This is a genomic window from Methylorubrum suomiense (assembly GCF_022179765.1).
Taxonomy (GTDB): domain Bacteria; phylum Pseudomonadota; class Alphaproteobacteria; order Rhizobiales; family Beijerinckiaceae; genus Methylobacterium; species Methylobacterium suomiense.
The window spans coordinates 1-56,211 of record NZ_BPRE01000009.1; the positions used below are offsets into that span (position 1 = coordinate 1).

The following is a 56,211-nucleotide window of genomic DNA, read 5'->3' on the forward strand; positions in this document are numbered from 1 at the left end:
ACTTGCATGTGTTAAGCCTGCCGCCAGCGTTCGCTCTGAGCCAGGATCAAACTCTCAAGTTGAAGAGTTGATCTCAGCTGATCACAACATAAACGGAGTGCTCACATCCGTAGCCCAAGCGTTTCCGCTCAAGGCACGGTGAGCTTTCCGAAACGTTAGACAGCTTCATCTCTTACGGCCCAGCCTCTCAGCCAGACCCGCAAGGACATGAACAAGCCGCCCACGTTTCTCTTTCTCGATATCAACTTGTCAAAGAGCGATGTCCGTATATCCGAACATCTTTTTCAAAGTCAACCGGCAATTTAACTCGGCTGGTGCCGTTCGTATCTTGCCGTCGTCTTCGTTTAATCTTTCCGGGCGGGCCGGTTTGTCTCGGCGCCGCGTCGGGAGCCGCCGTATAGGGGGGTGCGATCGGTGTGTCAACAGCCTGCTTTCCGAGGCTCACGATCGGCGCCGCGGGCGTTGACTGCGATCCGCGAGGGGAGGGGGCTCGGCCGATTGACGAGCTCTCCGATCGGAGAGGACAGGAGCGCCCCCCCGTCACGATACCCGGATTTTTGATCGTCAGTTGATGACGCAAAAGCCCCCGACAACCTGACGACTCGTACACCAGGGCCGGGCAGGCACCGGGCCAATCTGCGGCGTTTGGGACGAGGGGACTGCACCCGAGCCATCCGTCGCATCTGCGGCAGAGCTTCGATAGGCCTTGAGCGACCGATCCCCACCTCGCTCACTGGGCGCTCCGATCGGTGTGAGGTCTCGGTGAGCGCGGATGACGGGAACGTAGGTCGGCCGGGCAAGCGGCGTCACGGTGACCGCGCGCGAAGTCGCGGCATTGCGAGCGCCCCACAGAGCCCCAAGGCGCAGGCCGCGGGCCTCAGCCGTCCCCGACACGCTCGAAACCGCGACAAGAATGCCGAACGCAACCACAGCCCGCATCTCGTTCTCCCAATCAGCGATTGAGATCATATCGAATGCCGCTTAACCGTGTGTGGCTTTCTCCTCCGGCGCTTCATCCGCACGTGCGCCGATCGGCGGATGGAGGATGGCGAGCCTGCCGATTCCAGGCAATGGGTGGAGGGAAGCCGACGGCTTGCCGCCCGACACAGGCGACCCTTGGTTCATCAAATTCGATTGGTAACGGATGTCTGCCCGCGCGGTGCCGGAGTCACTGGACAAATCCCGCAGCTCAGCCCGACGCCACTCCCCTTTGTCGGACGGTGATTGCAGCGATCGTCATGGGAACCCACGACGCTGTTGCAGAGGTCGTGCGTCCCGCGGTCGAAAACGCGTCTGCCGAAATTTTTGATCGTGTGATGATCGCATGCGAGCGCTGCTGCCCGACATCGCGGCATCAAATAGAGAGCAACCAAAACGCAACCGGGGCCTGACCCATCGGTCAGACCCCGGTCTGGTCGTCGAAATGGATGGTACCACCGCCCCGGCTCGAACGGGGGACCCCTAGATCCACAATCTAGTGCTCTAACCAACTGAGCTACGGCGGCACGCGAGGGGGGACTTATCGCGAGCCTCGCGGCATTTCAAGCGCTTCTCACATCGTTCTCCCCCGCATCGCGCCCGCGGCGTGCGGATGCTAGACCGCCAGAGCATGACTGACCTCGCGCTCTCGCCCCTTTGATGCGTGCGCTCCGCCCGTTCGCCGGCATGGGTCGGCTCGTACCGGTACGGCTGCGCGGGTGGGTGCGGGGCAGCGAGATCGCCCTCGTTCTCCTCGCTGCGGTGACGGGATGTCTCGGCGGTCTCGCCGTCGCCGGAATGAGCGCTGCCGCGCAGACACTGCGGGAGATCCTGTACCGCCTACCGGCCGGGGAACGCCTCAGCAGCCTCGCCAGGCTGCCGACGGATGCCGTGTTGGGCTTCCCCTTCCTGGGACCGGCCCTGGGCGGGCTCGTCCTGGGTGTGCTGATCCTCGCGATCGGGCATGGCCGCAAGCGGCGGGCCGCCATCGACCCAATCGAGGCCAATGCTCTCCATGGCGGGCGGATGTCCTTGCGCGATTCCGGCGAGGTCGCCGCACAGAACATCGTCTCGAACGGATGCGGCGCATCGGTCGGGCTGGAGGCCGGCTATACGCAAGTCGCGGCGGGCATCGCCTCTCGGCTCGGTTCCGCCTTCGAGATGCGCCGCTCCGATCTGCGGACTCTCGTCGGTTGCGGATCGGCCGCGGCGATCGCCGCCGCCTTCGGCTCGCCTCTCACCGGGGCCTTCTACGCCTACGAACTCGTCATCGGCACCTACACGATCGCGTCGCTCGCCCCGGTGGTGGTCGCGGCCTTGTGCGGCAGCCTGGTGGCGCGGGCACTCGCACCGAACCCGGCGCTGATCGATGTGGGCGCTCTAGCCCTCGGCAAAGGAACCGCCCTTGGCGCCGCGGACACGCTCCCCTGCCTCCTGCTCGGCTTGGTCTGCGCCGGATTGGCGGTGGCGCTCATGCGCGGGGTCACATGGGTGGAGAATGGTGTACGGGCGACGCGCCTACCGGTGCCGCTGCGGCCGGTCCTCGGGGGCCTCTGCATCGGGCTTCTCGCCTGGGTGACCACACCGCAGGTTCTCTCCGGCGGCCATGGTGCGCTCCATCTTCATCTAGCACCCGAGACTTCGCTGACGGTGACCGCTCTCGCAGGCCTGATCGCGGCGAAGGCCGCCGCCTCGGCAGTGTCGATCGGCTCCGGGTTTCGCGGCGGCCTGTTCTTCGCCTCGCTGTTCCTCGGGGCGCTGGTCGGGCGCCTGTTCGCCCAGATCGCACCCTTGGTCTGGCCGGACTTCGCCGATTTCGGTCTCGCCCCGATCGGCTACGCCGTGGTCGGCATGAGCGCCTTCGCGGCGGCCATCGTCGGCGGCCCCCTCACCATGACCTTCCTGGCGCTCGAGATGACCGGCAGCTTCCCGGTCACAGCGCTCGTGCTCGCGGCGGTGATCGCGTCCTCGCTCACCGTGCGCAAAACCTTCGGCTACTCCTTCGCGACGTGGCGCTTCCATCTGCGCGGCGAATCGATCCGCAGCGCCCACGATATCGGCTGGATGCGCAGCCTGACGGTGGGGCGGATGATGCGGCGGGATATTCGGCCGGTCTCCCTCGATACGCCGATGGCGACCTTTCTGAGAGCGCATCCCCTCGGCTCACCCTCCCGGGTCGTGCTGGTGGATCAATTCGGACGCTATGCCGGCATCGTTCTCGTTCCGGAGGCTCATGCTCATGCGGCACCGATCGGCCTAGGGGAGCCCGCGCACCTCTCCGATATCGCCCGCGACACCGACGCCTTCCTTCTGGCCGACATGAGCGCCAAGCAGGCGGCCGAGGCCTTCGACGGGGCGGAAAGCGAAGCGTTGGCGGTCCTGGACAGCGCGGAGAACCGTCACGTGATCGGGCTTCTGACCGAGAGCCATACGCTCAAGCGCTACAGCGACGAGCTCGACCGTCAACGGCGCGCCATGCTCGGTGAGACCGCGTGACGGTGATTTCGTTTCGCATTTCGGGCCGTGTTATGAGGAGAGCCATGTCTGTGCGCGCCCTTGCCGCCGGTTTTGCTGCCGGCCTCGCCGCCCTCCTGCTGGCCCCTCCGGCGCGCGCGGATGCCTGCGATGCCCTCACCGTTCGGTTGATCCGCGCGACCGGGGCTTCTCTGGTGGGGCGCATCGGCCCGTTGGTCGTGTTCCGCGCCGCGGATGCCGAGCGGTTCCGCCTCCAATGCGCATCACCCCGCACCTTGCTGTTCCGCTCCGCCGACCGCGAGCCGCCGGGTGCCACTTTCGTGCTGATCGGGCAGGCCGCGCGCGCGCTGACGGGGGCGCCGGAGGCGGCGGTTGAGACCCTGAGCCGGCAGTTGCATCAGGACAGCCTGCTGACGGGGGAGCCGCAGGTCGGGCGGGTCGGTGGCGCGGTGATCCGCTGCGATCCTGGAGACCGCCCGGACGGTTTCGGTCTCGGGACGCTCTGTCGGGTCGCGGCGGACCGACCGCAGGGAAATCGAGAGCGCCTGCGCCGCAAGGCCGGCCTTCCCGCCGAGGCGACGGCGGGCTAAATGGCGGCATGACCGAGACCGATCTTTCCCCAGGCGCCGTCGTCCGTGCCGGCGATGTCGCCTTCGCCAATCACCTGCCGCTGGCGCTGATCGCTGGGCCCTGCCAGCTGGAGGGGCGCAACCATGCCCTCGAAATCGCCGCCGCTCTGAAGGAAATGGCGCAGGGCCTCGGCATTGGCCTCGTCTTCAAATCCTCCTTCGACAAGGCAAACCGCACGTCCGGGGCGACGGCGCGCGGCGTCGGCCTCGATGAGGCGCTGCCGGTCTTCGCAGAGATTCGCGAGACCCTGGGATTACCGGTGCTGACCGACGTGCACGAAGCCGAACAATGCGCCCGCGCGGCGCAGGCGGTCGATGTCCTGCAAATTCCGGCCTTTCTCTGCCGCCAGACCGATCTGTTGCTGGCGGCGGCACGGACGGGTCGGGTCGTCAACGTCAAGAAGGGACAGTTCCTCGCCCCTTGGGACATGAAGCATGTGGCCGCCAAGGTGACCGAGGCAGGCAACCCGAACGTGATCGTCACCGAGCGCGGCGCCTCCTTCGGCTACAACACCCTCGTTTCCGACATGCGCGCGCTGCCGATCATGGCTCAGGTCACTGGAGGCGCACCGGTGGTGTTCGATGCGACCCATTCGGTGCAACAGCCCGGGGGCCAAGGCACAACCTCCGGCGGGCAACGGGAATTCGTCAGTGTGCTGGCACGGGCCGCCGTGGCGGTCGGCGTCGCAGGCGTCTTCATCGAAACCCATCCCGATCCTGATCGGGCGCCCTCGGATGGACCGAACATGGTGCCGTTGCACCGTATGCCCCAGCTCATCGAGGAGTTGATGGCGTATGACCGGATCACCAAGCGTGCTGGCGGCAAGGATTGAGCGACGCTGTCAACCGCGGTTGTAGGTTAGCTTCGGGTCGTCTTGGTTAATTTTTCGGATCCCATCTAAGAAGCGAGAGTGCGGATCAGGCTCGAAAGCCGTCAGGGCGCTCAGGAACATTCGGCCAAGCTGAACGTTTCTACCGTCAATTCGTCGGCAGATTGGAGAGGATCTTATGCGTAAGCTTGCACTTGTCACCGCCGCCCTCATTTCCGTCGGCACGCTGACCGCCACGTCGGCCGATGCGCGTCCGGGGCGCGGCTACGGCCACCATCACGGCGGCTATTACGGTGGCGGTTACGGTCGTGGCGCCTATTACGGTGGTCGCCGTCGTGGCATCGGGACGGGAGCTGCCGTCGGCCTCGGCATTGCCGGTCTCGCGGCCGGTGCGATCGCCGCCGGTGCTGCTCGTGACGCCTATTACCGCGATGGCTATCGGCGTCCCGCCTACGGCTATGGCTATCAGCGTCCGGCCTACGGCTACGACGGCTACTGAGCCGTAACGGATTTAGAGATAAAGGGGCGGCCGAAAAATCGGCCGCCCCTTTATCGTTTCAAGCAACGATGCCGAAGAGTCAGCCGCGTCCGCGGTAGGGGGCGACTCCCTGGTCCGGAAGCCAGACATTCGGGAGGGGCGCCCCGGTCTGCCAGAACACGTCGATCGGGATGCCGCCCCGCGGATACCAGTAGCCGCCGATCCGCAGCCAGCGCGGTTCGAGCAGGCCCGCGAGCCGGCGGCCGATGCCGACCGTGCAATCTTCGTGGAAGGCGCCGTGATTCCGGAACGCGCCGAGATAAAGCTTTAAGGACTTCGATTCGACGAGCCAGCGATCCGGTACGTAGTCGATCACTAGGGTGGCGAAGTCCGGCTGGCCCGTGACCGGACAGAGGGACGTGAATTCAGGCGCGGTGAAGCGCGCCACATAATCGGTATCGGCGTGCGGGTTCGGCACACGATCGAGCTGCGCCGCTTCCGGGGAGTCGGGCATCGGTGTCTGCCGGCCGAGTTGTTTGGCGTGGGCTTCGATGTCGCTCATATAGGCGCTATACGCCCGGGCCTCGGGTTTCGCCTAGGCGGCTGACGAATGGCAGGCGTTCGACGGTCGGCCGGCTCGCTCACAAAAGCTTGTGGATCGCACTGGCGCTGCAACGGATGGGTTGGGGCCGCCAAGTGCTTGCCAAAGCTTGCAGGCGCTTGCCCGCGTCGGTCGCTTGGCCGATAAGCCCGCCTCGGAGAGCGTCGCCGATGCGTCGGGCCCGGAGCCTGTGCGGACGGCGCGCCGCGACGCAACCGAAGGAGCGCCCATGACTGCGATCACCAACATCGCCGCCCGCGAGATTCTCGACAGCCGGGGCAATCCCACCGTCGAGGTCGATGTGCTGTTGGAGGATGGCTCTTTCGGCCGTGCGGCGGTACCCTCGGGCGCCTCGACCGGCGCGCACGAGGCGGTCGAGCTGCGTGACGGTGACAAGGGTCGCTACAACGGCAAGGGCGTCCTCAAGGCGGTCGAGGCGGTGCAGACCGAGATCCTCGACGCGATCGGCGGCATGGATGCCGAGGATCAGGTTGCGGTCGATGAGGCGATGATCGCCCTCGACGGCACACCCAACAAGGCGCGGCTGGGCGCCAACGCCATTCTCGGCGTCTCGCTCGCCGTCGCCAAGGCCGCGGCCGAGACGGCGGGTCTGCCCCTCTACCGTTACGTCGGCGGCGTTCAGGGCCGCGTGCTGCCCGTGCCGATGATGAACATCGTCAACGGCGGTGCCCATGCCGACAACCCGATCGACTTCCAGGAATTCATGGTGATGCCGGTCGGCGCCGCCTCCCTGTCCGAGGCCGTGCGGATGGGTGCGGAAATCTTCCACACGCTCAAGAGCGCGCTGAAGAAGGCCGGGCACAACACCAATGTCGGCGACGAGGGTGGCTTCGCCCCCAATCTGCCGTCGGCCGAGGCCGCCCTCGATTTTGTTATGGAATCGGTTCAGGCCGCCGGCTTCAAGCCGGGGTCCGATATCGTGCTGGCGCTGGACTGCGCCTCGACCGAGTTCTTCAAGAACGGCGCCTACCATTACGAGGGCGAGGGCCAGACCCGCTCCATCGAGCAACAGGTCGAGTACTTGGCCAAGCTGACGGAGGCCTACCCGATCCTTTCGATCGAGGACGGTATGGCGGAGGACGATTGGGAGGGGTGGAAGCTCCTGACCGACCGGATCGGCAGCCGCGTTCAGCTCGTGGGCGACGATCTGTTCGTCACCAATGTGGAACGTCTGTCGCGCGGCATTGAGTCGGGCACCGGCAACTCGATCCTCGTGAAGGTCAATCAGATCGGCTCGCTCACCGAGACGCTGGCCGCCGTCGATATGGCCCAGCGCGCTGGCTACACGGCCGTGATGTCCCATCGCTCCGGAGAGACCGAGGATTCGACCATCGCCGACCTCGCGGTCGCGACCAATTGCGGGCAGATCAAGACCGGCTCCCTCGCCCGTTCGGACAGACTGGCCAAGTACAATCAGCTGATCCGCATCGAGGAGGGCCTCGGCGCCCAGGCGCTCTATGCCGGGCGCGGCGCGATCCGCCAGCTCGCTGGTCGCTGATCGACACCAGTGCAAGGCGGGGCCGCCGAAAGCGGCCTCGCCAAGTTTCGATTGTCGGTACAACGCGGTTTCGAACCGTATCCGGTCCTTCGTTGGGCACTTTGAAGCTCGTTCCGGTCGTCCGGAAACGCATTCGGAACGGGGGCAAGGCGCACCCGCTTCGACCATCCGATCCGCTGGCAGATTTGACGATCCAAGACACCCTCTCCTTGAGGGCAGGCGCGAGGTTCGGGCACTTTGGAAACGCTTTCTTCACCCTGATAGGGTGAAGCTTCCCGCGCCATGGTCATCCGTCGCCGCGTCCGCGCCATCGTCGTCCCCGCCGTCCTCTGGACGGTCTCCGCACTCGTCGTCGGCTACTTCGTGCATCAAGCGGAGAGCGGCAGCCGCGGCCTGGAGGCGAAGCGAGCCCTCAAGATCGAGGCCTACGGCCTCACCCAGGAACTGAGCGCGGCGAAGGCCGAACGGTCGACCTGGGAGCATCGCGTCTCCCTGCTTCGCAGCGAGCAGATCGACCGCGATCTCCTCGAAGAGCGCGCGCGTGTGGTGCTCGGTCGCGTCCATGCCAATGATCTCGTAATCATCGACCCTTGAGACGAGACCTGATCTCGATCACAATCTTGTCTTGTCAAAAAACGACACTTTCTAAGCTTATCCTTGCTTAGTCGGCATGGCTTCAAGCGTCGCAGTGACAGCCTACCTCTGGTGTCAGTTCTACCCTCGCTTTCCGTAGGTGGCTGTCCTAGAACCCGAACCAACGGATCGAGTTCGGGAGATCGCCGATGGATGCAGGCAACGAGGCGGGCAAGCCCGTCGCGAGCGCGGACGCGCCCCAGCACCGGCCCGCACCGAATATTCCGCAATTCACGAAAGACGAGGATCTCCACGCCTACCGGGAGATGCTTCTCATCCGCCGGTTCGAGGAGAAGGCGGGTCAGCTCTACGGTATGGGCCTGATCGGTGGCTTCTGTCACTTGTACATTGGTCAGGAGGCGGTCGTCGTCGGCATGCAGATGGCCGGCGAAGACGGCGACCAGAACATTACCGGCTACCGCGACCACGGCCACATGCTAGCCTGCGGCATGGAGGCCAAGGGCGTGATGGCCGAGCTGACTGGACGCCGGGGCGGATATTCCCGCGGCAAGGGCGGCTCGATGCATATGTTCAGCCGCGAGAAGCAGTTCTTCGGCGGCCACGGTATCGTCGGCGCCCAGGTTTCCCTCGGCACCGGGCTCGCTTTCGCCGACGCCTATCTGAAGAACGGCAAAGTCAGCTTCACTTATATGGGCGACGGCGCGGCCAATCAGGGTCAGGTCTACGAGAGCTTCAACATGGCGGCCCTCTGGAAGCTGCCCGTGGTCTACGTCATCGAGAACAACCGCTACGCGATGGGAACCTCGGTTGCCCGCGCCTCGGCGCAGACCGACTTCTCCAAGCGCGGTCTCTCCTTCGGCATTCCCGGGGAGCAGGTCGACGGCATGGACGTGCGCACGGTCCGCGAGGCGGCAGCCCGCGCCATCCAGCATGCCCGCTCGGGGGAGGGGCCCTACATCCTCGAGATGCAGACCTACCGCTATCGCGGCCACTCGATGTCCGATCCGGCCAAATACCGGACCAAGGACGAAGTCTCGAAGATGCGCGACGAGCACGACCCGATCGAGATGGTGCGCAAGCGCCTGATCGAGGCGCACGGCGTGCCGGAGGCGGACCTTAAGGGCATCGACGCCAAGGTCCGCGAGATCGTCAACGAATCCGCCGATTTCGCGACCCACGATCCCGAGCCCGATCCATCCGAGCTCTGGACCGACATCCTCCTCGAAGCCCGCGCCTGAGGCGCGTCACACCACCTCGCAGAACTCCCGCGGCACGGGGCCGATTTCGCTCCGCGGCGGGAGCCCGCGGGACGCGCGGAATCCGCCTCTCCGTCCCGGACGAAGGATCGATAGAGCAGCGCCATGGCGACCGACATCCTGATGCCCGCCCTCTCTCCGACCATGGAGGAGGGAAAGCTCGCCAAGTGGCTCAAGAAGGAGGGCGACGCGGTCAAATCCGGCGACGTTCTCGCCGAGATCGAGACCGACAAGGCGACCATGGAGGTCGAGGCGATCGACGAAGGTGTGCTCGCCAAGATCCTCGTGCCGGACGGCACCGAGAATGTGGCGGTCAACACGCCGATCGCCATCATCGCCGCCGAGGGCGAAGACGTTTCGGCCGCAGCAGCCAGCGGCGGCCAATCCAAGCCCAACGGTGCCGATAGCGGCGCGCCCGCCCCGACGCCGGACATGCAGGCCGAAGGCATGGCGGACAAGCCCGCCCCACAGGCGAAGACGGGGGACGACGCCCCGCGCGCGCGCGCTGCTCCGGCCGTCATCAAGAACACCACCGCGGCCCCCGTCATGGACGAGTTCCCGCCGGACTCGCCGATGGAAACCCAAAGCGTGCGCGAAGCCCTTCGCGACGCCATGGCCGAGGAGATGCGCCGCGACGACAAGGTGTTCGTCATGGGCGAGGAGGTCGCCGAGTACCAGGGCGCCTACAAGATCACGCAGGGGCTCCTTCAGGAGTTCGGCGCCAGGCGGGTCGTCGATACGCCGATCACCGAGCACGGTTTCGCCGGCATCGGCGTCGGTGCGGCGTTCATGGGCTTGAAGCCCATCGTCGAGTTCATGACCTTCAACTTCGCCATGCAGGCGATCGACCACATCATCAACTCGGCGGCCAAGACCCTCTACATGTCCGGAGGACAGCTCGGCTGCCCGATCGTGTTCCGCGGCCCCAACGGCGCGGCGGCCCGCGTCGGCGCCCAGCACAGCCACGATTACGCCGCCTGGTACTCGAACGTCCCCGGCCTCAAGGTCATCGCGCCCTACACCGCCTCCGATGCCAAGGGTCTGCTCAAGGCCGCGATCCGCGACCCGAACCCGGTGATCTTCCTCGAAAACGAGATCCTGTACGGTCAGTCCTTCCCCGTCCCGAAGATCGACGACCTCGTCCTGCCGATCGGCAAGGCGCGCATCCACCGGCCGGGAACGGATGTCACCATCGTCTCCTTCTCCATCGGCATGACCTACGCTCTCAAGGCGGCTCAGGCCCTGGCGGAGGAGGGGATCGAGGCCGAGGTCATCGACCTGCGCACCATCCGCCCCATGGATTCCGACACGATCGTCGCGTCCGTGAAGAAGACCGGCCGCTGTGTCACCGTGGAAGAGGGTTTCCCGCAATCCGGCATCGGCGCCGAGATCGCCGCGCGCCTGATGGTCGATGCTTTCGACTATCTCGACGCTCCGGTCCTGCGGGTGACCGGGAAGGACGTGCCGATGCCCTACGCGGCAAACCTTGAGAAGTTGGCCCTGCCCAACGTGGCCGAAGTGATCGAGGCGGTCAAAGCCGTGTGCTACAAGTAAATGTCGGACAAGTTCGAAGCATTGGAGATCCCGCCTGACGCCCTGGAACAGGGCGGGATCGAGATCGTGCGGGCTTCCATCGTCGACGGTGCCGTGAGCGTCGCGCTCCGGCGCGCCTTCGACGATCCGGCCACCTGGGGCCGGCTCCTGATCGACCTCGCCCGCCAGGCCGCCCGCGCCTACGCGCTGGAAGCCGACATGTCCGAGGAAGAGGCCTTCGAGCGCATCCGCGCCGGTTGGGAGGCCGAGGGCCTCGATCCCGGCAACACCCTCAACTAGCGGCGGGCCGAGGCGACGCGATGGACCGTCCCGACGCAATCCTCCGTCCTCTCGACGTGCCGGCACAGCGGAGGCCGTGACCATGGCCGAGGCTGCCACGCGCCGCGCCACCTACGCCGATCTCGCGGCTGTGCCCGACCATCTCGTGGCCGAGATCGTCGACGGGGTACTGGAGACGCATCCGAGGCCGCGCCCTCGGCATCTCACGGCAGCGTCGGACCTCGGCACGCTCCTTGGCGGACCGTTCCGTTACGGGCGCGGCGGGCCGGGCGGCTGGATTTTCATGGTCGAACCCGAACTCCACCTCGGGTCCCACGTCGTGGTGCCCGATCTCGCGGCTTGGCGCCGGGAGCGCATGCCGGTTGAAATCGAGACCGCTTTCATTCCCACACCGCCGGACTGGATCTGTGAGATCCTGTCACCGTCGACCGCCCGGCTCGACCGCGGGCCGAAGCGTCGCCTCTACGCCGAGGCCGGAATTTCCTTTCTTTGGCTGCTCGATCTCGCGGACGGCGTCCTCGAAAGCTTCGCCCTCACCGCAGGCCAGTGGCTCCTGACTGCTACCGTGGGGCGCGGCGAGACCGTCGCCGCCCCGCCTTTCGATGCGGTTCCGTTTCCGCTCGACGACCTGTTTCCCTTCGATCCGCCCTTCGCTTCGCCCGAGGCCTGAGACATGCCGATCAACGTCCTGATGCCCGCCCTCTCGCCGACCATGGAGAAGGGCAACCTCGCCAAGTGGCTGAAGAAGGAGGGCGACGCGATCAAGTCCGGCGACGTGATCGCCGAGATCGAGACCGACAAGGCCACCATGGAGGTCGAGGCGGTCGATGAGGGTGTGCTCGCCAAAATTCTCGTGGCGGAGGGCACGGCCGACGTGCCGGTGAACGAACTCATCGCCCTCATTGCGGAGGAGGGCGAAGACCCCGGCAGCGTCCAGGCCCCCACCGGCGGCGCAGCGGAAGGCGCGAAGACCGCGCCGGTCGAGCCGAAGGGAACGGCCGACATGAACGCGGCGCCCGATGGCGCCCATGCCTCCTATGCCCGGGTCGATACCGCCCCCGAAGGCGCCAAGCCCGGGGGCGTGGCCCATCCCGCCGAGGCTGGCGGCCGGGTCTTCTCCTCGCCGCTCGCCCGCCGTATCGCCAAGCAGGGTGGCGTCGACATAGCCGCGATCCCGGGTTCCGGTCCGCATGGCCGGGTGATCGCCAAGGACGTGCAGGCGGCGATCGAGGGCGGCACCGCGAAAGCCGGCACCAGCAAGCCGGCGGACGCCCCGAAGGCCGTTGAGGCACCGGCCGCGAAGGCCCCCGCGCCCGCGCCGAAGGCGGCCCCTGCGGGCGGCGCGCCGGCCGGGCTCACCCTGGAGCAGGTCAAGGGCTTCTACGAGAAGGGCGCTTACGAGGAAGTGCCGCTCGACGGGATGCGCAAGACCATCGCCAAGCGTCTCACCGAGGCGATGCAGGTCGCTCCGCACTTCTACCTGACCGTCGATTGCGAACTCGATGCCTTGATGGGCTTACGCGAGACGCTCAACGCGTCGGCCGGCAAGGACAAGGACGGCAAGCCGCTGTTCAAGCTGTCGGTCAACGATTTCGTCATCAAGGCGATGGGCCTCGCGCTCACCCGCGTTCCGGCGGCCAATGCGGTCTGGGCCGAGGACCGCATCCTGCGCTTCAAGCATGCCGAAGTCGGCGTGGCGGTGGCGATCGACGGCGGCCTGTTCACCCCCGTGATCCGCAAGGCCGACCAGAAGACGCTCTCGACGATCTCCGGCGAGATGAAGGATTTCGCGGCCCGCGCCCGCGCGAAGAAACTGAAGCCCGAGGAATATCAGGGCGGCGTCACCTCGGTGTCGAACCTCGGCATGTTCGGCATCAAGCACTTCACCGCGGTGATCAACCCGCCGCAATCGACCATCCTCGCGGTCGGCGCGGGCGAGAAGCGGGTCGTCGTGAAGGACGGCGCCCCGGCAGTGGTGCAGGCCATGACCTGTACCCTCTCGTGCGACCACCGCGTGCTCGACGGCGCGCTCGGCGCCGAGCTGATCTCGGCCTTCAAGGGCCTGATCGAGAACCCGATGGGAATGCTGGTGTGACCGATACTCGAACCGCCGCGCGCCGGTCCCCTCCGATAGGGGCGGATCGGGAGCGCGGTGGTTCGAGATCGATCGCGGTGGTGCTTTCCGCGCCGCCGCCACCGTTCATTCCCCCCGTGAAGGCGGCGGAGAACCTCCGGAGACCTGTATGTCCGACACCTACGACGTCCTCATCATCGGCGCCGGGCCCGGCGGTTACGTCACTGCGATCCGTGCGGCGCAACTCGGCTTCAAGACCGCGGTGGTCGATCGCGAGCATCTCGGGGGCATCTGCCTCAACTGGGGCTGCATCCCGACCAAGGCCCTGCTGCGTTCGGCCGAGATCTACCATTACATGCAGCATGCCGCCGATTACGGGCTGAAGGCCGACAACGTCAGCTTCGACGCATCCGCCATCGTCAAGCGCTCCCGCGGGGTGTCCGGCCGGCTCAACGGCGGCGTCGGCATGCTGCTCAAGAAGAACAAGGTCGACGTCATCTGGGGCGAGGGCTCGATCGAGGCGGCACCCAAGGGCACCGAGCCCGGCAAAGTCGCGGTGAAGGAGACCAAACGCGCCGAGCCGCCCAAGGGCGCCAAGGGCGCAGGCACCTACGCGGCCAAGCACATCATCGTCGCCACGGGCGCGCGGCCCCGCGTGCTGCCCGGCATCGAGCCCGACAAGAAGCTGATTTGGACCTATTACGAGGCCATGGTCCCCGAGGCGATGCCCAAAAGCCTTCTGGTGATGGGCTCGGGCGCCATCGGGATCGAGTTCGCCTCGTTCTACCGCACCATGGGCGCCGAAGTGACGGTGATCGAGCTCCTGCCGCAGATCCTGCCGGTCGAGGATGCCGAGATCGCGGGGCTCGCCCGCAAGCGCTTCGAGAAGCAGGGCATCAAGATTCTTACCGGCGCCAAGGTGACGAAGGTCGAGAAGGGTTCGGACACGGTCACGGCCACCGTCGAGGACGACAAGGGCAAAACCCAAACCCTGACGGCCGAGAAGCTGATCTCGGCGGTCGGTGTGGTCGGCAATCTCGAGAATGTCGGACTCGAAAAGCTCGGGGTGAAGATCGAGCGCGGCATCGTCGTCACCGACGGGCTCGGGCGCACCAACGTGCCCGGCGTCTACGCCATCGGTGATGTCGCCGGGCCGCCGATGCTCGCTCACAAGGCTGAGCACGAAGGCGTCCTCTGCATCGAGACCATCAAGGGGCTTCACACGCATCCGATGGACAAGGGCAAGATCCCCGGCTGCACCTATTGCCAGCCGCAGATCGCCAGCGTGGGCCTGACCGAGGCGAAGGCGAGGGATCTCGGCTTCCAGATCAAGGTCGGCCGCTTCCCCTTCGCGGGCAATGGCAAAGCCATCGCCCTTGGCGAGCCCGACGGACTGATCAAGACGATCTTCGATGCCAAAACCGGCCAGTTGCTCGGCGCCCACATGGTCGGGGCCGAGGTGACCGAGCTGATCCAGGGATATGTCGTGGCGATGACGCTGGAGACGACCGAGGAGGAGCTGATGCACACGGTGTTCCCGCATCCGACGCTCTCCGAAATGATGCACGAGAGCGTGCTCGACGCGTATGGTCGGGTGATCCACACCTGAGCCGGTGACGCCGGGGCCGATCGCCAATCACCGCTGTTCGGAACGTCAGATCGAACAGCGGACGCGACGCGGCCCGGCTCGCTTCGGGAACACCGACGTCGTTTCTTACGATTCCGGTGTTTCAGCGCGTGAACAGCACGAGTGCCTGAAACTTTTCGACCTCCCATCTCCGTAGAGACCGCGACGCCCCTTCGAAGGGGTGCGTATCCAGGGAGATAGCATGTCGAAGAACCTCATCCGCCTCACGCTCGGCCTCGCGCTCGTCGCGGCCTCGGCTCCGGCGCTCGCCAAGAACCCGATGGTCGGCGGTGCGCCGATGTATGCCAGCAAGACGATCGTCGAGAACGCGGTCAATTCGAAGGATCACACCACGCTGGTCGCCGCCGTGAAGGCTGCCGGTCTCGTCGATACCCTGTCGGGCCCCGGTCCCTTCACCGTGTTCGCTCCGACCAACGCCGCCTTCGCGAAGCTGCCGCCGGGCACGGTCGAGTCGCTGGTGCAGCCGCAGAACAAGGCGACCCTCACCGGCATCCTCACCTATCACGTCGTCCCCGGCACCTACACGGCCAAGGACCTCGCGGCTCTCGCCAAGCAGGGCGGCGGGCAGGCGATCCTGAAGACCGTCAATGGCGGAGCGCTCTCGGTGGAGACCAAGGGGAAGAAGGTCTACGTCACCGATGCCAAGGGCAACACGGCCACCGTCACCATCGCCAACGTGATGCAGTCGAATGGCGTGATCCACGTCATCAACGGCGTGCTGATGCCCTGATAACCCTCAACGCATTCCGACATACGCGGAATGCATCTCGCGGCACCTTGAGCAATTTGCCAGAACCGCGAGAGGGGTGCAGTTCCATGGGCCGTGAACGTCTCGGCTTCACGGCCCATTTTCGCAGACTAAAGCCTCAATAATATCGCGGACTTCGGGCCTGGGCCCCCTCGACGTGACGCCCGGTAACGCCGATCCCGGCGGATTGGGCTTTGCCGCCAGCGGTTCAGTGGGCGCCGCATTGGCCGATGAAACCGTACGGACCGATTGGCTCACCAATCCCGGCGGCCTCAGTTTCGGCGGGGGCGGCGGCTCATTCGGCCTCGTCACCATTCCCGGCACCAGCCTCACGACCGATGTCGAGACCGGTCTCACGACAGGGGCGATCGGCTTCACGGGTGCGAGGATCAGCACGGGCAGCAACGCTCCGGGTCTATCCCGCCTTGAATCACAAGGCATGGGGATAGCCGGAAGTGGAGGCGGCGCACCGACGGGAGGCGGGATAGCGGGAACGCCGGGGTTGATCGATGCAGACACCGATCCGTTCGACGGGCGCGGGATGCGTTGAGGTTAGCCGCAAGGATCATCCACAAGCCCGACGGATCGCGGTAAGGTCTCGTTAACCGTTCTCAGATGTTCTATCTTCGTTCTCAATTCGAGTCGGAGATTGACCATGCCCGAGCCCGTGAGACCGAATGCCGAGCGTCGCCCCACCGAGCGCATGATGCTGGAGGAGCCCATCGCTGCCGGGGCCGCATGTCCGGTCGAGACGATCGCGCAGGCCTATCTCGACACCTCCCATGGGGACGCGGACATCGCGCTGCGCTGCGCCATCACCGATGCGTTGTCCGACCTGCTGGAGGCGGAGCGCCGGGCCCGTGAGAACAGCCGTCTGATCTCCCGTGGCTATGTCCGCAGCGCCGCTGAGAGGTGAGGATTACCGACGGGTGGTTGAAGCGGAGAAACGGTGCTGCATCTTCCTTCAAAGTCTTATCGAACGGGAGTTTTCGAGCGATGCGCCTGCGCCCGGCCACCCTTCTCGCAGGTCTCGCCCTGCTCGCCTCCGCCTCGGCGGCTCGCGCCGAACTGCTCATCAGTGTCGATAAGGACGCGCAACGGATGAGCGTGGCGGTGGACGGACAGACCCGCCACACCTGGCCCGTCTCGACCGGGCTCGCGGCGTACGACACGCCCAACGGAAGCTACCGGCCTTTCCGAATGGAGGCGAAGCATTTCTCGCGGGAGTGGGACAACGCGCCCATGCCGCACGCGATCTTCTTCACCGAGGTCGGCCACGCCATCCACGGAACCACGCATACGCGGCGCTTGGGGCGTGCCGCCTCGCATGGCTGCGTGCGCCTGTCTCAGCGCAACGCCGCGACGTTGTTCACGCTCGTGAAGCAGCAGAAGATGGCCAACACCCGTGTGGTGATCGAGGGCAGTGTCGGCGACCGGGTGGTTGCCGAGTTGGACCGACCCTCGCCTCGTCCCTCGGTTCGACGCATGTCCGCGCGCGGTTACGGCCCGCGGGAGGGCGTCCCGCTGCGCTACCGGGGCAGCCTGTCGAACGAGGACCTCTATGCACCGGTCGCGCGTCCGTCCCGCGATCCGTTCGGCGATCCCTACCGGGCGGCACCGGTCGGTTACGGCTACCTGTACTGAGGCCGATGGCGATCCCACCCTGTTCGACCCGGTATCGAGGGGATCGCCAATTGCGCATCGGCACCGCGACGTTCTGTTGATGCGCAGGAGGGAGGCGGCCTCAATTCGAGGCCGTCGCCCCGCTGACCCGCCAGACCGCGTTCCCAACATCGTCGGTGACCAGCAGAGCCCCGGATTTGTCGAGGGCGACGCCGACGGGCCGACCTTGTGCCTTCTCATCCTCATTCAAGAAGCCGGTGAGAACGTCGACCGGCGCTCCGGCCGGTTTCCCGTCCTTGAATGGAATATAGATCACCTTGTAACCGCTTTTGGGCCGCCGATTCCACGAACCGTGCTGGGCGACGAACAATCCGTTCTTCCAGGCTTCCGGCAGCGTCGAATCGAACGAGAAGGCGATGCCGAGCGAAGCCGTGTGCGTACCGACCGCGTAATCGGGCGTGATCGCCTTGGCCACGAGATCCGGTCGCGGAGGCTGAACCCGCGCATCGGCATGCTGCCCCCAGTAGCTCCAGGGCCAGCCGTAAAAGCCCCCTTCCTGCACATGGGTCACGTAATCGGGCACGAGATCGCTGCCGATTTCGTCGCGCTCGTTCACGGCCGTCCAGAGGGCACCGGTCTTCGGCTCGAAGGCGAGGCCGTTGGGGTTGCGCAGGCCGGTCGCGTACTCGCGCATCGCCTTCGTGGCGATGGTGTATTCCCAGATCGCTGCCCGACCCTTCTCGATATCGAGACCATTCTCGCCGACATTGCTGTTCGAACCGACCGTCACGAACAGCTTCTGACGGTCCGGACTCGCGATGACATTCTTGGTCCAGTGATGATTGATGCCGGACGGCAGGTCCGCGACCTTTTCCGGTGTCGCATCGATCGTCGTCTGTCCCTCCCGGTAGGGCACCCGGACCAGAGCGTCGGCATTGGCGATGTAGAGATCGGATCCGACCAGCGCCATGCCGAAGGGCGAGGTGAGTCCACTCAGCAGGATGTGGCGCTCCTCGGCGATCCCATCGCCGTCCTTGTCGCGCAAGAGGACGATACGATTCGGGCTGTCGACACCCGCACCCGCGAAACTCTTGACCTTGTCGGCGACCCAGTCCGTGACTCCGGTGCTCTTATCGCCGGATTTCGGTGCGTTGCTCTCGGCTACCAACACATCGCCATTGGGCAGAGTATAGGGCCAGCGCGGATGGTTGAGGCCGGTGGCGAAGGCCGCGACGGTGAGTCCCTGCGCGGCTTTGGGTGTCGCGCCCTGCATCCACGGAGCGATGCGAGCAATGTTCACCGTGGGCATCAGAGTGGGATTCGGTGCAGGCAGCGTCGGATTCGGTCCGGTGCCTGCGGCGAAATCGAGTGTCGCGCTCTCGGGATACAACACGAAGCGCGTGAACGCGGCTCCGCCCGCGAGAGCGAGGACGAGGGCGGCGAGGCCGACCTTGGCAGCTTTGCGCATCGGGAGCCTCAGAGCGCCGCAGTAACGGTGGCGGCCTCGTTCGCGCCGGGATGCCGGCGCGTGGAGTAGTAGAGGCCGATCGCGTTCCAGAAGGCATCGCGCTGCTCGGTCGTGAACCGTTGGAGCGCCGTATCGAGGGCTGCCCGCCCGGCCGCAGCGGCTTCTTCGCGCATCCGCTCGTCGAATGCCTCCGTTTCCGTGCCGGTGACGTTCGATCTGTCCGTATTCGCGGCCCTGTCCATGGCTGATCCTTCCCGACCGAGCTCAATCGGGAATAACGCTCAAGCTGGAGGACCGTTCATTCGCGGTCGTTCCGCGGACAGCTCCGCTCCGTGTGCCAAAAGACACACCGATCCGCATTCTGTGCGGAGGCTTAACCGTTCCTTTGCACCTTCCCGTCATTTCGATCAGCTTGAGCGTACGAGCCGTCCTCCATGCCCTCTGCCCAGCCCTGGGAAGTCTGAATGCGAAACGACCGTCACCTTCGCCTCGCCTGCCTCGCGACCCTGGCGGTCGCCGGTTCGAGCCTTGGAGGGTGCGGCTTGTTCCGCCCGCAGCAGGAATTGACCACCGGCTCGATCGCGGCGAACGCCAAGATCGTCCAGACGCCGACCGCCGCCGACAAGGAATGCCTCGCTCGTGCGATGTATTTCGAGTCCAACCGCTCCGACGAGGATGGGCTGCTCGCCGTCGGTACGGTGGTGATGAACCGTCTGGACGCGCCGGCCTATCCTGGCCGGATCTGCGAGGTGGTCGGACAGAAGCGTCAATTCGCCAACGGCGTGCTGACGAAGCCCGTTCGCGAGCAGGATCGTCCCCGGCTGGAAAAGGTCGCCGACCTGCTGCTCTCCGGCAAGCGCCATGACGGGGTCGGCCAAGCGCTGCATTTCCACACCGCCGGCTACAGCTTCCCGTACAAGAACATGCACTACGTCGTCGCGGCGGGCGGCAACGTGTTCTACGAGAAGAGCGACCGCGAAGGGTATCTGCCCGCGCTTCGCCCCCACGCCGTGGTGCAGGTGGCCTCGGGTCGTGTGCTGCCGCTTCAGGTCGCCGCCGCCCAATCCGGCATGATCGGCCTTCCGATCACCGGTCAGATCCAGCCGACGCTGACCGCCGAGTACACCGTGCCGGAACTGCGCTTGGCTGGACCGGCGCGCTACGCTTCGATGCCCAACCGTCCCTGATGTGATCGGCTCCCGATCAGGAGGCGTAAGGCCCGCGCCGCCTGTCCGCGCGTCAGAAGCGCGATGGTGCCCAGCATAAGCTGCATAGGCGGTTACGCACGCGGCGGGTTGTCGCCACACCCCTTTGCGAGAGCCCGCCCCAGGGCTTAAGTCAGAGTTGCGCCCGGGCCGCCGCCGGGTTTCCGGACGCCTCTCCGACATCCCATGGCCGTCGTCCTCGATCTTCTCTCCAACGACACTCGGCCGAAACTGGCCGCGCGTCCGCGCCATCCCGAGAAGGCGCATCGTCCAGATACTGCGATCCAGCGCAAACCGGACTGGATCCGGGTCAAAGCCCCCGGTTCGAAGCTCTGGGCCGAAACCAAGGACATCGTCCGCGCCAACGGTCTCGTCACCGTCTGCGAGGAGGCTGGCTGCCCCAATATCGGTGAATGCTGGGAGAAGCGTCACGCCACCTTCATGATCATGGGTGACACCTGCACCCGTGCCTGCGCGTTCTGCAACGTGCGCACGGGCCTGCCGGAGGCGCTCGATGCGGGGGAACCGCAGAAGGTCGCGGAGGCCGTGGCCAAACTCGGCCTGCACCACGTCGTCGTCACCTCGGTCGACCGCGACGATCTGAAGGACGGTGGCGCCGAACACTTTTCCCGGACTATCGCGGCGATCCGGCAGGCGAGCCCCGACACGACGATCGAGATCCTGACCCCCGACTTCCTCCGGAAGCCCGGAGCGCTGGACATCGTCGTCGCGGCCCGACCAGACGTGTTCAACCACAATCTCGAGACCGTGCCGGGCAAGTACGTCACCGTGCGGCCGGGTGCGCGCTACTTCCACTCGGTGCGCTTGCTTCAGCGGGTGAAGGAACTCGATCCGACGATCTTTACCAAGTCCGGCATCATGGTCGGGCTGGGGGAAGAGCGGAACGAGGTTGTGCAACTCATGGACGACCTGCGGTCGGCCGATGTCGACTTCCTGACCATCGGTCAGTACCTGCAGCCGACGCGCAAGCATCACGAAGTCGTGCGCTTCGTCCCGCCGGATGAGTTCAAGGCGTACGAAACCACGGCCTATTCCAAGGGTTTCCTGCTGGTCTCGGCCACCCCCCTGACGCGCTCCTCCCATCATGCGGGTGAGGATTTCGCCCGCTTGAAGGCCGCACGCCTCGCCAAGCTCGGGCCGGTCCCGCTCCCCGCCACCGCCTGAGTCGCCATGCCCTCCTTCCGCATCACGAGGAACCTGCGCCACACGGCGACGCAGATGTACGACCTCGTGGCCGATATCGAGCGGTATCCCGAGTTTCTGCCGCTCTGCGAATCGCTTCGTGTCCTGCGCGACGCGGACGGGCCGAACGGCACGACGATCCGGGTCGCCGAGATGGGCGTGGGCTATAAGGCGATCCGCGAGCGCTTCACGACGCGCGTCACCTTGGACCCGCAGAACCGCAAGATCACCGCCGAGTATATCGACGGACCGTTCCGGCATCTCGAGAACCGGTGGACGTTCCGCGACGACGGCAAGGGCGGCTGCGACGTCGATTTTTTCATCACCTATGAATTCAAGAGCCGCACGCTCGGCCTGGTGATGGGTTCGATGTTCGACCGGGCCTTTCGCAAGTTCACAGATGCTTTCGAAGGGCGGGCACGGGCGATCTACGGCGCGCCGGCCTGACCGGACGCCTTCTCGATCGCGGGTAGGGGTAGGAGACGACGGAGCCGCTGCGACACCCACATCGCCTGCCCGTGAGAGGCCGGTTGGGTTAGGATGCATCGTCCGACCGCCAGCAGGCTAACCCATGGACGCTCCGTCCAATCTGCGCTTCCGTGCTCCCTACGCACCGGATGACGGCGCGCTGGCCGAGATGCTCCTGCGCGAGGCCGCCTTGCCCGCGGAAGCCGAGGCGGGGGTCGACGCGCTTGCCGCCGATCTGATCGCCGCGATCCGGCGCGAGGCCGGACACGGCGCGATCGAGACGCTCCTGCAGGAATATGCTCTCACCACCCGCGAAGGGCTGGCGCTGATGAGCCTCGCGGAGGCGCTGCTGCGCGTGCCCGATGCCGCCACCGCCGATCGCCTCATCGCCGATAAGCTGCGCGAGGGAGACTTCGCTTACCACGAGGTCCGCAGCGAGGCCGGATTGGCGCAGGCCGCCGCCTGGGCCCTAGGGCTGGGTGCCCGCCTCGTCTCCGCCGACGAGACGCCGGAAGCGACGCTCACCGTCCTCGTGCGGCGACTTGGAAGACCGGCCGTGCGCGCGGCGGCCCAGCGGGCGATGCGGATCATGGGCGGCCAATTCGTGCTCGCCGAGGATATCGGTGCCGCGTTGCGTCGGGCGAAAGCCGGTCCGGCTGGTCTGCGCTACTCGTACGATATGCTGGGGGAGGGGGCCCGCACCGCGGCCGATGCCGAAGCCTATCGGGACGCCTATGCCGAGGCGATCGAGCGGATTGGCCGCCAGGCCGGGTCGGCGGCCCTGCCAGAGCGGCCGGGGATCTCCGTCAAGCTCTCGGCGCTCCATCCCCGCTACACGCCGATGCAGGCGCCGCGAGTGAGAGCCGAGTTGGTGCCGGTGGTTCTCGACTTGGCCCGCGCAGCCCGAACCTATGACCTCAACGTCACGATCGATGCCGAGGAGGCTGAGCGGCTCGAACTCTCCCTCGACGTGTTCGGCGCAGTGCTGGCCGATCCGTCGCTCGCCGGCTGGGACGGATTCGGCCTTGCGGTTCAGGCTTATTCGAAGCGGTGCCTTCCGGTGATCGACCATGTCGCCGCGCTCGCCGCGCATCATGATCGGCGGCTGATGGTGCGTCTCGTGAAGGGCGCCTATTGGGACGGTGAGGTGAAGATCGCCCAGGTCCAGGGTCTGGCCGATTTCCCCGTCTTCACCCGCAAAGCGATGACGGATCTCAGCTACATCGCCGCGGCCCGTCGCCTGCTGGCCTATCGACCACGGCTGTTTCCGCAATTCGCCACCCACAATGCGCTGACGGTCGCGAGCGTCATGGCGCTGGCCGGTGACGAGCGGGGATTCGAATTCCAGCGCCTGCACGGAATGGGCGAGGCTCTGTTCGCGCGGCTCGGCGAGCGGGTGCCCGGCCTCGGTTGCCGCATCTACGCACCGGTCGGGGGGCATCGCGAGTTGCTGGCCTATCTCGTCCGGCGTCTTCTGGAGAACGGGGCGAATGCCTCGTTCGTCGCCCACGCCGCCGATCCGACCGTGCCGCTCGCGCGTTTGCTGGCGCGTCCCCACGCCTTGATCGAAACGCCGCAACGGGCGCGCCATCCCGGCATCGCGCTGCCGCGCGATCTGTTCGCACCGGAACGGCGCAACAGCCCGGGGCTTGCCTTCGGCGATGGCGTCGCCGTCGGAGGCCTGATCGCGGCGTTGGCTCAGGTCGCCGGCCCGTTCACTGCGGCGCCGATCATCGATGGACGAGAGGAGCCGGGGCGGACCCGTTCCGTGGCGAGCCCCATCGACGGGGCGCATCTCGGCCACGTGACGGAGGCCGAGACCGCTTCGGCCACGCGGGCGATGGATGCGGCTGCCGGCGGCTTTGCCGGATGGTCGGCGACACCGGCCGAGACGCGCGCCGCCTGTCTCGACCGCGCCGCCGATGCCGTCGAAGAACAGCGCGAGACGCTGTTGCACCTGCTTCAAGCGGAGGCGGGCAAGACGCTCGACGATGCGCTGGCCGAATGGCGCGAGACGATCGACTTCCTGCGCTACTACGCGGCGGAGGGCCGAAGATTATTTGCAGAACCTCTGAGCTTGCCCGGTCCCGCCGGTGAAACGAACAGCCTCACCCTGCGCGGGAGGGGTGTCTTTGCCGCCATCTCCCCGTGGAATTTCCCGCTCGCGATCTTCACGGGCCAGGTCGCGGCGGCGCTGATGGCCGGCAACACCGTCGTCGCCAAACCCGCCCCCCAAACCCCCCTCATCGCGGCACACGCCGTCCGCCTCTTGCAGCAAGCCGGGGTACCGAACGATGCGCTGCATCTGGTTCCAGGGGGGCCGGAGGTCGGTGCCGCGCTGATCGCTCATCCGGCACTGGCGGGCGTCGTCTTCACCGGCTCGACCGCGACGGCGCGCACCATCAACCAGGCCCTGGCCGCTCGGGCGGGCGCGATCCTCCCGCTGATTGCCGAGACCGGTGGAATCAATGCGATGATCGTGGATGCCACGGCCCTGCCCGAGCAGGTCGCCGACGACGTCGTCTCATCCGCCTTCCGCTCCGCCGGCCAACGCTGCTCGGCACTGCGCCTGCTGCTCGTGCAGGAGGACGTGGCGGACACGATGATCGCGGCCATCGTCGGCGCCGCTGCCGAGCTACGAGTCGGCGATCCCCGCGATCTCGCGACCGATCTCGGCCCGGTCATCGATGCCGCGGCCAAGACGCGCCTCGATCATTACATCGCGCAGATCCGCCCCCAAGCCCGCCTGCATCTGGCCGGGACAGCGCCGTCGGGCCATTACGTCATGCCCCACATCATCGAGATCGGCCGCGCCGGCGACCTGCGGGAAGAGGTGTTCGGGCCTGTCCTCCATGTCGCCCGGTACAAGGCGGGCAGCCTGACCGATGCTCTGCAAGAGATTCGTCGGGGAGGGTATGGGCTGACGCTCGGCATACACTCGCGGATCGAAGCCCTCGCCGTCGAGGTCGCGGCGGCCTTGCCGCACGGCAATGTCTACGTGAATCGCAATATGATCGGGGCCGTGGTGGGCAGTCAGCCTTTCGGCGGCAGCGGCCTATCGGGCACCGGCCCCAAGGCCGGTGGGCCCCATTATCTCGCTCGCTTCGCCATCGAGCGGACGCTCACGATCAACACCGCCGCAGCGGGCGGCACGATCGGTCTCATCACCCTCGAGGGGTGATGAGACCGGTCGCTCAGTCTTCCACCACCTTCGCGACCGGACGGTCGCTGCCGCTCGCGGTCTCGTCGTGCCACTGGCCGCTTCCATCCTGATATCGGATCCCCTCGGTCGAGCCGGGAACCTGCTGCTCGGCGGCCGCGGCCTGTGCGGCTTCCAAAGCCTCTTGGCGGCTCGGGAAGGTTTCGGAAAAGACGTCGCCAACCTTGTAGGCGAAGCCGCCGTCATGCTCGACGATATGATAGGTGACTTCGGTCATTGAAACCTGTCTCGCTCGATCCGCAACATGCGTTGCCGCAACACAACTACCGTCGCGAACCGATGGCCGGGCGGGTGGTTCCAATCGCTTGCGTTCTCTCCTGCGGGGATTGGCTTTCAGTGACGGGTCGGCGGTTGCTTCGGCAGCCGTTCCACCGCAGCACGGCAACCGGCAATGAGCGAGCCGCGCACGTCCTCCGGGTCGAAACCTGGGCCCTCCGGAAAGGCTACAAGATGCGCGTCCGCCGCTCCCTCCGGTCGGATGCGGGCGAGCCATCCCTCGGGCGTTCGCTCGAACCGAACCTCGTAGAGGATTCCGTCCTGCTCGAAGTGATGCGGATCCATGCGCTTGTCTTCCCGAGGTTGGGCGATCGACCACCGCCCGTCGCCATTCTGCTGCCATGTAGGAAGCTTCTCGCTGTCCGCGCGAGTCCTGCTCCTTCGCCACTGCGAGTGTCCATGCGCCCGACCGTCGTCCTGCTCGCGATGAGTGCCGGTTTTGCCGCCTCACCCGGTTGGGCACAGGGGGCGCCGCCCAACCCGTTCGCGTCGAACTATCCGTCGGCACCGCCGCGCGTCGAGCGCCCGGAGCGCGATCGCGCCGGGCCGAGCCGGCGGCGCCTTCCGCCGCGGACGGTCGAGAAAGGCCTGCTGCCGCCGGCCGAGATCCCCAATCGCTGATCAGGCGGCGCCCAGTTCGGCAACGATCGCGCTGACGATGCGCGGATCGTTCGGATCGACCTGCGTGGCGAAAGCGGCGCGCAGATCCCCGTCGCGGCCGACGAGGTATTTGTGGAAGTTCCATTGCGGCGTCTGGCCCGGCTTGCGCTCCGCCGCCCAGCGATAGAACGGGTGTGCGGACGGACCTTTCACGTGGGTCTTCTGCACGACCGGAAACGTGACCCCGTGGTTCTTCCGCGCGGCCTCGGCGATCGCCACCCCGTCGAGCGGCTCCTGATTGCCGAAATCGGGGGAGGGCACCGCGATGACCGCGAGGCCGCGGGACCCGAACCGCGTCCATAACCCCTCGAGACCGACAAATTGCGGGGCGTAGCCGCAGGCGGTGGCCGTATTGACGACGAGAATCGGCTTACCGCTGTACTCGGCCAGCGGTACGGTGCCGCCGCCGGGCTTTTCGAACGAAAAGGTCTCGGCTTTGACCTCGTTCGCGCGAGCGCTGCCTGCGGCGGCAACGGCCAGCATGGCGAGACAATCACGGCGACGAATCAACATGGTCGGCCTCCTCGGACGAAGCATTTGCCCGGAGGCTGCCATAGACGGCGCCTGACGCAATACGGTCCCGATCGTCGCGGGGACTTGGCTCAGGATGCGCAGACGGCCAGAGCCTCACGGACCGTACGGGCGAGGTCGCTCCTCTCGTTGCTCTCCGCCATCACGATACAATCCGGAGGCAGCGGGGCACGTTCTTCGCCCCCATTCATGTCACTCGCCAGCACGATCCCAAGATTGGGACGCATCAAACGCGCTTCGGCAGCGAGCTGAGAGCAGCACAGGGCGCCTTGCAGGTCTGCATCAGTCACGAGGACATCGACGGGCAGACCGAGGGCCAAAACGGTCAAGGCGTCGACCGCTGAATCGACCATGATGGCATTGAAGCCCGCGCGACGGACCTGGGCGCTGACGTCGTCCCGCCAATGCTTGCGGCGGCCGGCAACGAGGACCTGTATGCCGTAGCAACTCCGTTGCGCGTCCCCGGGCTGGCGAGCAGCACGCCGGAAACTCCCTGACGCAGCAATGTCCTGGTTGCTTCGCATTAGGATAGATTAACAGACGGACTTCGCCGTTCAAGCGGCTTCCGGGTGCGTTGCAACATTTCTGTGGCCAGCGAAGCCGAGGGCGGCGGCGTGTTGACGGGAGCCGCCGACGGCGCAACACAACGCGCCGCCCCGGTGCACCGCGAGCGGATCTTCACGCGCCTGTCGCGTCCGCATGCGAGGGCGCCGCTTTTCGGGTCCCCGCCGGGGCCAGACCGGAGCCGTCACATCATGTCGTCCACATCCATCTCGCCGCTCGCGCCCAAGACGGCGCCATCGCTGCCGGAGATCGCGGGTGTGCGGCTCGCCACGGCCCAAGCCGGTATCCGCTACCAGGGGCGAACCGATGTGCTGTTCGTGGGCCTCGATGCCGGTACGCAGGTCGCGGGCGTATTCACCCGGTCCCGCTGCCCCTCCGCGCCGGTGGATTGGTGCCGTGCCGCGCTTCAAACCGGGGTCGGCGCCCGGGCGCTCGTGGTGAATTCCGGCAACGCCAACGCTTTCACCGGCCTCAAGGGCCGCGACGCCGTGACATTGACCGCGGAGATCGCCGGGCGCGCCGCCGGCTGCACGCCGGACGCCGTGATGATCGCCTCGACCGGCGTCATCGGCGAACCCCTCGACGCTACCAAATTCGACGGTGTGCTGGCCGATTGCGTCGCCCGCGCCGAGCCCGGGGCACAGGCCTGGGAACAGGCCGCCAAGGCCATCATGACCACGGATACCTTCCCGAAGCTCGCCACCCGTAGCGCCGAGATCGCCGGCAAGACCGTGACGATCAACGGCATCGCCAAGGGCGCCGGCATGATCGCCCCCGACATGGCGACGATGCTGTCCTTCGTCTTCACCGATGCGACCTTGCCGCAGACGGTGCTGCAAGAGCTTCTGAGCGCGGGCACGAAGACTTCGTTCAACTGCGTGACGGTCGATGGCGACACCTCGACCTCGGATACGCTCCTGCTCTTCGCCACCGGGGCTGCGGGCAACGCCTCGATCGATCGGGCCGACGACCCGCGCCTCGACGGGTTCCGGGCGGCGCTGGACGATCTCCTGATCGAACTCGCCCAATTCGTCGCTCGCGACGGGGAGGGCGCGCGCAAGCTCGTCACCGTCCGGGTCGAGGGTGCCGAGAGCGATGCCTCCGCCCATCGCATCGCCCTCTCGATCGCGAACTCGCCGCTGGTGAAGACCGCCGTGGCCGGCGAAGACGCCAATTGGGGCCGGGTCGTCATGGCGGTGGGCAAGGCCGGCGAACCCGCCGACCGTGACCGCCTCGCCATCTGGTTCGGCGACGTGCGCGTGGCGGTGCAGGGCGCCCGCGATCCCGGTTACAGCGAGGAGGCGGCCAGCGCGGTGATGCGCGAGCCCGAGATCACCGTGCGGGTCGATCTGGGCCTCGGGCAGGGTGCCGCGCGGGTCTGGACTTGCGACCTCACCAAGGCCTACGTCGAGATCAACGGAGATTACCGCTCGTGAGACCTCTCCTCGCCGCCGTGCTGATGCTGACCCTCGCCTTCGCGGCACTGGCGGATGAAGAGGGCCGTATCCGCGTCGTCGGCCGGGCGCAGAGCGAGAGCAGTCCCGATTTCGCCTCCGTCGAAGTCGGTGTCGAGGGTCAGGGAGCGACACCGGCGGTGGCTCTGGACGCCGTGAGCCGCGCCGCCAAGGGCGTGATCGCGGCGGCGAAGGAGATGGGCGTCCCGGACGCCGATATCGGCACGACCGCGCTGACGCTCCAAGCTCGCACCAAGGCGGTGCCCCAGCCCGACGGCACCGTCCGCGAACAGGCCGACGGCTACAGCGCGGGCAATCTCGTGCGGGTGCGCTTGGCCGATATGGGCAAGTTGGGCGAATGGCTGCGCCGTGCGCTCGATTCCGGCGCCAATCGGATCGATGCCATCGCCTTCGGCCTGCGCGATCCGGGTGCCGCGGAGGCCGCCGTGCAGAGCGCCGCCATGAAGGATGCCCGCGCCCAGGCCGAGCGGCTCGCCGAGGCCGCGGGGGTGCGTCTGGGTCCGGCCCTCTCGATCACCGCGCCGCCGCGCGGCGACGCGTCTCAGCCGGCACCCTACGCGATGGCGAAGGCTGCAGCACCGCGAGGGCGTACGGCGGTACCGATCGAGGCGGGACGCATCGAAACCGTTGCCGAGGTCGAAGCCGTGTTCGCGATCGCCCGATGAGCGCGCTTTCGATCCGCCTCGTTCTCGTCGTGGCCGCCGCGCTCGTCGATGCCGATGGGCGCGTGCTAATGGCCCAGCGGCCGGAGGGCAAGACCCTCGCGGGTCTCTGGGAGTTTCCCGGCGGCAAGGTCGAGCTGGGTGAGCGCCCGGAGGACACCTTGATCCGCGAACTCGCGGAGGAACTCGGCATCACGGTGCGCGAACCGTGCCTCGCGCCGCTGACCTTCGCGAGCCATGCCTATCCGGATTTCCACCTCCTGATGCCGCTCTACATCTGCCGACGCTGGGAGGGGATTCCTCAGTCGCGCGAGGGCCAGAGCCTGCGCTGGCAGCGCCCCGGCGCGCTTCGCGAGTTGCCGATGCCGCCGGCCGATCTGCCACTGATCCCCTTCCTGATCGATCTGCTCGGTCCCTGACCGACTGGCGAAGGATGGATCGGATCATGGCGAGGCGTGCGAAGGCAGCGGCTGACACATCGAAGCCGGTTGCCGCCAAGCCACAGATTAAGCCACGGAAATCGCGCAGCACCGTGCCTTCGCCGGAGACCCTAGCGGCACTCAGCTCGGAGCGATTGATCGCCCTGGTGCTCGAAGAAGTCGGCCAGAGCCCGGCCTTCAAGAAACGCGTCACGGCGGCCCTCGCCGCGCTTCAAGGGCCCGATACGGTCGCGGCGATGATCGACCGGCGCCTCGCGGCCCTGGAGAAGGCTCGCGGGTTCATCGATTGGCAGAAGCGCCGGGCATTCGCCGCCGATCTCGACGCCACGGTCACCACGATGCTGGCCGATCTGCGCCCGCTCGATGCCGGGATGGCCCTCGACCGGCTGATGCGCTTCCTCGCGACGGCGGACGGGACCCTGGAACGGGTCGATGATTCGAGCGGGCAGATCCACGGGGTCTACGAGGCCGCCGCCGAAGCCGCCACGGGGATCGCCGCCGCGCTGCCGCCGGAAACGGCGGAAGCGTTCGCGACGCGCGCGGTCGGACATCTCGACCGCGACGGCTACGGGTTCGTCGGCAGCATGCTCGAAGCGCTCGTGTCGAAGCTCCCGAAAGAGGGGCTCGACACCTTCGACGCGGCCCTCGCCGCCGCATTGGAGGCCATGCCGAAACCGCCGGGGAAGCTCGGCCGCGCGACCTCCGCGACGGGGGAGGCCGCGTGGGAACGGCGCTATCACCGGCAGCGGCTCGCCAAGCTTCGGCAGGCCGTGGCCGATGCCCGGGGCGACGTGGATGCCTTCATCGCCCTGGAGACCGCGACTTCACCGGATCGGCCGGACGTCCTGGCGGTGGCGGAGCGATTGCTGGCCGCTGGCCGTGCAGACGAGGCGCTCGACTGGGTCCGCCGCAAAGCCGGTCCTGCCGCGCTGACGCGCAGCGACGTAATCGGTGGCGTCGCCCCCGACGCATCTGCGCCGGACCGGACGATCCTGGAAGTGCAAATCCTCGATGCTCTCGGGCGTAGGGACGAGGCCCAGCGACTGCGCTGGGCGCGGTTCGAACGTTGCCTCGATCCGCAAATGCTGAGGGACTACCTCGCCAAGCTGCCGGATTTTGAGGACGAGGAGGCGCTGGAACGCGCTTTCGCCCTGGTGGCTGGGCGCAAGGACCCGCATTTCGGGCTCTACTTCCTGATCGGTTGGCCGAATCTCGATCGTGCGGCTCGGCTCGTGATGGATCGGCGCAAGGAGTGGTCGGGCCGAAACTGGGAAGTCCTCGCCCCTGCCGCCGACGCCTTGGCGCCGGATCATCCGCTCGCCGCCAGTTTGCTCTACCGCCTGCTCATCGACGATATTCTGGAACGCGCCCGCGCCAACGCCTACGGTCACGCCGCCCGCGATCTTGCGAAGCTGGCCGCCTTGGCCGACGAGATCGAACCGGGGCGGCTGACACCCGACCACGCGGCCTATGTAGTGGGGCTCCGCAAGGCGCATGGGCGGAAATACGGTTTCTGGGGGCTGCTGGACCGGTAGGTCTGCGTCGGCAGCCTGCCCTATGCCTCGATGGCCTCGACCCGATCCGGATAGAAGGCGAGGTGACGGCGGATACGGGCGACCGCCGGGAAAGGATTCTCGTAGGACCAAGCCGCCGCCGATCCCCCGGCGACATCGAAGTAGGAGGCTTCGCCCTTGTAAGGGCAATGCGTGCGTCGCGCATTCGGCTGCAGGGCGTCGGCGGCGATGTCTTCCCGGGGAATGTACAGCACCGGGGGATAATCCGCCTCGCGCAAGACGAGCGCGCACGCCGTCTCGGCGACGAGGCGTCCGCCCGCCCGGACCCGTACCACGCCCTCATGCGGCGTGATGGTGATGGGATGGTGGGGTCCCGGTTCCTTCATGGTGTGTCTCCCGTATCCGGCGCCAGCCGATGCTCGGCGGTGCCCAGTGCCTCGGCGAGCCGGGTCTGAGCGGTTCCCGGGCGGAGCGGCTTCTGCTGGCTCTCGTGCGGCACCCAACCGGACAACCAGAGGATTTCGAAGGTGGCCCGAACACGCCCATCGGCATCGGCGAACCGTTCGGCGTAGATCGCGGCAGCCCGCAGCAGGGTGGAACGGCGCAGGGGCGTGCGGCGGCGGTCGGTCAGTGCGTTGGTCAGCCCCATCGCCCGCAGGTCGCGCATCAGAGCGAACGGGTTGGCGTAGCGCACGCGAATCGTATCGGCATCGACGACCGGCAGGGCGAAGCCTGCCCGCTGCATCAGCCCGCCCAAATCACGCAGTTCCGCGAAAGGCGCCACCCGAGGGCTTGCGCCGCCTTCGGTCTCGCTCTCCGCCTGAAGAAAGGATTGGCGTAGCTCCGTCAGCGTCGCGCCGCCGAGGAGGCAACCGAGGAAGAGGCCGTCGGGCTTAAGCGACCGGCGCAGCTGCACCAGCACGCCCGGCAAGTCGTTGACGTGTTGGAGCGCCAGCGCCGACACCGCGAGGTCGAAACCTGCGCCGGAACCGAAGGGCAAGGTCTCCGCATCCCCGACGCAATCGGCGCCCGCCTCGCGGACCGGGCTCATCCGCACCAGCCGACCGACCCGTCCCAATTCGCACAGGCGGTCGCGCAGGATCGGAAGAGGAGAGGCGAGATCGAGGGCGAGGGGGAACGACCGCGCCACCGCCGCGAGCCGATCCTCCACGTCGTCGAGAATGCGCTCCATCAGAAAACCGGCATAGCCGGCCGTCCGAGCGCGAACGAGGCGGCGGCGAATGAGGGCGGTGTCGAACAGGGGCGTCGGGTCGTTCATCACTGGGCAGATGGGGCTGTGGTGGAGTGACGGCCAGACAGGTTCGCAAAACCGACGCCTCCCGGATTGATCCGCCGGAAGCTGATGCGAGAAAACGAATGGGAACCGAACCGGAACGCAGCCGTTTTCGGGCGTCGATCAAGGAGGTTCACATGACACGGATTGTACTCCGCGCCGCGCTGATCCTGGCTGCGGTCGCGCTGGCCGGGACCGCTGAGGCGAAAGGCTGCCTCAAGGGTGCGGCGGTCGGCGGGCTCGCCGGTCACGCGGTCGGTCACGGCATCGCCGGTGCTGCCGCCGGTTGCGCCATCGGACGCCACGAGGCGAATAAGCAGGACAAAAACAAGGTGCAGAACGGCGGCGACCAGCCCGCGACCCGCTGAGACGCGGCCCCGCCATCGTGCGAGCGGCGGCGGGCCCCGCCCTCCGGCAGGCCCTTCGCCGCGCCGTGGCGGCGGGACTGGGTCTCGTCTACCCGCCCACCTGTCCAGGCTGCGGCGCGGCGACCGCCGAACCGCATGCCCTCTGCGCCACCTGCTGGAGCGGGCTGCATCTGATCGAACGACCGTTCTGCGAGCGCCTGGGCACGCCCTTCGCGCTCGATCTCGGGACCGGGTCGCTGATTTCGCCCAAGGCTATCGCCGACCCGCCCGTGTTCGAGCGTGCCCGCGCGGTCGCGCTCTACGACGGCACGGCCCGCGATCTCGTGCATCGGCTGAAATACGGCGACCGCCTGGACCTGAGCCATACCATGGCGCGGATGATGACCGCCGCCGGGCGCGATCTCCTCACCGATACCGACTTGGTCGTGCCGGTCCCGCTGCACGTCCTGCGCCTCTGGCGCCGCCGCTTCAATCAGGCGGCCTTGCTGGCCCGAGCCATCGCGCGACAATCCGGGAAACCTTGCGATGTCCGAGCCCTGAACCGCGTGCGTGCGACGCGTCCCCAGGTCGGGCTGACGCGCCATCAGCGATCCCTCAATCTCCAGGGCGCGTTCCGGGTCTCGGAGGCGGCGCGAATGCGCATTGCCGGACGGCGCATCCTCCTCGTCGATGACGTGACGACGACCGGAGCGACCGGCAATGCCGCCGCGCGTGCTCTTCTGCGCGCTGGGGCCACGGGGGTCGATCTTCTGACCTTCGCGACGGTGACGGGCGAACCGCTCTGACACAACGAAACGAGGCCCCTGTCGGAGCCTCGTTGCCGTTCGAACGCTGGTTCCTCAGACCGTTGCCGGTTCCAGGCGACCGGAGGCGGTGGCCTGGGCTTCGGTCGGACGGTCGAGAACGCGCCCACGGGGCCCGACCCACTGGCCGACCCACTTGCGCTGCCACAGGAATAGGCAGCCGAGGACCACCGCTGCAAACACGGCATAGGCGACGAAGCCGGGCGCGAACCCACCGGTATACTGCTTCGAGAGACCCATGACGTTCGGCAGGATCGCCCCTCCGAGCGCCCCGACCTCGCCGATCATGGAGCCCGCCACCGCCGTGTTGGTGGGCCAGCGCAGCGGCACGAGTTGGAACAGCGCACCGTTGCCGGCCCCCAGGGCGGCGAAGCAGAGCATGAACAGGATGGTGGTGGCCGCCAGGGACGGCGTCGCCGTCAGCGCCAGGAACGAGCCGATCGCGGCGAGCAGCACGATGGACAGCACCATGATGCCACCCATCCGGTCGGCGAAGTAGCCGCCGAGGATGCGGATGCCGGACCCCATCAGCGCGGCCAGCATGGTGAGGCGCCCGGCCTCGACCTTGGTGACGGCGAACTGCTCGTAGAAGAAGGTCGGCAGGAAGTTCGACAGGCCAATGAAGCCGCCGAAGGTGATGACGTAGATCAGCGAGAAGGCCCAGCCGTCCTTGGTGAACAGGCAGGAGACATGCTCCTTGAAGGTCTGGCCGTGGCAATCCGGCGGCTCCTTGGCGAGCAGGATCATCACGACGATCGGAACGATCATCACGATCCCGGCAAAACCGTAGACCGCCTGCCAGCCATAAGCTTGGGCGAGCGGCGGAGCGAACAGCACGGCGAGCACGGTGCCCGAATTGCCGGCGCCCGCGATGCCCATGGCCAACCCCTTATGCTCCGGGGGGAACCAGCCCGAGCCGAGCGAGAGGGCCACGCCGAAGGACGCGCCGGCGATGCCGAGCAGCACGCCCATGGCCAGCACGTCGTTATACGACGAGACGAAGAAGAAGCCGTAGGCCATCGCCAGGACGATGACGCCCATCTCGGTCAGCGCCGCGTTCTTGCGCCCGATATACTGGGCCAGCACGCCCAGAGGAAAACGCATGATCGCGCCGGCCAGAATCGGCAACGAGATCATGAAGCCGGTCTGGGCCGGAGTCAGCTTGTAGGTCTCGGTGATGAACGGGCCCATGGCCCCGTTGAGCACCCAGATCGCGAAACAGAAATCGAAGTAGAGGAACGCGGCAAACAGGGTCGGGGGGTGGCCCGACTTCATCACGGTCTTGAAGGAAGCCATCGGCGTGCTCGTTGTCTGGCGACCGCACCGGACGTTCAAGTCAAGGGCGACCGCACAAGCGGGAGAGGTTGCCGGATCAGCGTCGTCCGGACCGCGAGGCGCCGTTGCCCCGCTGCCGCTCGTCGGCGGCCGAAGAACACTATGCAGCCGCCATGCCAAGACGGGGATGAAGCGAAGAACCCGATCGTGCCGCCCCGGGCGGAAGGGTATTGCCGCGCGCCCATGCAGCAAATGCCCAGGATACAGGCAAACGCCCAGGCTGCCTCAAAAGACAGCGCCGCCGCGATCCACCACGCGAACGATGCTACGTCCGCTGCCGCGCTTCTCCACGCGGATCTGCACGGCAATACGCTCCATCATCCCGGCGACATGGGTGATGACACCGACCTTCCGGCCGCGACCCTGAAGCGTTTCGAGAGCGTCCACGGCCAGGTCGAGCGTCTCGGCGTCGAGCGAGCCGAACCCCTCGTCGATGAACAGCGTATCGACGAAGGATTGGCGGCCTTCGAGCCCCGATAGGGCGAGCGCAAGAGCGAGCGAGACGAGGAAGCGCTCGCCTCCCGAGAGGCTGCGGGTGGCACGGCGCTCCTCGCCCATGTCGCGATCGACCACGTGCAGGGCCAGATCCGCCGCCGGACTGCGGGCGAGGCGGTAACGGGGGCTCAGGGCTCGCAATTGCTCGTTGGCGAGATGCACCAGATGATCGAGCGTGATCCCTTGGGCGAAGCGTCGAAAGCGATCCCCGCCCGCCGAGCCGACCGCTTCCTCGACCCGTGCCCAGATCGCCAGATCGGCCTTCGCAGAGGTCATCTCCGTTTCAAGGTCGACGGCGCGTGCCCGTGCCTCGTCGTCGCGCTTCAATTCGGCGTCGATGGCCCCCAAGCGTTGCTGTGCCGCAGCCTCGGCGGCAGCGAGGGCCGCGACCTCCTCCTGCACCGCGGCGGCGTCGAACTCGACCTGTTGGGTCATCACTTCAAGATCGGCGCGACGGGTCGCACAAGCGGTCTCGGCTTCCGCGGCCTCGCGCAGCAGCCGATCGACAGCGATGCGCAACGCCGCCCGCTCGGCGGTCGGAACCGCGAGAAGAGCCAGTACGATCGCGCGGGGGCGCTCGCCGCAGGCTTCCAGGAAGGCCGCTTCCGCCGCCGCGTGGCGAACTGCAATCCGCTCTCGATGGCTCGCCGCACCCGCAGCTTCCGAGATCTGAATCGCCAGAGCGCGGGCCGCCTCGGCTGCACGTCCCTGCACTCGCTTCAGCTGCTCTTGGGCCGCCAAGCGTTCGGCATTGATGCGGGTACGGTGGACCCCCGTCGCCTCGCCACCGAGCAATTCGCTCCGGCTCGTGCGCTCCTTGCTCAAGTGCGCCGCACGGATCGCAGCGTCGGTCGCCGCAGCGCGCGCGGCCTCGTCCCGCTCGGCCTGGATCGTGAGCGCGGCGGCCCGTTCGGGTGCAAGAGCCGCCAACTCGACCAACCGTGCTGTGTGCCGCTCGCGAAGGGCGGCGTAGGCCGCGCCAAGGGATTCGACCCGCAGCGCGGCGGCCTCCGCATCGCGATCCACGTCGGTTGTGGCGAGATCGGCCGCACGGAGCGCCGGCGACAGATCGTGCGAAAGATCGCTGATACGGCCCGAAAGCGCCTCGGCTTCCGCCTCCGCGCGGCCGGCGGCCAACGCCGCTGCCTGTCGCTTTTGGCGCCAAGTCTCGTGCGCGCGGCTGGCCTCGGTGCTCTGCCGTTCCGCCTCGTCCCTGTCGCGGATCAGATTGTCGATCTCGCCGCGCAAGGATCGAGCGGTATCGAGCGTGCCGACGATCCGTTCGCGCTCGGCACGGGCGGCGAGGCCCGCCGCCGCCAGGGATTGGGAATCGGGAGCTTGGGGCAGGGCGGCGGCTAGCCCTGCCAAAGTCAGGGCTTCAACGAGCCGAGGCAGAGACGCTCGATAGAGATCGAGGGTCTCGCGCGACGTGACCATGGCTGCGACGGCCCGCCGTTCGGCCTCGACCTTGCGCCCCTCGGCGGCGGCGGCCCTGCTGCGCGCGTCGTCACGCCGCCGGCCCTGCTCGACGATCTCGCCGTCGAGGGCGGTACGGCGGGCGCGCAGTTCCTCGGCCAGCCGGCCGAGGGCGTCGTTGGACGCATGCGCGTGCGGATGTTCACAGCCGCCGCAAACCGGGCAGGCTTCACCGGCGACGAGGAGACTCCGCAGCCGAGCCGCCTCGCGGGAAACGCTCTCCGACGCGAGCTCGGCGAGCGGCAGAACCTCGGCTCGGCGCAACTCGGCTGCCTGCAAAGCGACTTGTGCCCGCGCCAGATCGTCGGAGGCCGTCGCATGTTCAGCGGCGGCTGCCTCCGTCTCGCGCTGGGCCGCCTCCGCGTCGACGACGGCACCGCCATGCCGGTTCGCGACGGCGTACGCCTCGCGAAGAGCATCGAGCAGGGTTTCGATGTGCCCAGCACGGGTCAGGGCCGCCGGCTCGTCGAGGGCAGCGAGCGCCGCCTCACGCTCGACCCGCGCGGCGGCCAGTTCATCGCGGCGGGTTTGGATGCCGTCGATGTGACGCGCACTCGCTGCCGCCGCTTCATCGCAGCGAGCGATTTCGGCCTGATGGGAGATCGCCGACGCAGAAGCGCCCTCCGCGTCCCTGCGCAATTGGCCCCATTCGCGTAGGCGCCGTGCGATCTCGCCGTGACGGTCGGCTAGGATCGCCTGGTCGCCCTCCGCATCCAGTTGCCGCGCCTCCGCCGCCGCCGCCTCGGAAAGCACAGCGGAAAGCCGATCGAGTTCGACAAGCCGCGCGCGTGCTGAGTCCGCAGCGATCGCGGCCGCTTCGGCACGTTTAGCGGCCGCCTCGGCTTCCTGGTCGGCATGGGCGACGGCACTGTCGAGTTGAGCGGCCCGGTCCCACAGCGGACCGAAGCCCTTGAACATGCTCTCGGCAGCCTCATCCGCCGCTGCGGCAAGGACCCGCTCGGCTTCCGCCGCTTCCGTCTCGGCTTGGGCCGAAGCGACCCGTTCGGCGCAGGCCAGCACCTGGGCCTCCGCCGCAGCGAGATCGCGGGCGGCCTCGTCCATCGATTCCGCGCGCCCGCGCAAGGGTTCGACGGCATCGAACGCGGCAAGCCTGTCCTTGTCGGGCTCGGCGGCGGCCAGCGCCGCCCGCGCCGCGTCCCTTTTCAGTTCGGCAGCGCCCAGGGCATCATGGGCCGTCGCACGTCGTCGAGCCTGCTCCTGGCTCTCACGCAGGGCGGCCAGCCGCTCCCGCCGCACAGCCGCCTCAGCGTCGATCGCCGAACGCCCGTCGTGACAGGCTTGGCGCGCTTCGGCGTCGAGCAGGCCGATCTCGGAGCGGCGGGCCTCTAGGGTCTCGACCGTGCGCCGGTGCGTCTCGTAGCCGGCATGCACCCGCTTCGAGATTTCGGAATAGATCTCCGTGCCGGTGATCTTCTCGAGCAGTTCGGCGCGCTCGCCCTCCGCCGCCAAGAGGAATGCGTCGAATTCGCCCTGAGCCAGCAGCACCGTACGGCGGAATTGATCGAAGGTGAGATCGGTCAGGCGCTCGACCGCTGCGAGGACGCCGGTCTTGCCGGAGGCGACCGCGCTGCCGTCGTCGAGCCGGTGAAGGCGGCGGCGCTCGTTCTGCAGCCGCCCATCGACGCGATTGCGGGCGCGGAAGACCTCCCAGCCGACGCGATAGGCCACCCCGTCCTGCCCGATAAAATCGATCTCGGCGAAGCCTGCAGCGGCGCCGCGTCTCAGGATTGCGCGACCATCACCGGCGCTGAGAGCTTCGCCGCTCGGGTCCGGCACGTCCTCACGACGGCTGACGGCGACACGGGGATAGCGTCCGTAGAGGGCAAGGCAGAGGGCGTCGAGGATGGTCGACTTGCCCGCTCCGGTCTCGCCGGTGATCGCGAACAATCCGGTCGCGCCGAGCGGCCCGGCGGAGAGGTCGATCTCGAATCGCGCGGCGAGGCTCGCGAGGTTCTCACCCCGGATCGCGAGGATGCGCATGGCGTTTCGCTCAGGCTTCCGCCCGGGCGCGGTGGAACACGTCGAGATGGGGCGGTCCCGGCTCCTCGTCCCAGCGGGCGCGATAGGCGAGACGGAACAGCTCCTCGGGATCGCGCTCCGACAGGCGCGGCGGGGGCGCCTCGGATTCCTCGACCTCGGCGGCAACGCGCGCCGGCACGGCGACGCGCACATCGACGATGCGCACCGGGAAACTCTCGGCGATGCGGTCGACCTCGGCGCGATAGCCCGGCAGCAACCCGTTGCGGGCCAGCCTGACCTGGATGTACGGCCGGGCTTCCGGCGGCAGATCCGGATCGAGCGCGAGCGCGGCGAGGTGATCGCCGAGGTCGTCGAGCGTCATGTCGCCGGACGTCGGAAGTCTTAAGAACGGCACCGGGCGCTCGATCTCGATATGCTCGATCTCCGCCGGGCCGGAGCCCAGAGTCACGAGCGTCACGCCGTGACGATAGGGCTGCTCCGCCGCCGATAGCGGAATTAGCGAGCCGCAATAGCGCACATGCCCGCGACCGAGCCCCTGCGCGCGATGGAGATGGCCGAGCGCCACGTAGCGCGCTTCGTCCGGGAACACGTCGGACGGAACGGCATGCTCCCCTCCGACGAGGATGCGCCGCTCGGCACCCTCCGATTCGAGTCCGCCCGCCACGTGGAGATGGCCGGTGACGAGCAGCGGCAGGCCGGCGAGGCGCGGGCGAGCCGCCTCGAACAGCTGGCCGTAGAGATCGCGCACACCGCGCACGATCGGCGATAGATCACCCCCCGCGCCTTTCCCGAGGGAGGAGAGCGGCGGCAGGCAGGCCGCGGTAGGGTAGGAGACGGCGAGCACCTGCGCCGCGACCTCGCCCGAGGCGTCACGGACCGGGACAAGATGATGGCCCGGGTCGATCGCTCCGTCCCGGCGACGGACATTGCCGATCACCCGGACGCCGATCGCTTCGAGAAGGGGACGAGGCGCCTCCAGTCGGCCGGCAGCGTCGTGATTGCCGGCGGTGATCACGATGGTCATCGATGGGCGGGCAGCATGGAGCCGCGCCATCAGCGTGTAGAACCGCGCCTGCGACTCGCCCGACGGATTCTGGCAATCGAACACGTCGCCCGCCACCACCAGGGCATCGACTTCGCGCTCGGCGACGATGGCTTCGAGCCGGGCGAAGACGGCCGCGTGCTCGCTCTCCCGCGCGTATCCGCGCAGCGTTTGCCCGATATGCCAATCGCCCGTGTGGAGGACGCGTATCACCGGAGGCTTCCCGCCCGACCGTCGACACCGCAGGAAAGGGTGCGGCGGCGGGGTTGTAGCGGGTTGCGCCGCCCGCTTCGAGTCGTCAGCCGTGCAGGCGTCCGATCTCCTGTGGTGAACAGGCCTGAGCCGGCAGGCTCAGCGGCAGACGCTGACCGTCTTGACGATCCAGCCTTCGCTCTCCTGCCACAGCTTGCGCCGCGCCTGGGAGCAATGCGCGGGCTCGGCAGCAGTCCATGTGGTGCCGGGCTTCTCGGCGGGGGCGACGGGCGCTGCAGCCTCGACAGGAGGCTTGGCCGTGGCCTTGGCTTTGCGTGCGGCCAGAGCCTCGGGGGGGCAGCTCAGCGCGAGGCAAAGCGATCCGAGCAGGATGCGGAAAATCGAGGCGCGCACGATGTAAGGAGTCCGTCATCGGAGGCTAACGGTCACGCTTCATCTAATGGCCGACCGCGCGGATGCAATCGTCGTCCACCACGATTTCGCCGTCTTCGGCACGATTTTTTCAAAATCGTTAATGGCCGCATACCCGCTCAACGCGGGATCGGTTGTTGGGGGCGGGTGTAACCATACGGACACAATGTTCGCACAGTCGTCGTGCTAGCCCACCGTTGAATGAGAGCAGGCAGCGTGACGTGAGGCCAGCTCCTTGTTACATCCAAGCGGGGCAGTTCAGCCGACCCGGACAAACGTGAGCGTCATCCGCTCTCGAGATCCGGTTCCGGCCCGGCGCACTACTTTCGAGCGATCCATGTCCATGCAGAACCGCCGTACCCTTCTTCTCGGGGCCGCGACGAGCCTTGCGCTCGTCACGCTGCCCAATCTCGCCGCAGCTCAGGGCTTCGGCGGTTTCGACGACGACCGGCTTTATCAGGATGGTGCCGGCCAGCTCTACCGCAAGCGCGGCGGCGAGTACGTTCCCTATAACGGCCGGGTCAGCAACGGCCGCCCGGTGCCAGAGACGGGGGCCGACCTCGACGCCCAGGCCTATGCCCGCCGTCGGGCCGAGCGCTACGGCGAGCCGCCGCCCGAGACCCCCGGTCAGGCGTTCAACCAGACGCCGGCCAACGGCCCGATCCAGACGCCGCGCCCGGCCGGTCCCGGTCAGGCCGGGTGGCAGCTGCCGCCGCAGCAGCCGGACAACGGCCCGATCGACTATGCCCGCGCTTATGGGCCGGTCACCGGCGAGCCGTTCCCCGTCGCCGCCATCCCCTACAAGAAGTTCAATCAGACCTACCTGCGGCAGGAGGTCGATTTCCGCACCACCGAGCCGCCGGGCACCATCGTCATCGATCCCCGCGCCCGCTTCCTCTACCTCGTGCTCCCGGGTGGACGGGCCCGCCGCTACGGCGTCGGCGTCGGCAAGCAGGGTTTCGCGTGGTCCGGCACCGCGACCATCAACTCGAAGCAGGCGTGGCCCGACTGGTATCCGCCGAAGGAGATGATCGCCCGTCGTCCGGACCTCGCCGAACAGGTGGACAAGCTGCAGAGCGGCCTCGGGGTGGCCGGCGGTTCGCGCAACCCCCTCGGTGCCCGGGCCATGTATCTGTGGCAGAACAACAAGGACACCTTGTTCCGCATCCACGGCACGCTGGAGCCGCACTCGATCGGCCAGAGCGTGTCATCGGGCTGCATCCGCATGATCAATCAGGATGCCATCGACCTGTTCAACCGCGTCGAGGTTGGCACCCGGGTGGTGGTCCTCGGCTGAAGCGGCGTTACGTTTCCCCGCGGGGCGGCATAAGCCCCGCGAGGAGACGCCATGGTCGATCTGATTCCGCGCCAGCACCTGTTCGGCAACCCGACGCGGTACGGCCATCAGATCAGCCCGGACGGGAAGCGCCTCGCCTGGGTCGCGCCCCTCGACGGGGTGCTCAACATCTGGTCGGCGCCGCTCGACGATCTCGACGCCGCTGCACCGGTGACGCGCGACCGGCGCCGGGCCGTCGATACCTTCGGCTTCGCCTATGATGGTCGCCACCTGCTCTACGTTCAGGATGCCGACGGCGACGAGAACTACCACGTCTTCGCTGCCGACCTCGAATCCGGCGCGCATCGGGACCTGACCCCCTATCCCGGCATCGCTGCCGGCATTGTCGGCATGAGCCGCATCGTCCGCGACCGGGTCTTGCTCGCCCTCAACGATCGCGACGCGCGCTTCCACGACCTGCACAGCGTCGATCTAGCGACGGGCGAGCGCCAGCTCGTCGTCCAGAATCCGGGCTTCGTCGGCTTTCTGATCGACGAGAGCTACGCCGTTCGGTTTGCCGCGGAGAATCGTCGGGACGGGTCGAGCAATCTTCTGATCCGGGAGGGCGAGTCCTGGAAGCGCTGGCTGACATTCTCCGCCGAAGATGCCCGCGGCTCGGGCGCCGAGAATCTCAACACGGCGGGCAACCTCCTTTTCTGCCGTGACAGCCGTGGTCGCGACACCGCGGCGCTGACACAGATCGATCTTGAGAGCGGCGCGCTGCGCACCATCGCCGCCCATGACGAGGCCGATATCGGCACGGTGCTGCTCGATATCGAAACCCGCGAGCCGATCGCCTACTCGGTCACCCATGCCCGTCGCTCCTGGCACGTGCTAGACGAGCGCTTCCGCGAGGATTTCAGCTTCCTCGAAGGCCAGGGACTCGGCGACTATTATCCGTCGAGCCGGAGCGAAAACGACAAATTCTGGATCGTCGTCACCTTCTCCGACACGCGGATCGGGGAAGCCCTACTCTACGACCGAACGGCGAAGACGCTGCGGCCCCTCGGCAGCGCCCGCCCGGAACTCGACGGCGCGCCGCTCGCGCCGATGCAGCCCTCTGTGATCCGCTCCCGCGACGGGCTCGACCTCGTCTCCTATCTGACTCGTCCCCTCGGTGCGGACGGGCCGGGGCCGATGGTCCTCCTCGTCCATGGCGGGCCATGGGCGCGCGACGGATTCGGCTTCGACCCGATGCATCAATGGCTGGCCAATCGCGGCTACGCGGCCTTGAGCGTCAACTTCCGGTCCTCGACCGGCTTCGGAAAGACGTTCCTCAATGCCGGCGACGGCGAATGGGGCCGGGCCATGGACGACGACCTTCTCGACGCCGTCGCCTGGGCAGTGGCGGAGGGTGTGGCCGATCCGAAACGGGTGGCGATCATGGGCGGCAGCTATGGCGGCTATGCCACGCTGATGGGCCTTGCGCGCAATCCCGATACCTATGCCTGCGGCATCGATCTGGTCGGACCGTCCAATCTCGAAACCCTCGTGCGGACGATCCCGCCCTATTGGGAGGCGATGCGGGCACAGCTTCACCGCGCCATCGGCGATCCCGACACCGAAGCCGGAATGACGCTGATCCGCGACCAGTCGCCGGTTTACTTCGCCGACCGGATCCGCGCGCCGCTGATGATCGTGCAGGGCGCGAACGATCCGCGGGTCAAGCAGGCCGAATCCGATCAGATGATCGCGGCCCTCAAACAAAGCGGCATCCCGGTCACCTACCTGCTGTACCCGGATGAGGGCCACGGCCTCGTCCGCCCGGCAAATCGCCTCGCCTTCTTCGCCCGCGCCGAAGCCTTCCTGGCCCGCCATCTCGGCGGGTTGTGCGAGCCGATTCAGGAGAGCGAGGCGACGGGGTCCTCGGTTCAGGTTCTCCGGGAGGGATAGGAATTCGCCCCGACGACTGCACTCGCTGCCGGTCAACCTGACACCCGAAAGCGGGCGGGTCTGCCGCCCGCCGCTACTTGCACTCCTCCCGTGCCCGCTTGAGCGCCTCGGCGAAACCGCCGAGGGCGTACTCGTCCTGGGTCGGGTTGCCTCGCTGCGAGGTCGTGCGCACCGTCGCGGTCTGGGTACGACTCATCTCGGCGACGATGCGTGGCTCCTCCGCCTGATTCTGGATCCAGGCGTTCTCGTCCTTGACGACGAGGCCGTAGCGATTCGCGCCGACGGTGAGATAGGGGTCGCTCGGCGCGGCCGCCGCACCGGGTTTGGCCTGCGCGGCCGCAGGTCTCGGCTTGAAGCCGAGCATCACCGCGATCTCGCTCTGCGCACCGCCCTTGGCGAGGGAGACGAACAGGTAACCCGTATCACGGGCCAGGGATTTGGGGCTCCGCGCCGTCGGTTGCGCGATGGCGTAGCAGAGCTTGTCGCGGGATTGGCCGCCGTTCGTGAACACGTTCCAATCGCCGAAGACCGCGAGCGGGACCGCCTGTTGCATGCCGGGGGGCAGCGCGCTGTTCTTGGGACTGGCTTTCGGCTGCCGCCGCGCACGGCGTCCGCGGCGGCCTTCCTCCGGGGCGGCCTCGGCGGCGGGGGCTTCGCCCGCAGCCTGAGCGAAGGCCGGCTCGACCGGCGCCGGAACGAGCATCGCACCGGCGGCGATCATCCAGGGCGCCAGGAGGACCGGCAGGGCGGGCAGGCACCGACCCGAGACGGGCAGGAAAGGGATAATCGGCCGCGTCATCTCACTCAGGGTTCCGGACGAACGGGCGGTTCCGGTCGCCTTCTCTCGCGGCAGCATGATGGCGATGGGCGGTACAGGGAAGTCCCGCCGGTGGCGATCAACGCAAAAACCGCCGCGTCCGGTACGATCAGACCGCCCGGATTTCCGCCGACAGCGCGGCTGAGGCCAGGGCCGCAGCCGGCAGATCCACCTCGGGGAGGTGCAATTCGACCGTCGGAACGGGTTCGACGGGCTTGGGTGCCGCAGGCTTCTTCACCGGGTCGTTGTAGGGGGTGTTGTACGCCTTGCGGATCGATGCCCAGAACGCATCACGTTCGGTGTCGGAGAGCCGGGCGAGGCGGGCGTCGATCGCCTCCCTCGCTGCCTGCGCCAGCACAGGGGTTTCCTCGACCGTGATCCAGCTCTCAACGTTCATCGACGGGGCTCCGCGGGTACGAGCGGCCGGATAGCCAAGCTTACCTAGCCGTTTCATGAACGCGGCATTTTCCGTGCCCGTTCCCGCCGAGCCGGGGCTACTTCTCCACAGTTTGCAGTTTCTCGAGCCACGCCTGTGCCCGTGCCCGGACGTTGTCCGGTGCCGTGCCGCCGTAGCTCGTCCGGCTCGCCACGGAGTTCTCGACGCCGAGCACGGCGAAGACGGCGTCCGTGATCTGCGGCTCGATGGCCTGCATCTCGGCGAGCGGCAGTTCCTCCAGTCCCACGCCGCGCTCGGCCGCAGCGGCCACGACGCGACCGGTAACGTGGTGGGCCTGTCGGAACGGCATGCCGAGTTCCCGCACCAGCCAATCGGCCAGATCGGTGGCGGTGGCGTAGCCGGAGCCCGCCGCGCGCTTCAGCGTCTCGGTGACCGGTTCGAGGTCGCGGACCATGCCGGTCATCGCGGCCAAGCACAGCGAGAGCGACTGGAGCGCATCGAACGTGCCCTCCTTGTCCTCCTGCATGTCCTTGGAATATGCGAGCGGCAGCCCCTTCATGACGATGAGCAGGCCGGTCATGGCGCCGATGATCCGGCCGGCCTTGGCCCGGACCAATTCGGCCGCGTCCGGATTGCGCTTCTGCGGCATGATCGACGAGCCGGTGGTGAAGCGGTCCGACAGCTTCACGAAGCCGAACTGCGCCGAGGTCCACACCACCAGCTCTTCGGCGAAGCGCGAGAGGTGGACCGCGCAGATCGAGGCGGCGGCGAGCGATTCCAGCGCGAAGTCGCGATCGGCCACCGAATCAAGGGAGTTCGCGGTCGGCCGATCGAAGCCGAGCGCCGCGGCCGTGGCGTGCCGGTCGATCGGGAAGGAGGTCCCGGCAAGCGCAGCGGCACCGAGGGGGCACTCGTTCAGGCGGGTGCGGGCATCGCGGAACCGGCCCCGGTCACGGGCCAGCATCTCGACATAGGCGAGGCAGTGATGGCCGAACGTGACCGGCTGGGCCGATTGCAGGTGGGTGAAGCCCGGCATCACCGTGCCGGCGAAGCGCAGCGCGCTCTCCGCCAGGACAAGCTGCAACTCGGCGACCTGGGCGTCGAGGGCGTCGAGGGTGTCGCGCACCCACAGACGCATGTCGGTGGCGACTTGGTCGTTGCGCGAGCGGGCGGTGTGAAGGCGCCCCGCCGACGGTCCGACGATCTCGGTCAGGCGGCTCTCCACCGCCATATGAATGTCCTCGAGCTCGCGGCGATAGGCGAATTCGCCACGCGCGATCTCGGCCTCGACGGACTTGAGCCCGTCGGAAATCGCGGCCACATCGTCGGCCGGCAGGATGCCCTGCGCTCCCAGCATCGCGACATGCGCCAGCGAACCGCGGATGTCCTGGGGCGCGAGGCGCCGGTCGAACCCGATGGAGGCGTTGATCTCCTCCATGATCTCGGCGGGGCCGCTCGCGAAGCGCCCGCCCCACATCCGGTTGCTCATGGCCCGTTCCACCTTCTCGACTGCGCGCACGGGAGATTGCCGGTGAGGGCAAACCCGAAATTCCTGATCGCCGGCGGCCTCGCCGCCGCGCTCCTCGGCGGCCTCGCCCTATACGGGACGGGCTCGAACCTCGGCAACCTCGTGGGCGTCGCTCCCTCCGGTCCCTGTGCGCAGGCCGCGCCGGTCGCGGCCCGAATCGCCCCCCATGCCCGCGGTTCGGTCGCCGCCTTCGAGGCGTGGCCGACCCCGCGTCCAGCTCCGGCGCTGAGCTTCAAGGGCCCGGACGGCGCTCCGAGCGACCTCTCCGCCCTCGGATCGAAACTGCTGCTGGTCAATCTCTGGGCAACGTGGTGTGCCCCCTGCAAGGCGGAGATGCCGGCCCTCGATCGGCTTCAGGCCGAGTTGGGCGGTGACCGGTTCCAGGTGGTGGCGATCAATGTCGAGACGCGCAATCTCGACAAGCCGCCCGCTTGGTTCAAGACCAACGCCATCGCCCACCTGACCTATTACGGCGATCCGGAGGGCAAGGTCCTGCCCGCCCTGCAATCCGCCGCCGGCTCGACAGGCCTCCCCACCACGATGCTGATCGACGCGAAAGGCTGCGTGCTCGGCGTCATGAAGGGCCCGGCCGAATGGTCGGGCGAGGAGGGCAAGGGCCTGATCCGCGCCGCGCTCGGTCAGGGCGCCTGATCTTGATCAGCGCTGGGTTGCGGCGCCGGCCGGGGACGGGCAACGAAGCGACATGAACGATCCGTCTTCCGCCCTGCGCCCGCGGTCGCGTCCGCTCTCGGCAATCCGAACGATCCTGACGAACGACGCGGCGGGCGGGATCGTGCTGATGGCCGCCGCCGCGGCGGCGCTCGCCGTCGCCAATTCGCCCCTGGCCGAGGGCTATCACCACGCCCTGCATCTCCACCTGGGGCCTTTGAGCCTGCTCCACTGGATCAATGACGGCCTGATGGTCGTGTTCTTCCTGATGGTCGGATTGGAGATCAAGCGGGAGGCCCTGGACGGACGCTTGCGCACCTGGCCCGACCGGGTGTTGCCGGGGCTGGCCGCCGCCGCCGGCATGATCGCACCCGCTCTCGTCTACCTCGCCTTCAATGCCGGTGGCGCGACGGCCCGCGGCTGGGCCATTCCCGCCGCCACCGACATCGCCTTCGCCCTCGGCGTGCTCGCCCTGCTCGGCCCGCGCGTGCCGATTTCGCTCAAGGTCTTCCTGTCGGCGGTGGCCATCGTCGACGATCTCGGCGCGGTGATCATCATTGCCCTGTTCTACACGGGCAGCCTCGACATCACGATGCTCGCCGCCGCTGCGGGTGTGCTGGCGCTCCTCTTCGCCCTCAATCGCCTCGGCGTCCGAACCCTCCTGCCGTATCTGGCGGCCGGGCTGGCATTGTGGTTCTTCGTGCTGCGCTCCGGCGTCCACGCCACGGTGGCCGGCGTCCTGCTCGCCCTGTTCATCCCGATCCGTCCGAGCCCCGGCCGGCCGGAGGACACGACCTCGCCGCTCCATCGGCTGGAGCACGGCCTGAGCCCCTGGGTCTCGTTCCTGATCGTCCCCGTTTTTGGTTTCGCCAATGCCGGCGTGACGCTTCTTGGCCTGCCCGCGCGCGCGCTCCTCGATCCGGTGACGCTCGGTGTCGCGCTCGGATTGTTCCTCGGCAAGCAGGCCGGCATCTTCGCCGCCGTGCGTCTCGCCGTCGCGACCGGCCTCGCGACCCGTCCGTCGGGTGCGAGCTGGCCGCAAATCTACGGCGTCGCGCTCCTGTGCGGCATCGGCTTCACCATGAGCTTGTTCATCGGCGGGCTCGCCTTCACCGATGGCCTGCACGAGACCGAGACCAAGCTCGGGGTGCTTGGCGGGTCGCTGCTGTCCGGAATCGTCGGGGCAGGGGTGCTTCTTCTTGCGCGAAGGACGGCGCGCGAGCGCGTTTAACCCCTGATAAGACGCGTTGCGCCTGCGAGCCTGCTCGTCGAGCAGGCTATTCGCGGCGTTGCGGCGCATCTCGGCGGGGTGTAGCCCGGCCTTCATGCGCTACTACCTCGGCCTCGCGACGACCTTCCACGATCCGGCGCTCGCCCTGATCGGGCCGGACGGCACGGTCTTGTTCGCTGAAGCCGCCGAGCGTTACCTGCAATACAAGCGTGCGCCGAATTGCGAGCCTGATCCCGGCACGCGCATGGCCGGACTTCTGAAGCGTTACGTGCCGGAAGGCGCCGAGCTCGTCATCGCCTCGTCCTGGGGCGAACAATTTTCCGAGTTCCTGAAGGGCCAAGCGGCCTCCGGCGCCTTCGATCTCACGGCCCTGGCGGCTCACCCATCGACCCTCAACCGCTCCTTCGTGCCGGAGCGCGCCGAACGCGTCTTCATCGCCGATCTCCACGCCATGCAGGCGCGGGCCGGCAACGGCACGATGCTGGCGCTCGACAACGAGACCCGCGGTTTCGGCGGCAGGCCCCGGGCGACGATCGCCGGACAGCGGCGCTACGCGCACCATCGGGCCCATGCCGCCTACGCCCTGTGGGGGAGCCCGTTCGCGGAGGCGACCGCTCTCGTCGTCGACGGCATGGGCGAGACCGGCGCGGCGGAGATCTATCGCTTGAAGGACGGCCGCATCGAGGAGGTTCGGCGCCATCGTGGGCGCGGCTCGGTCGGGTTCCTCTACGGGCTCATCACGGATCTGGCCGGCTTCGATCAGATCAAGGGCGAGGAATGGAAGATCATGGGGCTCGCCCCCTATGGACGCACCGATCCGGCTCTCATGGACCTGCTGCGTCGTCTCTTCACGATCGAGGAGGGCCGCATCCGATTCGCCGATGCCGAGACCGTGCAGGCCGTCGCCGCGGCGGTGCTGGCGCGTCGGCCGGTCGATCTCGATGAGCAGGGCTGGGCCGATCTCGCCCGGTGCGGCCAGGACATCTTTTCCGAGTTGATGGATGCACTCGTCGCGGAGGCCTGGGCGCTGGCCCCATCCGAAAATCTCGTGATCGCCGGCGGCTGCGGCCTCAACTCGTCCTATAACGGCCGGGTGCTCGCACGCTCGGGCTTCGAGCGCCTGCACGTACCCTCGGCCCCCGCCGATGACGGTAACGCCGTCGGCGCCGCTTGGTTGGCCCTGGCCGAGGACGATCCCGATTGGATGGGCCCGAAGGCGCAGATGCGCCCGCTCACGCCCTATCTCGGCTCCACCGTCTCGACCGAGCCGTTGGAGCGTATGGCGGAAGGCGAACCCCGCGCCCGCCGCCTCGGGCACGACGGTGTGATCCGGGAAGCGGCCCGGATCCTGGCAGCGGGCGGTCTCGTCGGGTGGGTGCAGGGGCGGGCGGAATTCGGGCCGCGAGCACTGGGCAACCGCTCGATCCTGGCCGACCCGCGACCGGCAAATGCCAAAGAGTCCTTGAACGCCAAGGTGAAGTACCGAGAGGGGTTTCGCCCCTTCGCGCCGTCGATCCTGGCCGAGGCCGGCCCGGACTGGTTCGAGGATTATGCCGACAGCCCGTATATGGAGCGCACCCTGGTCTGGCGCGACGCCGTGCGGGCACGCGTGCCGGCGGTGGTGCATGAAGATGGCACCGGCCGGCTTCAGAGCGTCACGGCCGAGCGCAACCCGCTCTACGCCTCGCTGATCTCCGCTTTCGCGGAATTGACCGGCGTCCCGATCCTGCTCAACACGAGCTTCAACATCATGGGAAAGCCGATCCTCCACACGGCGGAGGACGCGATCCTGATGTTCTACACGACCGGTCTCGACGCCGTCGTGGTCGAGGACTGGATCCTGACGAAAAAGGCGCCCGCTTAGAAGCGGACGCCCATTCAAACTCTCTCCGATCCGCCTTCCGGCGTCCCGGTCCGGCTAGCGTCACTCGCAGACTTCGACCTTCTTGTAGGTGTACTCGTCTTCGTTAAGCCACTGCTTGCGCCGCTCGTAGTGGCAGATCGGGCCCCGGCGCGGCGGCGGGGCGACATAGATGGGCTCTTCCTCGACATAGACCGGGCGCGGGGCCGGACGGGGGGGCGGAGGAGGCGCGCCGTTCAGAAGGGCACCGAGGGCAAGGCCGCCGACGACACCGGCAGCGGCACCACCGATGAGGGCGCCGTTGCGGCCGTCGCGGGCCGAAGCGGGGGCGGTGGAAACGAGGGCGGCGGCGAGGAGCGCCGCGTAAGCGCCCTTCCGGGCGAGGACGGAGACGGACGACGCGGGCACGGGAACATACCTCCGGGAAACGTGCCGCCACGCTAGCTTGACCGTGCTTAAGGAATGGCGAACGCGCCCTTATGCTGCCGTTCAGATAACGTCATCGAGAGCCGACACCACTGCCCGCGGGGGCAGGTCCGGATACTCGTCCGGCTGGCCCTTCCGGTTGACCCAGACCGCATCGAACCCGAAGGCCGTCGCTCCGGCGATATCCCAGCGGTTCGACGAAAAGAACAGCACGTCCTCCCGCGCGGCTCCAAACCGGTCGAGCACCATTTGGTAGGCGGCCGGTGCCGTCTTGAAGGTCAAAACCGGATCGACCGACAGCACCGCGTCGAGCCGATCGCCGAGTTCGGCCGAGGCGACCGCTCTCTCGAGCATCGCCGCATTGCCATTGGAGAACAGGGCGGTCTTCAGCCCGGCATCGCGCAACCGCGTCAGCGTGTCGGGCACCTCGCCATAGGCATCGAGGTCGCGATAGGCGACGAGCAAGGTTTCGCGAAGGGCCGGATCGACGTCGGGATATGTGGCGAGGGCGAAGTCGAGCGCCCGCTCGGTCAGAGTCCAGAACGGCGTGTAGCGTCCCATCAAACCGATCACCCAGCTGTATTCGAGCTGCTTGGTGCGCCACAGCTCGGACAGGGGCTGCGCCTGAGGGCCGATGGCCCCTGCGTGACGGGAGACCGCCGAATGCACGTCGAACAACGTGCCGTAGGCGTCGAAAACGGCGTGGGTCTTGCCGGCGAGGAGATCGGTTTGGGCCATGCCGCACATCTGTGGTGACGGTGAGGGATGGCTACCTGCGGCGCAAACGCACGCCGAAGAGACGCAGCGCGACCAGCAGGACACCGGCATAGGCGAGCGCTCCGGCCATCCCGACCAGCGCGAGCACCGCGACCCCGCGGAAATGGGGAAGCTCCGGTACGATCCGCTCGACGAAGGGGAAACCGTAGATCGCCAGCAGGCCGAGGCCGACGCTCGCACCGGCGACCACCCCGACGGTGACCAGCAGCGTGCGTCCGGGCGCGGTCCAGCCCCGCCGGAGGGCCAGGGTATAGAGGAGACCCAGGTTGATCCACGCGCCGATGGCGGTCGCCAGCGCGAGACCGGCAACCCCGTAAGGACCGGTCAGCACGACTTTCAGCCCGACATTGACGGCGATGCCGGTCAGTGAGGCGTAAAGCGGCGTCTTCGTGTCCTGCCGGGCGTAAAAGCTCGCTACGATCGAGCGCAGCAGCACCACGGCCGGAAGGGCCAGACCATAGGCCGCGAGCACGGCCGCGGCGCGCGTCGCATCCTCGGCCGTGAAGGCGCCACGCTGGAACAGGGCGGCCATGATCGGGCCCGGCAAGGTCAGGAAGGCAACGGCGAAGGGGGCCGAGAGCGCTAGCGAGAAGCCCGCCGCCCGGTTCTGGGCCGCGTGGGCCCCGACGGCATCGCCGGCCGCGAGCCGGCGGCTCATCTCCGGCAGGAGTACGGTGCCCGCGGCGATGGCGATGACGCCGAAGGGAAGCTGATACAGGCGATCCGCGTAATAGAGCGCCGAGACCGCACCGACCGGTAGGAAGCTCGCGATGATGGTGTCGGCGAACGACGCGATCTGAAACCCGGCCGATCCGATCACGGCCGGACCGAGCACCTTGAAGAAGCGGACCATGTTCGGATCGCGCAGGGTCGGACGCACCAGCCGGGGTGCATAGGCCGCGCGCCGCGCATCCCACCACACGAGACCGAATTGCAGCACGCCCGACACCGACACGCCCCAGGCGGCGGCGTAGGCCGCGTTCGGAAACAGGAAGGCCAGCGCCAGGGCCATGAGCATGGCGAGGTTGAGCAGCACCGGCGCGCCGGCGGCGGCGGCGAAGCGGCGATGGGCGTTGAGGATGCCGGAGAACAACGTCACCAGCGTCATGAACAGCAGGTAGGGGAAGGTGATGCGCGTGAGATCGACGGCCAGCGCGAAGCGTCCGGCATCGTCCGCGAATCCCGGGGCCAGCGCCCGCACGATCCAGGGCATCGCCGGCAAGGCCACCGCCAGCAGCGCCACCTGTACGAGCAACATCAGGGTGAAGACGCGATCGGCGAAGCCTTTGGCCGCGCCCGCCGCGCCCGCCTCTTCCAGCCGCGCATAGGCGGGCACGAAGGCGGTGTTGAATGCGCCCTCACCGAAGATCGCCCGGAAATGGTTGGGCAGGCGGAAGGCGACGACGAAGGCATCGGCGATCGGCCCCGCACCCATCACCGCGGCCGTGACCACGTCACGGGCAAACCCGGTGACCCGCGAGATGAGCGTCCAGCCACCGACGGAGAGGATCGAGCGGATCATGCGTTTGGGAGTCGATCCTATGCGAGCCGTCGAAGATCGCTTGAATGATTGGCGGCCGGATCGGCAGCGCCAATCCAATCATCCCCCCCCTCATCCTGAGGTGCCGCAGCGAAGCAAAAGCCTCGAAGGAGGGCTCCAGATCACGCGCGATCTCTGGAGCCCTCCTTCGAGGCCGCTTCGCGGCACCTCAGGATGAGGGGGATAGGTCGATTGACCGATCCCGAAGCGGCCGCCTGCTGTAGGCAGTAAGGCGTCCTGTCGACCCGGGGCAATGACAACCGCGCCACGCCCCGCACGAAAAGGGCCGCCCCATCGCGGATGGGACGGCCCGGAAAAGATGGTTTAGACGGAGACGATCAGGCCTTCGCCTCGCCGTACAGCTTCTCGACATACTCCCAGTTCACGAGGTTCTCGATGAACGCCTTGAGGTAGTCGGGACGGCGGTTGCGGTAGTCGATGTAGTAGGAATGCTCCCACACGTCGACGCCGAGGATCGGGGTCGCGCCGTGGACCAGCGGGTTCTCCCCGTTGGGGGTCTTCTGGATGACGAGCTTGCCGTCCTTGACCGCGAGCCAGGCCCAGCCGGAGCCGAACTGACCGACGCCAGCCTGGATGAAATCGGCCTTGAACTTCTCGTAGCCGCCGAGATCCTCGTCGATCTTCGACGCGAGGGCCGCCGGGGGCTGGCCGCCGCCATTGGGCTTCATCCAATTCCAGAAATGGAGGTGGTTGAAGTGCTGGCCGGCATTGTTGAATAGCGCTTGGTTCGTGCCGTAGCTCGCCTTGACGATTTCCTCGACGCTCTTGCCGGCGAGGTCCGTGCCTTCCAGCAGCTTATTGCCGGTGTCGACATAGGCCTTGTGGTGCTTGTCGTGGTGAAACTCGAGGGTTTCCTTCGACATGTAGGGCCCCAGCGCGTCGTACGCGTAGGGCAGCTCCGGCAGGGTGAACGTCATGCGGGTCTCCTGAGTTATCCGGGCCTCACGGGCGTGGGTCGAAGGGCGTACCGGGGGACGGGCCCGGTGCGCGGCCGGCGAGGCGACGCCGGGTAGGTAAGTCGATCCCTCGGGATCGGCAACGACCGGTGGCGCCGCGAACTGTGGGAGAATAGGGGCGAAGCCGCGGAAACGCCCGATTTGACCGTGCAACGTCCGCCGCGAATTTTGCAATGCGGGTTCCGGGGGTTATCCTATTGCTCCCTGCCGCCCGCGACAGTCATTCGAGAGTGCCATGGTCGTCGCGCTGCTCGCGCTCAGTCTCGTTATGATTCTCGGCGGCGTGGCCGCCGTGGTTCAGGGCTTTCCCTACGTGCGCCTGGAGAGCGGCCTCGCCATGGTGATCGGTGGATCGACCGCGGCATCGGCCGGGGTCATCCTGCTCGGCCTTTCGGCGGTAGTCGATCGGCTGCGCCGGGTGCAGCGGGCGATCATCGGCCTGCGCGAGGAAGGCTTTCAGCAGCCGAGCGCCGGGCCGAGCATGACCGAAGCCCCGTCCTGGCTCGCCGCCCCCGACGATCCCCCTCTCGCCACGCCGTCCGTCGGGTCTTCGGCTGCTCCCGCAGGGCCGATGGCCGGCGCGGCCGGGCTGGCAGGCCTCGGCGCTCTGAGTGCCACCCGGTCCGGTGGACGGGGCAGCGAGCCCGTCTTCGAGGATCCCGAGCCGGCTGCCGCGGCTTCGAGGGAGGTCGAGCCGCTGTTGCCCGATCTCCTGCCGGAGCCTGAGGCTCCCCAGCGTGTCCAGCCAGACGACGAAGTTTACGCCGTGGAGAAAGTCTCCACGCCGAACACCAAGCCGGAACCGAGCCTGCCCACCGCCGAGGGCCTGGGCCTGCGTCCGGCGCTCGATCTGCCGGCCGAGGAAGCTTCGTCCCCCGTGGCACAGCAGCCCGAAACCAAGGTTGACGACGGGAAGTCGACAGAGGCGACGGCGGAAGGCGTTCACACTTCTGACGAAGAGTCCGAACGCCACGCGGTGGGCAGCTATTCGTCGGGCGCCAACACCTACGTGATGTTCTCAGACGGGTCGATCGAGGCGGACACGCCGCGGGGCCGATTCACCTTCGGCTCGCTCGATGAACTCAAGAGCTTCGTCAATGCGGGCGGCGAAGAGGCCCGCGGGGCAGCCTGAGCACTTCGTGACTTGTAGCCCGCCGCGGCTCAAGCCGTTGCAGGGTCAAGGTCTGGGTTCGGTTGCCGCGATCGACTCGATGGACCAAACGTCTCAACGAACACGACAGCGCCGCTCGCGTCTCACGCCCCATCACGCCAGCGGATTGAGCGCCGGGTTTCGCTCCGGAAGGGGCGCGGCGAGCGTCAGGTGGAAGCCCTCCGGCGCATAATCCGTGGTGATCTTCGCCTGGACCTGCGTCGTCAGAACTCGTTGCAGGAGGCGTGAACCGAAGCCCTGGCGGGTCGGCGGCGCGACGGCGGGGCCGCCGCTCTCGCGCCAGTCGAGATGCAGCATGCCCGCCTCGACGCTCCACGTGATGGCGACGCGCCCGCGCCCGGTGGAAAGGGCGCCGTACTTCGCCGCATTGGTCGTCAGCTCATGGATCGCCATGCCGATTGGCACCGCGATGTCGGAGGGCAGATCGACCGGGGGACCGTCCAGGGCGATGCGCAGATCCGGAGAAGTCTCCGTCTCGCTCTCGGTGTAGGGCATCAGCTCGGAGGCGAGCAGGTCGCGCAGATTCGCGGTCTGCCACGTCGCCTCGGTCAGCACGCTGTGAGTATGCGCGAGGGACTTGATGCGGCCGACGAAGGCTTCGTGGAAGTTGTCGATGCTGGTCGCGGTGCGCGCGGTCGAGCCCACGATCGCTTGAACCGTGGCCAGCGTGTTCTTCACCCGATGATGCAATTCGCGGATGAGCAGGCTCCGCCGCTCCTCGGATTGATAATGATCGGTCACGTCGGCAACGACGCCGATCAGACGCCGGGGCAAGGAGCCGGGGCGGCTCCGCTCGAACCGGCCCGCCATATCGATGGTGCGCCACGTGCCGTCGTCGTGGCGGCGGATGCGTCCGGTGGCGTGCAGGATCGTGTCGTCCCGCAACGCCCGCACGATCGCCTGACGGAACATCGAGCGATCGTCGGGGTGCAGGATCTCCTTCAGAAAGGTCGCCTTGCCGATGCTGCCCTCTTCCGGCCGCCGGCCGAATAGGGCGAACATCCGATCGTTTTCCCAGGTCGCCCGATCATCGAGGACGTGCCATTCGAAGATGCCGAGATTGGCGACCGTGGTGGCGACCCGCAGCCGCTCCTCGCGCTCGGCCAAAGCGGCGCGCGCTTCGACCCGTGTGGTGATGTCCTGAACCACACCGACGATGCCGATCGGCGCACCGTCCG

54 protein-coding genes, 1 tRNA gene and 1 rRNA gene (1 of these 56 only partly in view) are annotated in these 56,211 nt (G+C 67.5%); 33 read left to right on the top strand and 23 right to left on the bottom strand.

The window, feature by feature from the left end; genetic code table 11:
* Positions 1–62: ribosomal RNA gene (locus tag MFF26_RS15070) — 16S ribosomal RNA — on the bottom strand; the annotation flags it as partial.
* 1,366 nt (positions 63–1,428) lie between these two features.
* A tRNA-His gene (locus tag MFF26_RS15075) sits at positions 1,429–1,505 on the bottom strand.
* Positions 1,506–1,638: 133 nt separating this feature from the next.
* Here MFF26_RS15075 and MFF26_RS15080 point away from each other — a divergent pair.
* The 4 genes from MFF26_RS15080 to MFF26_RS15095 all read left to right on the top strand — a co-directional run bounded on the left by MFF26_RS15080 (position 1,639) and on the right by MFF26_RS15095 (position 5,411).
* A complete protein-coding gene (locus MFF26_RS15080) occupies positions 1,639–3,474 on the top strand; it encodes a chloride channel protein (RefSeq protein ID WP_238308155.1) in 1,836 nt (611 codons plus the stop codon).
* Positions 3,475–3,518: 44 nt separating this feature from the next.
* Entirely contained in the window at positions 3,519–4,043 is a 525-nt protein-coding gene (locus tag MFF26_RS15085; protein ID WP_238308156.1) for a hypothetical protein, read from the top strand.
* A gap of 8 nt (positions 4,044–4,051) precedes the next feature.
* On the top strand, positions 4,052–4,915 hold the full coding sequence (kdsA, locus tag MFF26_RS15090; RefSeq protein WP_238308157.1) for a 3-deoxy-8-phosphooctulonate synthase: 864 nt from the start codon (positions 4,052–4,054) through the stop codon (positions 4,913–4,915).
* A 175-nt stretch (positions 4,916–5,090) separates the two neighbouring features.
* A complete protein-coding gene (locus tag MFF26_RS15095) occupies positions 5,091–5,411 on the top strand; it encodes a hypothetical protein (protein WP_137827406.1) in 321 nt (106 codons plus the stop codon).
* Positions 5,412–5,490: 79 nt separating this feature from the next.
* On the opposite strand, the gene queF is transcribed toward MFF26_RS15095, so the two are convergent.
* The gene (gene queF / locus MFF26_RS15100; RefSeq protein ID WP_238308158.1) at positions 5,491–5,952 is read right to left on the bottom strand and encodes a preQ(1) synthase; all 462 of its coding nucleotides are present in this window, start codon (positions 5,950–5,952) and stop codon (positions 5,491–5,493) included.
* A 268-nt stretch (positions 5,953–6,220) separates the two neighbouring features.
* On the opposite strand from queF, the gene eno reads away from it, so the two are divergent.
* The 12 genes from eno (at position 6,221) to MFF26_RS15160 (ending at position 17,307) form a co-directional block, all read left to right on the top strand.
* The gene (eno, locus tag MFF26_RS15105) at positions 6,221–7,510 is read left to right on the top strand and encodes a phosphopyruvate hydratase (protein WP_137827404.1); all 1,290 of its coding nucleotides are present in this window, start codon (positions 6,221–6,223) and stop codon (positions 7,508–7,510) included.
* A gap of 282 nt (positions 7,511–7,792) precedes the next feature.
* Positions 7,793–8,104, top strand: a complete 312-nt coding sequence (locus MFF26_RS15110) for an FtsB family cell division protein (RefSeq protein ID WP_137827403.1) — start codon at positions 7,793–7,795, stop codon at positions 8,102–8,104.
* A gap of 188 nt (positions 8,105–8,292) precedes the next feature.
* Positions 8,293–9,342, top strand: coding sequence for a pyruvate dehydrogenase (acetyl-transferring) E1 component subunit alpha (gene pdhA, locus MFF26_RS15115; protein ID WP_137827402.1), 1,050 nt, complete (start codon positions 8,293–8,295; stop codon positions 9,340–9,342).
* Between the two features lie 123 nt (positions 9,343–9,465).
* Positions 9,466–10,914: a pyruvate dehydrogenase complex E1 component subunit beta gene (locus tag MFF26_RS15120; protein WP_238308159.1), complete on the top strand. Its 1,449-nt coding sequence runs from the start codon at positions 9,466–9,468 to the stop codon at positions 10,912–10,914.
* Entirely contained in the window at positions 10,915–11,193 is a 279-nt protein-coding gene (locus tag MFF26_RS15125; protein WP_137827400.1) for a DUF5076 domain-containing protein, read from the top strand.
* Positions 11,194–11,275: 82 nt separating this feature from the next.
* Positions 11,276–11,863: a Uma2 family endonuclease gene (locus MFF26_RS15130; protein WP_137827399.1), complete on the top strand. Its 588-nt coding sequence runs from the start codon at positions 11,276–11,278 to the stop codon at positions 11,861–11,863.
* 3 nt (positions 11,864–11,866) lie between these two features.
* On the top strand, positions 11,867–13,288 hold the full coding sequence (locus MFF26_RS15135; protein ID WP_137827398.1) for a pyruvate dehydrogenase complex dihydrolipoamide acetyltransferase: 1,422 nt from the start codon (positions 11,867–11,869) through the stop codon (positions 13,286–13,288).
* Positions 13,289–13,436: 148 nt separating this feature from the next.
* On the top strand, positions 13,437–14,876 hold the full coding sequence (lpdA, locus tag MFF26_RS15140; protein WP_137827397.1) for a dihydrolipoyl dehydrogenase: 1,440 nt from the start codon (positions 13,437–13,439) through the stop codon (positions 14,874–14,876).
* A 220-nt stretch (positions 14,877–15,096) separates the two neighbouring features.
* Complete coding sequence (locus MFF26_RS15145) at positions 15,097–15,645, top strand: fasciclin domain-containing protein (RefSeq protein ID WP_137827396.1); 549 nt, start codon at positions 15,097–15,099, stop codon at positions 15,643–15,645.
* 175 nt (positions 15,646–15,820) lie between these two features.
* Positions 15,821–16,213: a hypothetical protein gene (locus MFF26_RS15150; RefSeq protein ID WP_238308160.1), complete on the top strand. Its 393-nt coding sequence runs from the start codon at positions 15,821–15,823 to the stop codon at positions 16,211–16,213.
* Between the two features lie 156 nt (positions 16,214–16,369).
* Positions 16,370–16,579 carry a hypothetical protein gene (locus MFF26_RS15155; RefSeq protein ID WP_137827429.1) on the top strand — a complete coding sequence of 70 codons (210 nt, stop codon included), beginning with the start codon at positions 16,370–16,372 and terminating at the stop codon, positions 16,577–16,579.
* An 80-nt stretch (positions 16,580–16,659) separates the two neighbouring features.
* On the top strand, positions 16,660–17,307 hold the full coding sequence (locus tag MFF26_RS15160; protein WP_137827394.1) for a L,D-transpeptidase: 648 nt from the start codon (positions 16,660–16,662) through the stop codon (positions 17,305–17,307).
* Between the two features lie 100 nt (positions 17,308–17,407).
* Here the strand turns inward: MFF26_RS15160 and MFF26_RS15165 are convergent, their stop codons facing one another.
* Positions 17,408–18,754 carry a PQQ-dependent sugar dehydrogenase gene (locus MFF26_RS15165; protein WP_137827393.1) on the bottom strand — a complete coding sequence of 449 codons (1,347 nt, stop codon included), beginning with the start codon at positions 18,752–18,754 and terminating at the stop codon, positions 17,408–17,410.
* An 8-nt stretch (positions 18,755–18,762) separates the two neighbouring features.
* Positions 18,763–18,996, bottom strand: coding sequence for a hypothetical protein (locus MFF26_RS15170; protein WP_137827392.1), 234 nt, complete (start codon positions 18,994–18,996; stop codon positions 18,763–18,765).
* A 222-nt stretch (positions 18,997–19,218) separates the two neighbouring features.
* Here MFF26_RS15170 and MFF26_RS15175 point away from each other — a divergent pair, with 222 nt between their 5' ends.
* The 4 genes from MFF26_RS15175 to putA all read left to right on the top strand — a co-directional run bounded on the left by MFF26_RS15175 (position 19,219) and on the right by putA (position 24,811).
* On the top strand, positions 19,219–19,941 hold the full coding sequence (locus MFF26_RS15175) for a cell wall hydrolase (protein ID WP_137827391.1): 723 nt from the start codon (positions 19,219–19,221) through the stop codon (positions 19,939–19,941).
* A 204-nt stretch (positions 19,942–20,145) separates the two neighbouring features.
* Positions 20,146–21,144, top strand: a complete 999-nt coding sequence (lipA, locus tag MFF26_RS15180; protein ID WP_137827390.1) for a lipoyl synthase — start codon at positions 20,146–20,148, stop codon at positions 21,142–21,144.
* A 6-nt stretch (positions 21,145–21,150) separates the two neighbouring features.
* The gene (locus MFF26_RS15185) at positions 21,151–21,609 is read left to right on the top strand and encodes a type II toxin-antitoxin system RatA family toxin (protein WP_137827389.1); all 459 of its coding nucleotides are present in this window, start codon (positions 21,151–21,153) and stop codon (positions 21,607–21,609) included.
* 124 nt (positions 21,610–21,733) lie between these two features.
* Positions 21,734–24,811: a bifunctional proline dehydrogenase/L-glutamate gamma-semialdehyde dehydrogenase PutA gene (gene putA, locus MFF26_RS15190; protein WP_238308161.1), complete on the top strand. Its 3,078-nt coding sequence runs from the start codon at positions 21,734–21,736 to the stop codon at positions 24,809–24,811.
* A gap of 13 nt (positions 24,812–24,824) precedes the next feature.
* Here the strand turns inward: putA and MFF26_RS15195 are convergent, their stop codons facing one another.
* Positions 24,825–25,067 carry a DUF2188 domain-containing protein gene (locus MFF26_RS15195; protein ID WP_137827387.1) on the bottom strand — a complete coding sequence of 81 codons (243 nt, stop codon included), beginning with the start codon at positions 25,065–25,067 and terminating at the stop codon, positions 24,825–24,827.
* A 116-nt stretch (positions 25,068–25,183) separates the two neighbouring features.
* Positions 25,184–25,411 (bottom strand): hypothetical protein, encoded by a 228-nt coding sequence (locus MFF26_RS15200; RefSeq protein ID WP_137827386.1) that lies wholly within the window; start codon positions 25,409–25,411, stop codon positions 25,184–25,186.
* A gap of 114 nt (positions 25,412–25,525) precedes the next feature.
* Between MFF26_RS15200 and MFF26_RS15205 the strand changes: the two genes are divergently transcribed.
* Entirely contained in the window at positions 25,526–25,747 is a 222-nt protein-coding gene (locus tag MFF26_RS15205) for a hypothetical protein (RefSeq protein WP_137827385.1), read from the top strand.
* Here the strand turns inward: MFF26_RS15205 and MFF26_RS15210 are convergent, their stop codons facing one another.
* Together MFF26_RS15210 and MFF26_RS15215 are read right to left on the bottom strand one after the other, a co-directional pair.
* Complete coding sequence (locus tag MFF26_RS15210) at positions 25,748–26,299, bottom strand: glutathione peroxidase (protein ID WP_137827384.1); 552 nt, start codon at positions 26,297–26,299, stop codon at positions 25,748–25,750.
* Between the two features lie 89 nt (positions 26,300–26,388).
* The gene (locus MFF26_RS15215) at positions 26,389–26,841 is read right to left on the bottom strand and encodes a histidine kinase (protein WP_238308162.1); all 453 of its coding nucleotides are present in this window, start codon (positions 26,839–26,841) and stop codon (positions 26,389–26,391) included.
* 231 nt (positions 26,842–27,072) lie between these two features.
* Here MFF26_RS15215 and argJ point away from each other — a divergent pair, with 231 nt between their 5' ends.
* From argJ to MFF26_RS15235, 4 genes are read left to right on the top strand one after another with little or no spacing between them, the layout of a single operon-like run.
* Positions 27,073–28,317, top strand: coding sequence for a bifunctional glutamate N-acetyltransferase/amino-acid acetyltransferase ArgJ (gene argJ, locus MFF26_RS15220; RefSeq protein WP_137827383.1), 1,245 nt, complete (start codon positions 27,073–27,075; stop codon positions 28,315–28,317).
* 23 nt (positions 28,318–28,340) lie between these two features.
* Positions 28,341–29,021 (top strand): SIMPL domain-containing protein, encoded by a 681-nt coding sequence (locus MFF26_RS15225; protein ID WP_137827427.1) that lies wholly within the window; start codon positions 28,341–28,343, stop codon positions 29,019–29,021.
* A complete protein-coding gene (locus MFF26_RS15230) occupies positions 29,018–29,437 on the top strand; it encodes a (deoxy)nucleoside triphosphate pyrophosphohydrolase (protein ID WP_137827382.1) in 420 nt (139 codons plus the stop codon). The genes MFF26_RS15225 and MFF26_RS15230 overlap by 4 nt, the downstream gene beginning before the upstream one ends.
* Before the next feature lie 26 nt (positions 29,438–29,463).
* Complete coding sequence (locus MFF26_RS15235; RefSeq protein ID WP_137827381.1) at positions 29,464–30,993, top strand: DUF6880 family protein; 1,530 nt, start codon at positions 29,464–29,466, stop codon at positions 30,991–30,993.
* Positions 30,994–31,013: 20 nt separating this feature from the next.
* Here MFF26_RS15235 and MFF26_RS15240 read toward each other — a convergent pair whose 3' ends face one another.
* Complete coding sequence (locus tag MFF26_RS15240; protein WP_137827380.1) at positions 31,014–31,358, bottom strand: DUF427 domain-containing protein; 345 nt, start codon at positions 31,356–31,358, stop codon at positions 31,014–31,016.
* Entirely contained in the window at positions 31,355–32,251 is an 897-nt protein-coding gene (locus tag MFF26_RS15245; protein ID WP_137827379.1) for a methyltransferase domain-containing protein, read from the bottom strand. The genes MFF26_RS15240 and MFF26_RS15245 overlap by 4 nt, the downstream gene beginning before the upstream one ends.
* A 152-nt stretch (positions 32,252–32,403) precedes the next feature.
* Between MFF26_RS15245 and MFF26_RS15250 the strand changes: the two genes are divergently transcribed.
* The gene (locus MFF26_RS15250) at positions 32,404–32,634 is read left to right on the top strand and encodes a hypothetical protein (RefSeq protein WP_137827378.1); all 231 of its coding nucleotides are present in this window, start codon (positions 32,404–32,406) and stop codon (positions 32,632–32,634) included.
* Positions 32,635–32,651: 17 nt separating this feature from the next.
* Positions 32,652–33,419 carry a ComF family protein gene (locus MFF26_RS15255; RefSeq protein WP_137827377.1) on the top strand — a complete coding sequence of 256 codons (768 nt, stop codon included), beginning with the start codon at positions 32,652–32,654 and terminating at the stop codon, positions 33,417–33,419.
* A 54-nt stretch (positions 33,420–33,473) separates the two neighbouring features.
* Here the strand turns inward: MFF26_RS15255 and MFF26_RS15260 are convergent, their stop codons facing one another.
* The 4 genes from MFF26_RS15260 to MFF26_RS15275 form a co-directional block, all read right to left on the bottom strand.
* Positions 33,474–34,733: an MFS transporter gene (locus MFF26_RS15260; RefSeq protein WP_137827376.1), complete on the bottom strand. Its 1,260-nt coding sequence runs from the start codon at positions 34,731–34,733 to the stop codon at positions 33,474–33,476.
* 264 nt (positions 34,734–34,997) lie between these two features.
* Positions 34,998–38,744 (bottom strand): AAA family ATPase, encoded by a 3,747-nt coding sequence (locus MFF26_RS15265; RefSeq protein ID WP_137827375.1) that lies wholly within the window; start codon positions 38,742–38,744, stop codon positions 34,998–35,000.
* A 10-nt stretch (positions 38,745–38,754) separates the two neighbouring features.
* On the bottom strand, positions 38,755–39,999 hold the full coding sequence (locus MFF26_RS15270) for an exonuclease SbcCD subunit D (protein WP_137827374.1): 1,245 nt from the start codon (positions 39,997–39,999) through the stop codon (positions 38,755–38,757).
* Positions 40,000–40,137: 138 nt separating this feature from the next.
* Complete coding sequence (locus MFF26_RS15275) at positions 40,138–40,392, bottom strand: hypothetical protein (RefSeq protein ID WP_137827373.1); 255 nt, start codon at positions 40,390–40,392, stop codon at positions 40,138–40,140.
* 355 nt (positions 40,393–40,747) lie between these two features.
* Between MFF26_RS15275 and MFF26_RS15280 the strand changes: the two genes are divergently transcribed.
* Both MFF26_RS15280 and MFF26_RS15285 read left to right on the top strand, forming a co-directional pair.
* Entirely contained in the window at positions 40,748–41,707 is a 960-nt protein-coding gene (locus MFF26_RS15280; RefSeq protein ID WP_137827372.1) for a L,D-transpeptidase, read from the top strand.
* 51 nt (positions 41,708–41,758) lie between these two features.
* A complete protein-coding gene (locus MFF26_RS15285; RefSeq protein WP_238308163.1) occupies positions 41,759–43,639 on the top strand; it encodes a S9 family peptidase in 1,881 nt (626 codons plus the stop codon).
* 73 nt (positions 43,640–43,712) lie between these two features.
* Here MFF26_RS15285 and MFF26_RS15290 read toward each other — a convergent pair whose 3' ends face one another.
* The 3 genes from MFF26_RS15290 to argH all read right to left on the bottom strand — a co-directional run bounded on the left by MFF26_RS15290 (position 43,713) and on the right by argH (position 46,342).
* Positions 43,713–44,438, bottom strand: coding sequence for an invasion associated locus B family protein (locus tag MFF26_RS15290; protein WP_238308164.1), 726 nt, complete (start codon positions 44,436–44,438; stop codon positions 43,713–43,715).
* A gap of 127 nt (positions 44,439–44,565) precedes the next feature.
* Positions 44,566–44,853, bottom strand: a complete 288-nt coding sequence (locus tag MFF26_RS15295; protein WP_137827370.1) for a hypothetical protein — start codon at positions 44,851–44,853, stop codon at positions 44,566–44,568.
* Between the two features lie 97 nt (positions 44,854–44,950).
* The gene (argH, locus tag MFF26_RS15300) at positions 44,951–46,342 is read right to left on the bottom strand and encodes an argininosuccinate lyase (protein WP_137827369.1); all 1,392 of its coding nucleotides are present in this window, start codon (positions 46,340–46,342) and stop codon (positions 44,951–44,953) included.
* A gap of 42 nt (positions 46,343–46,384) precedes the next feature.
* On the opposite strand from argH, the gene tlpA reads away from it, so the two are divergent.
* From tlpA to MFF26_RS15315, 3 genes are all read left to right on the top strand, one after another.
* Positions 46,385–47,032 carry a thiol:disulfide interchange protein TlpA gene (tlpA, locus tag MFF26_RS15305; RefSeq protein WP_137827368.1) on the top strand — a complete coding sequence of 216 codons (648 nt, stop codon included), beginning with the start codon at positions 46,385–46,387 and terminating at the stop codon, positions 47,030–47,032.
* Positions 47,033–47,084: 52 nt separating this feature from the next.
* The gene (nhaA, locus tag MFF26_RS15310; protein WP_137827367.1) at positions 47,085–48,281 is read left to right on the top strand and encodes a Na+/H+ antiporter NhaA; all 1,197 of its coding nucleotides are present in this window, start codon (positions 47,085–47,087) and stop codon (positions 48,279–48,281) included.
* A 94-nt stretch (positions 48,282–48,375) separates the two neighbouring features.
* Positions 48,376–50,145, top strand: a complete 1,770-nt coding sequence (locus MFF26_RS15315; protein WP_137827366.1) for a carbamoyltransferase family protein — start codon at positions 48,376–48,378, stop codon at positions 50,143–50,145.
* 60 nt (positions 50,146–50,205) lie between these two features.
* Here the strand turns inward: MFF26_RS15315 and MFF26_RS15320 are convergent, their stop codons facing one another.
* The 4 genes from MFF26_RS15320 to MFF26_RS15335 all read right to left on the bottom strand — a co-directional run bounded on the left by MFF26_RS15320 (position 50,206) and on the right by MFF26_RS15335 (position 53,823).
* Positions 50,206–50,550: a hypothetical protein gene (locus tag MFF26_RS15320; protein WP_137827365.1), complete on the bottom strand. Its 345-nt coding sequence runs from the start codon at positions 50,548–50,550 to the stop codon at positions 50,206–50,208.
* Between the two features lie 81 nt (positions 50,551–50,631).
* Entirely contained in the window at positions 50,632–51,306 is a 675-nt protein-coding gene (locus tag MFF26_RS15325; protein WP_137827364.1) for a haloacid dehalogenase type II, read from the bottom strand.
* A 31-nt stretch (positions 51,307–51,337) separates the two neighbouring features.
* Positions 51,338–52,867 carry a murein biosynthesis integral membrane protein MurJ gene (gene murJ / locus MFF26_RS15330; protein ID WP_137827363.1) on the bottom strand — a complete coding sequence of 510 codons (1,530 nt, stop codon included), beginning with the start codon at positions 52,865–52,867 and terminating at the stop codon, positions 51,338–51,340.
* A gap of 356 nt (positions 52,868–53,223) precedes the next feature.
* Entirely contained in the window at positions 53,224–53,823 is a 600-nt protein-coding gene (locus MFF26_RS15335; RefSeq protein ID WP_137827362.1) for a superoxide dismutase, read from the bottom strand.
* 274 nt (positions 53,824–54,097) lie between these two features.
* On the opposite strand from MFF26_RS15335, the gene MFF26_RS15340 reads away from it, so the two are divergent.
* Entirely contained in the window at positions 54,098–54,994 is an 897-nt protein-coding gene (locus MFF26_RS15340) for a hypothetical protein (RefSeq protein ID WP_137827361.1), read from the top strand.
* A 132-nt stretch (positions 54,995–55,126) separates the two neighbouring features.
* On the opposite strand, the gene MFF26_RS15345 is transcribed toward MFF26_RS15340, so the two are convergent.
* On the bottom strand, positions 55,127–56,211 hold the 3' portion of the coding sequence (locus MFF26_RS15345; RefSeq protein WP_137827360.1) for a sensor histidine kinase. The gene runs 649 nt beyond the window's last position; the window shows 1,085 of its 1,734 coding nt (coding positions 650–1,734); the start codon falls outside the window, past its right edge; its stop codon occupies positions 55,127–55,129.

Coding starts and splice junctions, on each gene's coding strand:
- pdhA (WP_137827402.1), top strand. CDS start 8,293: ATGGATGCAGGCAACGAGGCGGGCAAGCCCGTCGCGAGCGCGGACGCG.
- MFF26_RS15245 (WP_137827379.1), bottom strand. CDS start 32,251: ATGAACGACCCGACGCCCCTGTTCGACACCGCCCTCATTCGCCGCCGC.
- MFF26_RS15240 (WP_137827380.1), bottom strand. CDS start 31,358: ATGAAGGAACCGGGACCCCACCATCCCATCACCATCACGCCGCATGAG.
- MFF26_RS15260 (WP_137827376.1), bottom strand. CDS start 34,733: ATGGCTTCCTTCAAGACCGTGATGAAGTCGGGCCACCCCCCGACCCTG.
- eno (WP_137827404.1), top strand. CDS start 6,221: ATGACTGCGATCACCAACATCGCCGCCCGCGAGATTCTCGACAGCCGG.
- MFF26_RS15280 (WP_137827372.1), top strand. CDS start 40,748: ATGTCCATGCAGAACCGCCGTACCCTTCTTCTCGGGGCCGCGACGAGC.
- MFF26_RS15265 (WP_137827375.1), bottom strand. CDS start 38,744: ATGCGCATCCTCGCGATCCGGGGTGAGAACCTCGCGAGCCTCGCCGCG.
- MFF26_RS15080 (WP_238308155.1), top strand. CDS start 1,639: ATGCGTGCGCTCCGCCCGTTCGCCGGCATGGGTCGGCTCGTACCGGTA.
- MFF26_RS15165 (WP_137827393.1), bottom strand. CDS start 18,754: ATGCGCAAAGCTGCCAAGGTCGGCCTCGCCGCCCTCGTCCTCGCTCTC.
- MFF26_RS15200 (WP_137827386.1), bottom strand. CDS start 25,411: ATGGATCCGCATCACTTCGAGCAGGACGGAATCCTCTACGAGGTTCGG.
- MFF26_RS15125 (WP_137827400.1), top strand. CDS start 10,915: ATGTCGGACAAGTTCGAAGCATTGGAGATCCCGCCTGACGCCCTGGAA.
- MFF26_RS15205 (WP_137827385.1), top strand. CDS start 25,526: ATGCGCCCGACCGTCGTCCTGCTCGCGATGAGTGCCGGTTTTGCCGCC.
- MFF26_RS15235 (WP_137827381.1), top strand. CDS start 29,464: ATGGCGAGGCGTGCGAAGGCAGCGGCTGACACATCGAAGCCGGTTGCC.
- MFF26_RS15215 (WP_238308162.1), bottom strand. CDS start 26,841: ATGCGAAGCAACCAGGACATTGCTGCGTCAGGGAGTTTCCGGCGTGCT.
- lpdA (WP_137827397.1), top strand. CDS start 13,437: ATGTCCGACACCTACGACGTCCTCATCATCGGCGCCGGGCCCGGCGGT.
- MFF26_RS15250 (WP_137827378.1), top strand. CDS start 32,404: ATGACACGGATTGTACTCCGCGCCGCGCTGATCCTGGCTGCGGTCGCG.
- MFF26_RS15185 (WP_137827389.1), top strand. CDS start 21,151: ATGCCCTCCTTCCGCATCACGAGGAACCTGCGCCACACGGCGACGCAG.
- MFF26_RS15120 (WP_238308159.1), top strand. CDS start 9,466: ATGGCGACCGACATCCTGATGCCCGCCCTCTCTCCGACCATGGAGGAG.
- MFF26_RS15295 (WP_137827370.1), bottom strand. CDS start 44,853: ATGAACGTTGAGAGCTGGATCACGGTCGAGGAAACCCCTGTGCTGGCG.
- MFF26_RS15095 (WP_137827406.1), top strand. CDS start 5,091: ATGCGTAAGCTTGCACTTGTCACCGCCGCCCTCATTTCCGTCGGCACG.
- queF (WP_238308158.1), bottom strand. CDS start 5,952: ATGAGCGACATCGAAGCCCACGCCAAACAACTCGGCCGGCAGACACCG.
- MFF26_RS15160 (WP_137827394.1), top strand. CDS start 16,660: ATGCGCCTGCGCCCGGCCACCCTTCTCGCAGGTCTCGCCCTGCTCGCC.
- MFF26_RS15195 (WP_137827387.1), bottom strand. CDS start 25,067: ATGACCGAAGTCACCTATCATATCGTCGAGCATGACGGCGGCTTCGCC.
- MFF26_RS15335 (WP_137827362.1), bottom strand. CDS start 53,823: ATGACGTTCACCCTGCCGGAGCTGCCCTACGCGTACGACGCGCTGGGG.
- MFF26_RS15325 (WP_137827364.1), bottom strand. CDS start 51,306: ATGGCCCAAACCGATCTCCTCGCCGGCAAGACCCACGCCGTTTTCGAC.
- MFF26_RS15230 (WP_137827382.1), top strand. CDS start 29,018: ATGAGCGCGCTTTCGATCCGCCTCGTTCTCGTCGTGGCCGCCGCGCTC.
- MFF26_RS15130 (WP_137827399.1), top strand. CDS start 11,276: ATGGCCGAGGCTGCCACGCGCCGCGCCACCTACGCCGATCTCGCGGCT.
- MFF26_RS15340 (WP_137827361.1), top strand. CDS start 54,098: ATGGTCGTCGCGCTGCTCGCGCTCAGTCTCGTTATGATTCTCGGCGGC.
- murJ (WP_137827363.1), bottom strand. CDS start 52,867: ATGATCCGCTCGATCCTCTCCGTCGGTGGCTGGACGCTCATCTCGCGG.
- kdsA (WP_238308157.1), top strand. CDS start 4,052: ATGACCGAGACCGATCTTTCCCCAGGCGCCGTCGTCCGTGCCGGCGAT.
- MFF26_RS15155 (WP_137827429.1), top strand. CDS start 16,370: ATGCTGGAGGAGCCCATCGCTGCCGGGGCCGCATGTCCGGTCGAGACG.
- argH (WP_137827369.1), bottom strand. CDS start 46,342: ATGAGCAACCGGATGTGGGGCGGGCGCTTCGCGAGCGGCCCCGCCGAG.
- MFF26_RS15110 (WP_137827403.1), top strand. CDS start 7,793: ATGGTCATCCGTCGCCGCGTCCGCGCCATCGTCGTCCCCGCCGTCCTC.
- MFF26_RS15175 (WP_137827391.1), top strand. CDS start 19,219: ATGCGAAACGACCGTCACCTTCGCCTCGCCTGCCTCGCGACCCTGGCG.
- nhaA (WP_137827367.1), top strand. CDS start 47,085: ATGAACGATCCGTCTTCCGCCCTGCGCCCGCGGTCGCGTCCGCTCTCG.
- lipA (WP_137827390.1), top strand. CDS start 20,146: ATGGCCGTCGTCCTCGATCTTCTCTCCAACGACACTCGGCCGAAACTG.
- MFF26_RS15290 (WP_238308164.1), bottom strand. CDS start 44,438: ATGACGCGGCCGATTATCCCTTTCCTGCCCGTCTCGGGTCGGTGCCTG.
- MFF26_RS15210 (WP_137827384.1), bottom strand. CDS start 26,299: ATGTTGATTCGTCGCCGTGATTGTCTCGCCATGCTGGCCGTTGCCGCC.
- argJ (WP_137827383.1), top strand. CDS start 27,073: ATGTCGTCCACATCCATCTCGCCGCTCGCGCCCAAGACGGCGCCATCG.
- putA (WP_238308161.1), top strand. CDS start 21,734: ATGGACGCTCCGTCCAATCTGCGCTTCCGTGCTCCCTACGCACCGGAT.
- MFF26_RS15085 (WP_238308156.1), top strand. CDS start 3,519: ATGTCTGTGCGCGCCCTTGCCGCCGGTTTTGCTGCCGGCCTCGCCGCC.
- MFF26_RS15225 (WP_137827427.1), top strand. CDS start 28,341: ATGCTGACCCTCGCCTTCGCGGCACTGGCGGATGAAGAGGGCCGTATC.
- MFF26_RS15285 (WP_238308163.1), top strand. CDS start 41,759: ATGGTCGATCTGATTCCGCGCCAGCACCTGTTCGGCAACCCGACGCGG.
- MFF26_RS15145 (WP_137827396.1), top strand. CDS start 15,097: ATGTCGAAGAACCTCATCCGCCTCACGCTCGGCCTCGCGCTCGTCGCG.
- MFF26_RS15315 (WP_137827366.1), top strand. CDS start 48,376: ATGCGCTACTACCTCGGCCTCGCGACGACCTTCCACGATCCGGCGCTC.
- MFF26_RS15170 (WP_137827392.1), bottom strand. CDS start 18,996: ATGGACAGGGCCGCGAATACGGACAGATCGAACGTCACCGGCACGGAA.
- MFF26_RS15135 (WP_137827398.1), top strand. CDS start 11,867: ATGCCGATCAACGTCCTGATGCCCGCCCTCTCGCCGACCATGGAGAAG.